At 70.9% G+C, this 57,671-nt stretch carries 50 protein-coding genes and 3 tRNA genes (1 of these 53 only partly in view); 44 read left to right on the top strand and 9 right to left on the bottom strand.

Annotation, left to right across the window (positions count from 1 at the left end):
• The 3 genes from H9640_RS06270 to H9640_RS06260 form a co-directional block, all read right to left on the bottom strand.
• On the bottom strand, positions 1-85 hold the beginning of the coding sequence (locus H9640_RS06270; RefSeq protein ID WP_191789857.1) for a diacylglycerol/lipid kinase family protein. The gene continues 1,163 nt to the left of window position 1, outside the view; the window shows 85 of its 1,248 coding nt (coding positions 1-85); its start codon is at positions 83-85; its stop codon lies off the left edge, out of view.
• Positions 86-150: 65 nt separating this feature from the next.
• Positions 151-2,001 carry an ABC transporter ATP-binding protein gene (locus tag H9640_RS06265; RefSeq protein WP_318243679.1) on the bottom strand — a complete coding sequence of 617 codons (1,851 nt, stop codon included), beginning with the start codon at positions 1,999-2,001 and terminating at the stop codon, positions 151-153.
• Positions 1,998-3,809, bottom strand: coding sequence for an ABC transporter transmembrane domain-containing protein (locus tag H9640_RS06260; protein WP_225226802.1), 1,812 nt, complete (start codon positions 3,807-3,809; stop codon positions 1,998-2,000). The genes H9640_RS06265 and H9640_RS06260 overlap by 4 nt, the downstream gene beginning before the upstream one ends.
• A 55-nt stretch (positions 3,810-3,864) precedes the next feature.
• On the opposite strand from H9640_RS06260, the gene H9640_RS06255 reads away from it, so the two are divergent.
• The 10 genes from H9640_RS06255 (at position 3,865) to H9640_RS06215 (ending at position 13,967) form a co-directional block, all read left to right on the top strand.
• On the top strand, positions 3,865-4,887 hold the full coding sequence (locus H9640_RS06255) for a helix-turn-helix domain-containing protein (RefSeq protein ID WP_191789856.1): 1,023 nt from the start codon (positions 3,865-3,867) through the stop codon (positions 4,885-4,887).
• 58 nt (positions 4,888-4,945) lie between these two features.
• Positions 4,946-5,965 (top strand): ABC transporter substrate-binding protein, encoded by a 1,020-nt coding sequence (locus tag H9640_RS06250; protein WP_191789855.1) that lies wholly within the window; start codon positions 4,946-4,948, stop codon positions 5,963-5,965.
• Between the two features lie 107 nt (positions 5,966-6,072).
• The gene (locus H9640_RS06245; RefSeq protein WP_191789854.1) at positions 6,073-7,062 is read left to right on the top strand and encodes an ABC transporter substrate-binding protein; all 990 of its coding nucleotides are present in this window, start codon (positions 6,073-6,075) and stop codon (positions 7,060-7,062) included.
• Positions 7,062-7,937, top strand: coding sequence for a siderophore-interacting protein (locus H9640_RS06240; protein WP_191790040.1), 876 nt, complete (start codon positions 7,062-7,064; stop codon positions 7,935-7,937). Before H9640_RS06245 ends, H9640_RS06240 begins: the two co-directional genes overlap by 1 nt.
• A 1-nt stretch (position 7,938) precedes the next feature.
• Positions 7,939-9,042 (top strand): Fe(3+)-siderophore ABC transporter permease, encoded by a 1,104-nt coding sequence (locus H9640_RS19080; RefSeq protein WP_225226801.1) that lies wholly within the window; start codon positions 7,939-7,941, stop codon positions 9,040-9,042.
• Positions 9,039-10,115: an iron-enterobactin ABC transporter permease gene (fepG, locus tag H9640_RS06235; protein ID WP_204807148.1), complete on the top strand. Its 1,077-nt coding sequence runs from the start codon at positions 9,039-9,041 to the stop codon at positions 10,113-10,115. The genes H9640_RS19080 and fepG overlap by 4 nt, the downstream gene beginning before the upstream one ends.
• A gap of 53 nt (positions 10,116-10,168) precedes the next feature.
• The gene (locus H9640_RS06230; protein WP_191789853.1) at positions 10,169-11,071 is read left to right on the top strand and encodes an ABC transporter ATP-binding protein; all 903 of its coding nucleotides are present in this window, start codon (positions 10,169-10,171) and stop codon (positions 11,069-11,071) included.
• 85 nt (positions 11,072-11,156) lie between these two features.
• Entirely contained in the window at positions 11,157-12,470 is a 1,314-nt protein-coding gene (gene serS, locus H9640_RS06225) for a serine--tRNA ligase (protein WP_191789852.1), read from the top strand.
• Positions 12,467-13,408 carry an HAD family hydrolase gene (locus H9640_RS06220; RefSeq protein ID WP_318243678.1) on the top strand — a complete coding sequence of 314 codons (942 nt, stop codon included), beginning with the start codon at positions 12,467-12,469 and terminating at the stop codon, positions 13,406-13,408. Before serS ends, H9640_RS06220 begins: the two co-directional genes overlap by 4 nt.
• Before the next feature lie 112 nt (positions 13,409-13,520).
• A complete protein-coding gene (locus H9640_RS06215) occupies positions 13,521-13,967 on the top strand; it encodes a GNAT family N-acetyltransferase (RefSeq protein WP_318243677.1) in 447 nt (148 codons plus the stop codon).
• 76 nt (positions 13,968-14,043) lie between these two features.
• Here the strand turns inward: H9640_RS06215 and map are convergent, their stop codons facing one another.
• Positions 14,044-14,826 (bottom strand): type I methionyl aminopeptidase, encoded by a 783-nt coding sequence (gene map, locus H9640_RS06210; RefSeq protein ID WP_191789851.1) that lies wholly within the window; start codon positions 14,824-14,826, stop codon positions 14,044-14,046.
• Between the two features lie 184 nt (positions 14,827-15,010).
• Here map and H9640_RS06205 point away from each other — a divergent pair, with 184 nt between their 5' ends.
• The 5 genes from H9640_RS06205 (at position 15,011) to H9640_RS06185 (ending at position 20,808) form a co-directional block, all read left to right on the top strand.
• Positions 15,011-16,060 carry a LacI family DNA-binding transcriptional regulator gene (locus tag H9640_RS06205; protein WP_318243676.1) on the top strand — a complete coding sequence of 350 codons (1,050 nt, stop codon included), beginning with the start codon at positions 15,011-15,013 and terminating at the stop codon, positions 16,058-16,060.
• Between the two features lie 254 nt (positions 16,061-16,314).
• The gene (locus tag H9640_RS06200) at positions 16,315-17,703 is read left to right on the top strand and encodes an ABC transporter substrate-binding protein (RefSeq protein ID WP_191789849.1); all 1,389 of its coding nucleotides are present in this window, start codon (positions 16,315-16,317) and stop codon (positions 17,701-17,703) included.
• A gap of 180 nt (positions 17,704-17,883) precedes the next feature.
• Positions 17,884-18,873, top strand: coding sequence for a carbohydrate ABC transporter permease (locus H9640_RS06195; RefSeq protein ID WP_191789848.1), 990 nt, complete (start codon positions 17,884-17,886; stop codon positions 18,871-18,873).
• Positions 18,870-19,808, top strand: a complete 939-nt coding sequence (locus H9640_RS06190) for a carbohydrate ABC transporter permease (RefSeq protein ID WP_191789847.1) — start codon at positions 18,870-18,872, stop codon at positions 19,806-19,808. The genes H9640_RS06195 and H9640_RS06190 overlap by 4 nt, the downstream gene beginning before the upstream one ends.
• A 106-nt stretch (positions 19,809-19,914) precedes the next feature.
• On the top strand, positions 19,915-20,808 hold the full coding sequence (locus H9640_RS06185; protein ID WP_400274217.1) for an EamA family transporter: 894 nt from the start codon (positions 19,915-19,917) through the stop codon (positions 20,806-20,808).
• Between the two features lie 25 nt (positions 20,809-20,833).
• On the opposite strand, the gene H9640_RS06180 is transcribed toward H9640_RS06185, so the two are convergent.
• Both H9640_RS06180 and H9640_RS06175 read right to left on the bottom strand, forming a co-directional pair.
• Positions 20,834-21,517 carry a bacterial proteasome activator family protein gene (locus H9640_RS06180; protein ID WP_225226800.1) on the bottom strand — a complete coding sequence of 228 codons (684 nt, stop codon included), beginning with the start codon at positions 21,515-21,517 and terminating at the stop codon, positions 20,834-20,836.
• A gap of 46 nt (positions 21,518-21,563) precedes the next feature.
• Entirely contained in the window at positions 21,564-22,541 is a 978-nt protein-coding gene (locus tag H9640_RS06175; RefSeq protein WP_191789846.1) for an NAD(P)H-quinone oxidoreductase, read from the bottom strand.
• A gap of 222 nt (positions 22,542-22,763) precedes the next feature.
• On the opposite strand from H9640_RS06175, the gene H9640_RS06170 reads away from it, so the two are divergent.
• The 9 genes from H9640_RS06170 to H9640_RS06130 all read left to right on the top strand — a co-directional run bounded on the left by H9640_RS06170 (position 22,764) and on the right by H9640_RS06130 (position 33,645).
• Positions 22,764-26,474: a sensor histidine kinase gene (locus H9640_RS06170; protein ID WP_191789845.1), complete on the top strand. Its 3,711-nt coding sequence runs from the start codon at positions 22,764-22,766 to the stop codon at positions 26,472-26,474.
• A gap of 40 nt (positions 26,475-26,514) precedes the next feature.
• Entirely contained in the window at positions 26,515-26,964 is a 450-nt protein-coding gene (locus H9640_RS06165; protein WP_030151141.1) for a roadblock/LC7 domain-containing protein, read from the top strand.
• Positions 26,965-26,974: 10 nt separating this feature from the next.
• The gene (locus tag H9640_RS06160; RefSeq protein WP_030151140.1) at positions 26,975-27,391 is read left to right on the top strand and encodes a DUF742 domain-containing protein; all 417 of its coding nucleotides are present in this window, start codon (positions 26,975-26,977) and stop codon (positions 27,389-27,391) included.
• A gap of 391 nt (positions 27,392-27,782) precedes the next feature.
• The gene (locus H9640_RS06155; RefSeq protein ID WP_084690016.1) at positions 27,783-28,328 is read left to right on the top strand and encodes a GTP-binding protein; all 546 of its coding nucleotides are present in this window, start codon (positions 27,783-27,785) and stop codon (positions 28,326-28,328) included.
• 159 nt (positions 28,329-28,487) lie between these two features.
• Positions 28,488-28,572 (top strand) — tRNA-Ser (locus H9640_RS06150).
• A 147-nt stretch (positions 28,573-28,719) separates the two neighbouring features.
• Entirely contained in the window at positions 28,720-29,991 is a 1,272-nt protein-coding gene (locus tag H9640_RS06145) for a threonine/serine exporter family protein (RefSeq protein ID WP_318243675.1), read from the top strand.
• A 66-nt stretch (positions 29,992-30,057) separates the two neighbouring features.
• Positions 30,058-30,753, top strand: coding sequence for a TetR/AcrR family transcriptional regulator (locus H9640_RS06140; protein ID WP_191789843.1), 696 nt, complete (start codon positions 30,058-30,060; stop codon positions 30,751-30,753).
• Between the two features lie 40 nt (positions 30,754-30,793).
• Positions 30,794-33,400 carry an MMPL family transporter gene (locus H9640_RS06135; protein WP_191789842.1) on the top strand — a complete coding sequence of 869 codons (2,607 nt, stop codon included), beginning with the start codon at positions 30,794-30,796 and terminating at the stop codon, positions 33,398-33,400.
• Between the two features lie 156 nt (positions 33,401-33,556).
• A tRNA-Ser gene (locus tag H9640_RS06130) sits at positions 33,557-33,645 on the top strand.
• 153 nt (positions 33,646-33,798) lie between these two features.
• Here H9640_RS06130 and H9640_RS06125 read toward each other — a convergent pair.
• Complete coding sequence (locus H9640_RS06125) at positions 33,799-35,163, bottom strand: FtsX-like permease family protein (protein WP_191789841.1); 1,365 nt, start codon at positions 35,161-35,163, stop codon at positions 33,799-33,801.
• A complete protein-coding gene (locus H9640_RS06120; protein WP_191789840.1) occupies positions 35,160-35,897 on the bottom strand; it encodes an ABC transporter ATP-binding protein in 738 nt (245 codons plus the stop codon). The genes H9640_RS06125 and H9640_RS06120 overlap by 4 nt, the downstream gene beginning before the upstream one ends.
• A 175-nt stretch (positions 35,898-36,072) precedes the next feature.
• Between H9640_RS06120 and H9640_RS06115 the strand changes: the two genes are divergently transcribed.
• Both H9640_RS06115 and H9640_RS19600 read left to right on the top strand, forming a co-directional pair.
• Positions 36,073-36,672, top strand: a complete 600-nt coding sequence (locus tag H9640_RS06115; RefSeq protein ID WP_191789839.1) for a TetR/AcrR family transcriptional regulator — start codon at positions 36,073-36,075, stop codon at positions 36,670-36,672.
• Positions 36,669-37,901 (top strand): DUF418 domain-containing protein, encoded by a 1,233-nt coding sequence (locus tag H9640_RS19600; RefSeq protein ID WP_191789838.1) that lies wholly within the window; start codon positions 36,669-36,671, stop codon positions 37,899-37,901. The genes H9640_RS06115 and H9640_RS19600 overlap by 4 nt, the downstream gene beginning before the upstream one ends.
• Before the next feature lie 16 nt (positions 37,902-37,917).
• Here H9640_RS19600 and H9640_RS06105 read toward each other — a convergent pair whose 3' ends face one another.
• Complete coding sequence (locus tag H9640_RS06105) at positions 37,918-38,655, bottom strand: fumarylacetoacetate hydrolase family protein (protein WP_191789837.1); 738 nt, start codon at positions 38,653-38,655, stop codon at positions 37,918-37,920.
• A gap of 93 nt (positions 38,656-38,748) precedes the next feature.
• Here H9640_RS06105 and H9640_RS06100 point away from each other — a divergent pair, with 93 nt between their 5' ends.
• The 18 genes from H9640_RS06100 to H9640_RS06015 all read left to right on the top strand — a co-directional run bounded on the left by H9640_RS06100 (position 38,749) and on the right by H9640_RS06015 (position 57,660).
• The gene (locus H9640_RS06100; RefSeq protein ID WP_191789836.1) at positions 38,749-39,111 is read left to right on the top strand and encodes a KUP/HAK/KT family potassium transporter; all 363 of its coding nucleotides are present in this window, start codon (positions 38,749-38,751) and stop codon (positions 39,109-39,111) included.
• A complete protein-coding gene (locus H9640_RS06095) occupies positions 39,108-39,881 on the top strand; it encodes a KUP/HAK/KT family potassium transporter (RefSeq protein ID WP_191789835.1) in 774 nt (257 codons plus the stop codon). The genes H9640_RS06100 and H9640_RS06095 overlap by 4 nt, the downstream gene beginning before the upstream one ends.
• Before the next feature lie 202 nt (positions 39,882-40,083).
• Positions 40,084-40,156, top strand: a tRNA-Arg gene (locus tag H9640_RS06090).
• A gap of 267 nt (positions 40,157-40,423) precedes the next feature.
• Positions 40,424-41,080 carry a 4'-phosphopantetheinyl transferase family protein gene (locus tag H9640_RS06085; protein WP_204807178.1) on the top strand — a complete coding sequence of 219 codons (657 nt, stop codon included), beginning with the start codon at positions 40,424-40,426 and terminating at the stop codon, positions 41,078-41,080.
• 582 nt (positions 41,081-41,662) lie between these two features.
• The gene (locus H9640_RS06080) at positions 41,663-43,009 is read left to right on the top strand and encodes a condensation domain-containing protein (protein WP_191789833.1); all 1,347 of its coding nucleotides are present in this window, start codon (positions 41,663-41,665) and stop codon (positions 43,007-43,009) included.
• A gap of 91 nt (positions 43,010-43,100) precedes the next feature.
• Complete coding sequence (locus H9640_RS06075) at positions 43,101-43,577, top strand: hypothetical protein (RefSeq protein ID WP_191789832.1); 477 nt, start codon at positions 43,101-43,103, stop codon at positions 43,575-43,577.
• A gap of 44 nt (positions 43,578-43,621) precedes the next feature.
• Positions 43,622-44,047 carry a GNAT family N-acetyltransferase gene (locus tag H9640_RS06070; RefSeq protein ID WP_204807180.1) on the top strand — a complete coding sequence of 142 codons (426 nt, stop codon included), beginning with the start codon at positions 43,622-43,624 and terminating at the stop codon, positions 44,045-44,047.
• A gap of 23 nt (positions 44,048-44,070) precedes the next feature.
• Positions 44,071-45,687 (top strand): amino acid adenylation domain-containing protein, encoded by a 1,617-nt coding sequence (locus H9640_RS06065; RefSeq protein WP_191789830.1) that lies wholly within the window; start codon positions 44,071-44,073, stop codon positions 45,685-45,687.
• Positions 45,680-46,591, top strand: a complete 912-nt coding sequence (locus H9640_RS06060; protein WP_191789829.1) for an alpha/beta hydrolase fold domain-containing protein — start codon at positions 45,680-45,682, stop codon at positions 46,589-46,591. The genes H9640_RS06065 and H9640_RS06060 overlap by 8 nt, the downstream gene beginning before the upstream one ends.
• Before the next feature lie 132 nt (positions 46,592-46,723).
• Complete coding sequence (locus tag H9640_RS06055; RefSeq protein ID WP_191789828.1) at positions 46,724-47,431, top strand: rhodanese-like domain-containing protein; 708 nt, start codon at positions 46,724-46,726, stop codon at positions 47,429-47,431.
• Positions 47,432-47,496: 65 nt separating this feature from the next.
• Positions 47,497-48,753: an NAD(P)/FAD-dependent oxidoreductase gene (locus H9640_RS06050; RefSeq protein WP_204807189.1), complete on the top strand. Its 1,257-nt coding sequence runs from the start codon at positions 47,497-47,499 to the stop codon at positions 48,751-48,753.
• 146 nt (positions 48,754-48,899) lie between these two features.
• The gene (locus H9640_RS06045) at positions 48,900-49,454 is read left to right on the top strand and encodes a DUF3291 domain-containing protein (RefSeq protein WP_191789827.1); all 555 of its coding nucleotides are present in this window, start codon (positions 48,900-48,902) and stop codon (positions 49,452-49,454) included.
• Positions 49,455-49,496: 42 nt separating this feature from the next.
• Positions 49,497-51,470 carry a class I tRNA ligase family protein gene (locus H9640_RS06040; RefSeq protein ID WP_191789826.1) on the top strand — a complete coding sequence of 658 codons (1,974 nt, stop codon included), beginning with the start codon at positions 49,497-49,499 and terminating at the stop codon, positions 51,468-51,470.
• On the top strand, positions 51,407-52,591 hold the full coding sequence (locus H9640_RS06035) for an FAD-dependent oxidoreductase (RefSeq protein WP_318243674.1): 1,185 nt from the start codon (positions 51,407-51,409) through the stop codon (positions 52,589-52,591). Before H9640_RS06040 ends, H9640_RS06035 begins: the two co-directional genes overlap by 64 nt.
• 70 nt (positions 52,592-52,661) lie before the next feature.
• Positions 52,662-53,963 (top strand): lysine N(6)-hydroxylase/L-ornithine N(5)-oxygenase family protein, encoded by a 1,302-nt coding sequence (locus H9640_RS06030; protein WP_191789825.1) that lies wholly within the window; start codon positions 52,662-52,664, stop codon positions 53,961-53,963.
• A 53-nt stretch (positions 53,964-54,016) separates the two neighbouring features.
• Positions 54,017-55,189, top strand: a complete 1,173-nt coding sequence (locus H9640_RS06025) for a hypothetical protein (protein WP_204807193.1) — start codon at positions 54,017-54,019, stop codon at positions 55,187-55,189.
• Between the two features lie 68 nt (positions 55,190-55,257).
• Positions 55,258-56,508: a diaminobutyrate--2-oxoglutarate transaminase gene (gene ectB / locus H9640_RS06020; protein WP_191789824.1), complete on the top strand. Its 1,251-nt coding sequence runs from the start codon at positions 55,258-55,260 to the stop codon at positions 56,506-56,508.
• 180 nt (positions 56,509-56,688) lie between these two features.
• Positions 56,689-57,660 carry a DMT family transporter gene (locus tag H9640_RS06015; protein WP_191789823.1) on the top strand — a complete coding sequence of 324 codons (972 nt, stop codon included), beginning with the start codon at positions 56,689-56,691 and terminating at the stop codon, positions 57,658-57,660.
• Positions 57,661-57,671 lie beyond the last annotated feature (11 nt).

The following is a 57,671-nucleotide window of genomic DNA, read 5'->3' as shown; positions in this document are numbered from 1 at the left end:
GCTGCGACCAGACCGTCATCGCGACGGTGAGCGCGACGGCGGAGATGGCGACCGCCGCGACCCCCAACCACATCTCCCAACCCATGTTCGACACGGTAGCGCCCGGGATGCCGACGATGACGTCCGAGCCCGCCGAAGGTGACGTACCCGTCACCCTCGGCGGTCTCCCTCTCCTCGCTCCCAGGCCGCCCACAGCTGCGCGTACTGGCCGCCCGCCCGGCGCAGCTCGTCGTGCGTCCCCGACTCGACGATCCGCCCGGCCTCCATGACGACCACGCGGTCCGCGACCTGGGCCTGGCTCAGCCGGTGCGCGATGACGACCGCGGTCCGCCCGGACAGGGCCGCGCGTGCGGCTCGGTCGAGGGTCGCGGCGCCGTCGGTCCCGACCTCCGCGGTCGCCTCGTCGAGCACGACGACGGCCGGGTCGAGCAGCAGGATCCGCGCGAGCGCGAGCTGCTGCGCACGGTCGGGCGACAGGTCGAGTCCGCCCGCGCCGACGACGGTGGCGAGGCCGTCGGGCAGGTCGTGCGCCCAGTGCGCGTCGACCGCGTCGAGCGCCGCTGCGAGCTCCGCGTCGCTTGCGTCGGGGGCCGCGAGGCGCAGGTCCTCGGCGAGCGTCCCGCTGAACACGTGGACCTCCTGGCTCACCATCGCGGCGTCGGTCCGTCGGCCGTCGTCGTGCGGGGCCCGACGGCGTCGCCCCGGCGCCGTGCCCAGGACGTGCACGGCGCCGCGCGTCGGGCGGTGGATGCCCATCGCGAGCTTCGCGACCGACGTCTTGCCGGCCCCGGAAGCCCCGACGAGCGCGACGTGCTCGCCCTCGGCGACGTCGAGGTCCACGTCGGTCACGACGTCGCGCCCGGGCGTGTAGGCGAACGTCACGCCCCGGAGCACGACGGCGGAGCGCGGCTTCCGGGCGGCGGGCGCCGGACCGGGGTGGTCACCCTCGGCGGGGATCGCGTCACCCTCGGCGGGCTCCGCCGTCGCCGCCGTCACGCCCACGAGGCGGGCGAGGCCCGCACCCGCCTTCTGGATCTCGTCGAACTCGCCGAGCACCGTCCCGATCGGCCCGAACAACCGGTGGAAGTACAGGGCCGCCGCCGTGGCCGCGCCCACGGTCACGGCGTCGTCCGAGACGAGCCAGAACCCCGTGGCCAGCACGGCCCCGAGCCCGACGAGCTCGGCGACGTTGAGCCGGTTGTAGAACCGGGTGAGCAGCCCGATCCCGGTCAGCGACAGGTCGATCGCCCGCAGCGACGACGCAGCGACGAGTGCCTCGTGCCGGTCGCCGTGCCCGAGCGTCGTGACGGTCGTCGCACCCGCGACCGTCTCGATGACCTGCTCGGTGCGCTGCGCCTCGGCGACGCGCACCTCCCGGTACACGGGGCCCGAGCGGCGCAGGAACCAGCGCAGCGACACGACCTGCAGGGGGGCGGCCGCGACCGCGGCGAGCGCGAAGCGCCAGTCCAGGGCACCGAGGCCCACGAGCGTCAGGACGATCGTGAACGCGGCCGACGTGACCGCGGGCAGCACGCCCGAGATCGCCTCGCTCACGGCGTCGACGTCCCCCGAGACGCGAGCCACGACGTCGCCGACGCCCGCCTGCTCGACCTGTTCGAGGGGCAGGTCGAGCGCGCTCGCGAGGACGTCCTCGCGCAGGTCGGCGAGTGCTCCCTCGCAGATCCGGGCGAGGAGGGTCTGGCCGAGGTAGCCGAGTCCCGCGCTCAGCACGCCGGCCCCGAGGAGCAGGAGTGCGTAGCGCACGAGGTCGGCGGTCTCGCCGCCCTCGACCACGACGTTGACCAGGACCCCGAGCAGGGCGGGCATCGCGAGGCCCGCGACCGACCCGGCCAGGAGGACGGCGACGGTCCCGGCGAAGAGCCATCGGCGGCGGGTGAGCATGCGCCACAGCGCCGCGTTGGTCGCGGCGGTCGAGGCGACGGGCAGGATCTCGTGCGCCGGGGCGGCGCGGCCGGCCCCGGTCGCGGCGGCGGCGCTCACGACGCGACCAGCTCGGCGCCGGTGCCGACCGAGCCGACCGAGCCAGCCGAGCCGGCCGAGCCGGCCGAGCCGGCCGAGCCGGCCGAGCCGGCCGAGCCGGCCGAACCGGCCGCGCCGGCCGCGCCGTGGACCCCGGCCCCACCGGGCGTCCCGCTCACGGCCACCACCACGTGGTCGCACGCCGCGAGCAGCGTCGGGCTCGTCGTGACGAGCAGCAACGTGCGCTCGGGGAGACCGCGCAGCGCCGCCGCGATCCGGGCCTCGGTCACGGTGTCGACGGCGGTCGTGGGGTCGTGCAGCACCAGCACGGGTTCGGGGCGGTGCAGCGCCCGGCCGAGGACGAGGCGTTGGCGCTGCCCGCCGGACAGGTGCTGGCCGCGCCCGGTCAGGTGGGTGTCGAGGCCGTCGCCGAGATGCCCGAGCACCTCGGTCGTCCCCGACGCGTCGAGCGCGCGCGGGTCGAGCGGGCCGTCGGGTGCGAGGTTGTCGCGCACGCTCGCGCTGAACAGCGACGCGTCGTGCCGGGCCGCGAAGACGAGGGCGCGTCCGGTCGCGGGGTCGAGTGTGGAGAGGTCGGTCCCGTCGACGACGACGGCTCCTGGTGGCGCGGGTGCACGGCACCCGAGGACGTCGACGAGCGCGGCCGCGTCCCCGGCGTCGGGCACGACGACGCCCACGACCTGGCCGCGGCGGACCGTGACGGACGGGAGCGTGGAGCCGCCGAAGACCCCGGCGAGGGTCACCGAGCCGCCCGACGGCGTCGCACCCGCCACGCCCGCGTCCACAGGCCGGGCCGGGGCGCTGTGGACGGTCGGCTCGCCGAGCAGGAGCAGCAGACGGCGTGCGGACGCGCGCTTCTGGGCGAGCTCGACGCCCAGGAAGCCCGTGCGTGACATGGGTTCCTGGACGAACTGCGCGAGGCCGACGACGGCGACGAGCTCGCCCACCGTGATCTGCCCGGCGAGCGCCATGCGTCCCGTGAAGAGCGCGACCGTCGCGAGGAAGACCACCGAGAGCCCTTCGCTCACGGCCTGGTACGCGGCGCGGGACCGGACGGCGCGCAGCGCGGCCGCGAGCGAGCCGCGGCTCGCTCGGCGGTAGCGGTCGGCCGCGGCCTGCTCCGCGCCCAGGCCCTTGAGGACGCGCAGGCCCGTGACGAGATCGGTCGCGAGCCCGCCGGCGCGGGCCGCGGTCTCCTGCTCGGCCTCGCTGCGCGCCTCGAGGGGGACGGACAGCCGGTGCATCACGAGGAGCATCACGGGGGTCGCGACGAGGACCGCGACGCCGAGCGGGACGGAGACGAGGAGGAGGCTCACGGCGGTCGTCCCGATCGCGGCGAGCGCGCCGAGCTGTCCCGTGACGAGCCAGGCGATCCCCGCGACGCGGTTCGTGTCGGAGGACGCGATGGTCAGGGTCTCGCCCGCCGCGCGGCGCCTGGCCATGCCGCGCGGGTCGAGGACGCGCGCGACGGTGAGCTGACGCAGGTCGTGCGCGGCGAACGAGAACGCGCGGACGGTCGAGCGCATGCCGATCCGCCAGGCCATGGTCAGGACGAGGAAGACCGCCGTGAGGACCCCGAGCCACAGCCCGAGCGCGGCACCGTCACGCGGCATGATCGCGCGGTCCACGACCACGCCGATCAGCACGGGCACGAGCGCCTCGGCGACCTGGTGGACCATGAAGCCGCTCGCGCCCGCGGTCAGCAGAAGCCACCGGCGGTTCCCGGTGAGGACGAGGCGGAAGACCTGGCCGACGGTCGTCGGCGGGGGCCCGCCGCGGCGTGCGGGACGACGGGTACGGAGGGGCATGCTTGCTAAGGTAATGCTTACCTTCCTGAGCCGATGTGGGATAGCCTGCCCAATCATGTCGCTCATCGGCCAGGCGTCCTCAGCCTCCTCGATCCCCCTCGTGCACGTCCGGTTCCCGGGCGGCGGGCACGACGCCGCGGACGGCCCGCGTGACGCCGACACCGCCGAGGCCGCAGCGCTCCTGGCGGCCGCGCGAGAGGTCCGCTCGGTCTCGACGTCGCACTTCCCGCCGAGCACACCGGGCCTGTGGCCCGTGCACGTGCATGCGTTCCACGAGCTGCTGTGGGGCACGCAGGGCGTGCTGACGGTCGAGACCGAGCACGGCTTCTTCGCGGTCCCGCCGACGATCGGGCTGTGGATCCCTGCGGGTGTCGCGCACGCGGTCCAGACCGCAGGCGGCACGGGCTTCTACTGCACCTATGTGGACGCGGACGGTGCGGCGGCGCCCGCCGAGCCGCTCGCGACCGCACCCGCGGCGTCCGCCCCGGAGCCCACGGACGACCCGTTCGTGGCGGTCCTCGACCGCGCGCACCGCACGACCGCGGTCTCGGTCCCGCCCGCCGCTCGCGAGCTCATGATCCACCTGTCGCAGCGCGACATGGCCCCGGCGGCCCGACGGCGCAGCGAGCGCGTCGTCGTCGACCTCCTGTCTCCCGTGGACGTCACGCCCATGGTGCTGCCCATGCCCTCGGACGCGCGCCTGGCGTCGGTCGCCAGGCGTCTGCTGGACGACCCTGCCGACACGCGTCCGCTCGAGGCGTGGGCGCGCGAGGTGTCGGTGAGCGTGCGGAACTTCTCCAGGCTGTTCCACCGGGAGACGGGCATGACGTTCGCGCAGTGGCGGATCCATGCGCGCGTCCGGGTCGCGATCGGGCTGCTCGCGGGCGGGATGCCGGTGGGGACGGTCGGTCGGCGGGTGGGGTACCGGACGGCGAGCGCGTTCGTGCAGTCGTTCCGCCGGGTGCTCGGGCACACGCCGGGCTGGTACGTGGCCTCGGTGCGGGCCGATGCGGAACATCCCCTGGCCGCTGCCGGCGACGATCGGCCGGTCCCGGAGCGGCAGGCCCGGTTAGGGTAGGGATACCTAACCAACCGATGTCGACCGTCGCGTCGCCGTCCCCTGCCCGGGAGCTCCTGTGACCCTCGTCCTGCCTGCCCGCACCGACGTCCCCGACGTGACGCTCCTCCCGGTCGCCGAGGGGCAGTGGCAGCGGATCGTCGCGGCGATCACCCGCCGCGACTTCCTCATCGGCGCCGGGGCACTGACGGTCGCCGGGATCCTCGCGGCGTGCGGCGACGGGGCAGGGTCGGCCGGGGCCGGCTCGGCGGGCGGCGGGACCCAGCCGTTCGAGCACGACGGCTACCGCACCGACCTGCCCCTGCACCCCGAGCGGGTCGTCGTCCTGGAGGCCCGCGCAGGCCTCGAGTTCGCGCTCCTCGCCGGGCTGCCGATCGTCGCGACCGAGTGGTCCGACGAGAGCCACCTCATGGCACACCTGCCGAAGGGCGTCGAGCGCCTCGGCGGCTCCAACATCGAGCCCAACGCGGAGTCGATCCTGTCCCACTCGCCCGACATGCTCGTCGTCGGCGCGGGGTGGTGGAACTACTACCAGGAGAACGAGCTGCTGGCCGAGGGCATCGCGCCCGTCCTCGTCGTCGGCGACGACGACCCCGACTGGAAGGCGTCGCTCCGGCGCCAGCTCGCCGCGTTCGGCCGCGAGCAGCAGGCGACCGAGGCGATCGACGCCTACGACGCCACGGTCGCGGACGTCTCCGCCGAGATCGGCCCGCTCGTCGCAGGGCGCACGGTCGTCATCGCGGGCGCCGACGAGGAGGGCTTCTGGATCCAGGAGCCCGACAGCTTCTGCTCGGGCATCGCGCGCGACGTCGGCATGGACCTCGTGGTCCCCGAGGCCGGGCAGAGCAACGGCTCGGTGTCGAGGTACTCGTTCGAGAACCTCGACGTCTTCCACGACGCCGACCTGATCGTGCTCCAGAACCCCGAGGACCCCGCGACCGCCAACCCGGCCTGGCAGGCCGTGCCCGCCGTCCAGGCGGGCCGCGTCGCCGAGCTCCGCTACGACCGCAACTTCGGGCTCGCCCTGACCGCCCAGGTCTTCGCCGAGGACCTGCGCGAGGCCGCGCGCCTGCTCTGACCCGGGGGCGACGGCCCGGCCGAGAGGCCGTCGCGCCCCGGCCGTCCCACCCGCCACCCTGCCCTCACCGCCGCGACTCCCGCGGCCCGCCCGAACCAGGACGTCCCATGACCACGCGCACCACCCGTCGCTCAGCCCGCTCAGCCCGCTCAGCCCTTGCCGCCGCCTCCGCGGCGACGTTCGCCCTGCTGCTGGGCGCGTGCGCCTCGGGCACCGACGCGGGTTCCGGCTCCGGTGCCGGCGAGGTCGAGACCCGCACGGTCGACAGCGCGTTCGGCGAGACCACGATCCCGACCGACCCGCAGGCCGCGCTCGGTGTCTACACGACCGACCTCGACATGCTCATCACGCTCGGCATCCCGCTCGCGGACTCCCAGCCGATCCGTTCGCAGGGGTACACGACCTTCCCGTCGTTCTTCGACCAGAAGGCGCTCGAGGGCATCAAGACGTTCGAGAACTTCCCCGAGTACAACTACGAGGAGATCCTCGCCGCGAAGCCCGACGTGATCCTCAACGGGCTGGGCTACGACGACGAGCTCGTGACCAAGCTTCCGGACATCGCCCCGACGTACAGCTTCAACGGGTTCGACGGCCGTGACTGGCGCGAGAGCTTCGCCGAGGTCGCGAAGGCGTTCGACAAGGTCGCCGAGCACGACGCCTGGACCGCGAAGTACCAGGCCAAGGTCGACGACGTGAAGGCGCGGCTCGCCGCGGCCGGCATCGACCCGGTGGTCGGGCCGGTCGGCTACGGCGACGGCGAGGTCATCGTGTCCTGCTACGGCACGCCGTGCCTCGTCTTCGACGACCTCGGTCTGAGGATCACGCCGCTCGCCGAGGGCGAGGAGGGCACCACGCTCGGCACCGAGCAGCTCGAGCAGCTCGCGGGCATCGACTGGGTCTTCACCTCGACGGCCCCCGACGAGAAGACGGGCGAGCTCACCGACCCGTTCGCCGAGCTCGCGGGCAACGGCCTGTGGACCTCGCTGCCGTTCGTCGCGAACGGGAAGGTCGCCGTGCACGACCTCGAGATGATCTACGGCTCGCCCAGCGGCCAGTACGCGTTCCTCGAGGTCGTCGAGAAGGCGCTGCTGCCGTGATGCGCATCCACCGCGCCGAGGTCGTGGCGGTCGAGCGCCTGACCCCCGGCATGATCCGGGTCACGCTCGGCGGCGAGGGCCTCGCGGACTTCGAGTCCACGGGCGTCGGCGACGAGTACCTGCGGGTCTTCCTGCCCGCGCCGGGTGAGGCCGAGCCCGTCCTGCCGTTCGCGACGGAGGACTCGTGGGACTACCCCGAGGGCGTCCAGGCCTCACCCCTGCGGACCTACACGGTCCGTGCGGTGCCCGCGCCGGGCCTGGTCGTGATCGACTTCGTCGTCCACGGCGGGGGAGTCGCCGCGACCTGGGCCCAGCAGGCGAAGCCGGGCGACGTCGTCGGGCTGAACTCCCCGCGCGGGCTGTACGACCCGCCCGCGGACCTCGCCTGGCAGATCCTCCTCGCGGACGCGACGGGCCTGCCCGCGGTCGGCCGGCTGATCGAGCAGGCCCCGGCGGGCGTGCGCACGCGCGTGGTCGTCGAGGTGCCCGACGCGGGCCACCGCCAGTCCTTCCCCGCCCACCCGGACGTCGACATCGCGTGGGTCTACGGCGGCAACGGTCACGGTCCGTGCCGGCTCGAGGAGATCCTGCGGAGCATCGACCTGCCCGACGGCGTCGGGTACGTCTGGTTCGCGGGAGAGACCACGGTGCTGCGCGCCGTCCGCAGGTACCTGCGCCACGAGCGCGGCCTGCCGGTCACGGCCTACAAGACCATCGGGTACTGGACCGCGAGGGCCGAGGAGTGGGAGGAGCGCTGGGAGAACCTCGACCCGAGCGTCAAGGCGTGGATCGACGCCTTGTGGGCGGACGAGGACCGCGACGAGGAAGAGGTCACGGACGCGTACTTCGACAAGCTCGAGTCGCTGGGGCTGTGAGATGACGACGACCGAACGGGCCCCCGCGCCCGCCCAGGACGGCCCTCCACCCGGCGAGGACCAGGCGCCAGGCACCCCCGACAAGGCGCCCGGCCTCGCTGCGACCAACGCGACGCGGACCGCGTGGCTGCTCGTCGCCGTCGGGGTCCTGGTCGTGATGGTCTTCGTGAGCCTCGCCGTGGGCTCCAAGACGATCCCGCTCGCCTCGGTGTGGTCCGCGCTCGTCGGTGCGCCCGGCGCCGACCCGAACGACGTGGTCATCCTGCGCGACCTGCGCCTGCCCCGCACGGCCCTGGGACTGCTGGTCGGGGTCGCGCTGGGGCTCTCGGGCGCGCTGATCCAGGCGCTGACGCGCAACCCGCTCGCCGACCCCGGCATCCTGGGCGTCAACGCGGGCGCGGGGTTCGCCGTGGTGCTCGGCGTCGCGACGTTCGGCGTCGTCAACATCCAGCAGTACATCTGGTTCGCGTTCCTCGGGGCGATCGTGACGACCGTCGTGGTCTACCTCATCGGTTCGCTCGGGCGCGGAGGAGCGACACCGATCCGCCTCACGCTCGCCGGCATCTCGATCGGCGCGGTCCTCGGTGGGATCTCGTCGGGGATCACGCTCCTCAACCCGCAGGTCTTCGACAAGATGCGCTACTGGGGGGCGGGCACGCTCAGCAACCGTTCGTGGGAGATGGTCGGGACGGTCACGCCCTTCATCCTCGTGGGGGTCGTGCTCGCGGTCGTCGCCGCGCGCCCGCTCAACGCGGTCGCCCTCGGCGACGACCTCGCCCGGTCCCTCGGGGCCAGCATCAACCGGACCCGCACGATCGTGGTCGTCGCGGTCACGCTCCTGTGCGGGGCGGCCACCGCCGCCGCGGGCCCCATCGGGTTCGTGGGGCTCATGGTCCCGCACGTCGCGCGCTGGATCGTGGGACCCGATCAGCGGTGGATCCTGTCCTACACGCTCGTCATGTCACCCATCCTGCTCCTGGTGTCCGACGTCGCAGCGCGCCTGGTCCTGCGGCCTGCCGAGCTGCAGGTCGGCATCGTCACCGCGTTCGTCGGCGCCCCGGTCCTCATCTGGCTCGTGCGACGCAGGCAGGTGAGCGGGCTGTGACCGCGCCCGTGCAGACGCCGCGTGCTCGCCTCGACTTCGGCCGACCCACCCGGGTCGTGCGCTCGCGCCGCGGACGGTTCTCCGCACGACTCGACGTGCGCGCCGCCGTCGTGACCCTCGTGCTCGTGGTGCTCGCCGCGGCCGTGGGTGTCGTCGCGCTCGGTGTCGGCGACTACGCCGTCGCCGTGCCCGACGTGCTGCGCGCCCTCACCGGCGACGCCCCCGAGGTGATCCGCATGGTCGTCGTCGAGTGGCGCCTGCCCCGCGTCCTGCTCGCGATCCTGCTCGGCGGGGCGCTCGGGATGAGCGGCGCGATCTTCCAGTCCCTGACCCGCAACCCCCTCGGCAGCCCCGACATCATCGGTTTCAACACCGGCGCCTACACCGGGGCGCTCGTCGTGATCCTGCTGCTCGGCGGCTCGTACAGCGCGGTCGCCGCCGGGGCCATGATCGGCGGGCTCGTGACCGCGGGCATCGTCTACCTGCTCGCGTACAAGAACGGTGTCCAGGGCTTCCGGCTCATCATCGTCGGCATCGCTGTCAGCGCCATGCTCGCGTCCGTCAACACCTGGCTCATCCTCAAGGCGGACCTCGCGCGGGCCATGGCCGCCGCGACCTGGGGAGCGGGCAGCCTCAACGGGCTGTCCTGGACCCAGGTGCTGCCCGTCGTGCTCATCCTCGCGGTCCTCGTGCCCCCGCTCTTCCTCCTGGGGCGGCGCATGGACGTCCTCGAGATGGGCGACGACGCCGCGCAGGCCCTGGGCGTCCGCTCCGAACGCACGCGGCTCTCGCTCGTCGTCGTGGGGGTCGCGCTCACCGCGCTCGTCACGGCCGCGGCCGGACCCATCGCGTTCATCTCGCTCGCCGCACCCCAGCTCGCCCGACGACTCACGCGCGGCGCGACCGTCGGCCTCGCGTCCTCGGCCGCCATGGGTGCCGCGCTGCTCGCCGCGAGCGACCTCGTCGCGCAGCGGGCGTTCGCGCCCACGCAGCTCCCCGTGGGCGTCGTGACGGTGAGCATCGGCGGCTGCTACCTCGTGTGGCTGCTCGCCCGGGAGGCGAGGCGGCAATGAGCACCCGGACCCCCACGGCCCCGACCAGCCCCACCCCTCCCGAGGAGACGGCGATGACCGCCACGACCACGACGCCGGCGACCCCGGCGACCACGACCTCGGCCGCGGCCGACGCTCCCTCGGCGGGCTCCGCCGTCGGGCAGGCTGGGCCTGGCGCGCCGGGCGAGCCCGGCGAGCCTCGGCTGCGCGCCGAAGGCCTCAGCATCGGGTACCACGAGCGCATCGTGTCCCAGGGGCTCGACGTCGCGATCCCCGACCGGTCCTTCACCGTGATCGTCGGGCCCAACGCGTGCGGCAAGTCGACCCTGCTGCGCGCCCTGTCTCGGCTGCTCACCCCGAGCGCCGGGCAGGTCGTGCTCGACGGGAAGACCATCACGTCCTACAAGGCCAAGGAGGTCGCGCGGCGGCTCGGGCTCCTGCCCCAGACGTCGATCGCGCCCGACGGCATCACCGTCGCCGACCTCGTGGCCCGTGGCCGCTACCCGCACCAGAAGCTCCTGCGGCAGTGGTCGCGCGAGGACGAGGACGCCGTCGTGCGGGCGCTCGCGGCCACGCAGGTCACGCCGCTGTCGGCACGGCCCGTCGACGAGCTGTCCGGTGGGCAGCGCCAGCGCGTGTGGGTGTCCATGGTGCTCGCGCAGGAGACAGAGCTGCTGCTGCTCGACGAGCCCACGACGTTCCTCGACATCGCGCACCAGATCGAGCTGCTCGAGCTGTTCGGCGACCTCAACCGCGAGGGCCGCACGCTCGTCGCGGTGCTGCACGACCTCAACCACGCCTGCCGCTACGCGACGCACCTCGTCGCGATGAAGGACGGGGCCGTGGTCGCGCAGGGGGCGCCGGGCGAGATCGTGACGGCCGAGCTGGTCGAGGAGGTGTTCGGGCTGCGCTGCACGATCATCGACGACCCGGTCACGGGCACGCCGCTGGTGATCCCGCTGGGCCGCCGAGGGTGACGGACCCGCCCGCCGAGGGTGACGTGCCGGTCACCGTCGGCGGGCCCCGTGCCGCGCCCTCCCGCACGTTGGATACCCTCTAGTGGTGATCGATCTTCGACTTCTGCGCGACAACCCCGACGTCGTCCGCGCCAGCCAGGTGGCTCGCGGCGACGACCCCGCCCTCGTGGACCAGGCGCTCGACGCCGACTCCCGCCGTCGGAGCGCGCTGACGGACTTCGAGCAGATGCGCGCCGAGCAGAAGTCCCTGGGCAAGAAGGTCGCGCAGGCGAAGGGCGACGAGAAGACCGCCCTGCTCGCGCACACCAAGCAGCTCGCGGAGGGCGTCAAGGCCCGCCAGAAGGACGCCGACGACGCCGAGGCGCAGCTCAAGTCGATCCTGTACAAGATCTCGAACGTGATCGAGGGGGCGCCCCCGGGCGGCGAGGACGACTACGTCGTGCTCCGCGAGGAGGGCACCGTCCGCGACTTCGCGGCCGAGGGCTTCACGCCCCGCGACCACCTCGAGCTGGGCGAGGGCCTGCGCGCGATCGACACCGAGCGCGGCGCCAAGGTGTCGGGCGCCCGGTTCTACTACCTGACGGGGGTCGGGGCGCGCCTCGAGCTCGCGCTGCTCAACGCCGCGATGGACCAGGCGATCCAGGAGGGCTTCACGCCCGTCATCACGCCCACGCTCGTGCGCCCCGAGATCATGCAGGGCACGGGGTTCCTGGGCGAGCACGCGGACGAGATCTACCGCCTCGAGGCCGACGACCTGTACCTGGTCGGCACGAGCGAGGTCGCGCTCGCGGGCTACCACTCGGGCGAGATCCTCGACCTGTCGGACGGCCCCAAGCGCTACGCGGGCTGGAGCGCGTGCTACCGCCGCGAGGCCGGCTCGTACGGCAAGGACACGCGCGGCATCATCCGCGTGCACCAGTTCCACAAGGTCGAGATGTTCAGCTACGTCGACCCGGCCGACGCCGAGGCCGAGCACCAGCGTCTCCTCGCCTGGGAGGAGGCCATGCTCCGCAAGTGCGAGCTGCCGTACCGCGTGATCGACACGGCGGCGGGCGACCTCGGGTCGAGCGCGGCCCGCAAGTTCGACTGCGAGGCCTGGCTGCCGACGCAGGAGCGCTACCTCGAGCTGACGTCGACCTCGAACTGCACGACGTTCCAGGCTCGCCGTCTGGGCGTGCGCGAGCGCGTCGAGGTCGACGGCAAGTCCGAGACCCGCACGGTCGCGACGCTCAACGGCACCCTGGGCACGACGCGCTGGATCGTCGCGATCCTCGAGAACCACCAGCAGCCCGACGGGTCGGTCCGCGTCCCGGAGGGCCTGCGGCCCTACCTGGGCGGGCTCGAGGTCCTGGAGCCCGTGGTCGCGTCGTCGAAGGCCACGTCGAGGGGCACAGAGTGACGGGCCCTTCGCAGGTCGCCACGAGCACCCCCCGGCCCGACGACGTCGCTCCCGCGAGCGCGCCGTCGCACCCGGGCGAGGTGACGCCGTCGGGCGCGGACGCCCGGTCGGACGCGGCCCGTGCCGCGCACCCGGCCCGTCCGGGGGAGGGGCCGCTGCTCGTCGCGCTCGACATCGACGGGACGATCCTGAGCCACGACGACGTCCTGAGCGACGGTGTCGCGGACGCGATCGCCGCCGTGCGCGCGGCGGGACACCACGTGCTGCTGTCGTCGGGGCGGTCGCTCATCGCGGTGCTGCCCATCGCCGAGCGCCTGGGCCTGTCCGAGGGGTACATGGTGTGCTCGAACGGCGCCGTGACGGCCCGCTTCGACGACGCGTCGCCCACGGGGTACGTGGTCGACGAGATGATCACGTTCAACCCGGAGAACGCGCTGCGGCTGCTGCGCGACCAGCTCCCGGACGCGCTCTTCGCGGTCGAGGACGTCGGGATCGGCTTCCGCATGAACGACCTCTTCCCGCACGGTGAGCTCGACGGCGTGCACGACGTGGTCGACTTCGAGGAGCTGTGGTCGGGCGAGGTCACGCGTGTCGTGGTGCGCAACCCGGGGTCGACGAGCGAGGAGTTCAGCGCGCTGGCCGGGTCCCTGGGGCTGAGCGACGTCACGTACGCGGTGGGTTGGACCGCGTGGATGGACATCGCGCCGCTCGGCGTGACCAAGGCGAGCGCCCTCGAGCGCGTGCGCGGGCTGCTGGGCGTGGCCCCGGGCGCGACGGTGGCCGTGGGCGACGGCAGCAACGACATCGACATGCTGCGCTGGGCGGGTCGCGGGGTGGCCATGGGCCATGCCGAGCCCGAGGTCAAGGCGGCGGCGGACGAGGTCACGGGCAGCATCGACGAGGCCGGTGCGGTCGCGGTGCTGCGCAGCCTGGTCTGATGCTCTTCGCTGATCCCCGTGCCGAGATAGAACGCGCTGCGCGAGGTAGAACGCCCCGCACGCTACTTCACGCAGGACGTCCTACCTCGCGGGGCCCCGCTAGGCTGCGCGCGTGAACGACGCAGCAGCCACCACGATCGTCCGGCGGGCCACGGCCGACGACCTCGACGCCGTCTGGCCGTTGGCCCGTGACTTCGCGACGTCGTTCAGGCCGCGCCGCGAACCCTTCGAGTCGACGTTCGGGGTGCTGCTGGCGGCTCCCGACGCCTTGCTGCTGGTCGCGGACCAGGGGAGCGGCGCTGTCGGGTACCTGCTGGCGCACCGTCACCCGACGTTCCTCGCCAACGGCACCGTGGTCTGGGTCGAGGAGGTCATGGTCGACCCAGGGCTTCGTGGTCAGGGCGTCGGGCGGAAGATGATGCTGGCTGCCGAGACCTGGGCTGCCGAGTCCGGGGCTGCCTACGTGTCGCTCGCGAGCAGACGGTCGGGCGACTTCTACCGCGCGCTCGGCTACGAGGACTCGGCGACGTTCTACAAGAGGTCGGTCGCGGCGAGGTAGGACGTTCTGCGCGAGGTAGAACGCCCTGCGCACTACTTCGCTCAGGACGTCCTACCTCGCGGTCAGCCGGGGAGGGTCAGTCGCGCGCCGTCAGGACGAGCGGGCCGTCCTCCGTGATGGCGACCGTGTGCTCCGAGTGCGCGCCGCGCGAGCCGTCGGCGCTGCGCAGCGTCCAGCCGTCGGGGTCGGTGAAGATCTCGTCGGTCGTCTCGAGGAACCACGGCTCGATCGCGATCACGAGGCCCGGCTTGAGGGGGAAGCCGCGGCCCTTGCGGCCGTCGTTGGGCACGTGGGGGTCGCCGTGCATGGTGCGGCCCACGCCGTGCCCGCCGAAGTCGGTGTTGATCCGGTAGCCCGCCCCGTGGCCCACGGCGGCGATCGCGGCCGAGATGTCGCCGACCTTGTTGCCCGGCTGCGCGGCCGCGATCCCTGCGGCGAGGGCCTCCTGGGTCGCGACGATGAGCTTCTGGTCCGCGGCACCACGGTCGCCCGCCCGCGGGTTCCCGACGACGAACGAGACGGCGCTGTCCGAGACCCAGCCGTCGACCGACGCCGCGAAGTCGAGGCTCAGCAGGTCGCCGTCCTGGAGGCGGTAGTCGAACGGCAGGCCGTGCAGCACGGCGTCGTTGACCGACGTGCAGATGACCTTGCCGAAGGGGCTCGCCCCGAACGACGGGTGGTAGTCGATGTAGCAGGACTCAGCGCCGCGGTCCTTGATCATCTCGTGGGCCATCGCGTCGAGCTCGAGCAGGTTGACGCCGACCTTCGCGGCCGCGCCGACCTGCGTGAGGACGTCCGCGACGAAGCGGCCCGCCGGGCGCATCTGCTCGATCTCGCGGGGGGTCCTCAGCTCGATCATGGTGTTCCTCTCGGTGCGTGCGGGTGCGTGCCGGGTCGCCGCGGGAAGTCGCGGCGGCCTCCGACCTGCTCCCAGGGTGTCACGGGAGGGTGCCCGGGGTGCAACCGCGCGGCCTCCGCGGCCGCTCGTGGGGGCCCGTCGTGAACCGCCCGCGCCGCCCGGATCGTCGCCGTCCGCCCGCGCCGTGAATCGCTTCTGCTCCGTGGACGGGGGACAATCGCTCCTCGTGGCAGGAATTGACGAGGTAGCGCAAGCGGCTGGTGTGTCGACCGCGACGGTCTCGCGTGCGCTGCGGGGGCTGCCGAACGTGTCGGCCTCGACGCGGGCACGGGTCCGCGCGGAGGCCGAGCGGCTGGGGTACGTCCCGTCGCCGTCGGCGGCGTCGCTCGCGACCGGGCGGACCCGGACGATCGGCGTGATCACGCCGTGGGTGAGCCGGTGGTTCTTCGCGAACGTCATCGAGGGTGCCGAGCGGGCGCTGCGCTCGGTGGGCTACGACGTGCTGCTCTACACGTTCGAGGTCGACGACGGGCGTCCGCGCCGCACGGTCGACCCGACGGTGCTGCGGCGCCGTGTCGACGGCACGCTCGTGGTCGGGCTGCCGCTCGAGGACGACGAGGTGGCCTCGCTCGTGGCGCTGGGGACGCCCCTGGCCTTCGTGGGCTCGGGGCCGGCGGACCAGGTGACGGTCCGCCTCGACGACGTGCGGACCGGTTCGCTGGCGACCCGTCACCTGCTGGACCTGGGGCACCGGGTCGTCGGGCACATCACGGGCCAGCCGGACCTGGTCTCGTCCTGGTCGCCGCCGGTCGAGCGCTCGACGGGGTACGAGCGCGCGCTCCGCAAGGCCGGCATCGAGCCGTCACCGGACCTGATGGTCAACGGTGGCTTCGACGTCGCGGGTGGGCGGTCCTCGACCAAGGAGCTGTTGCGTCGTCGCCCGGACGTCACGGCGATCTTCGCGGCGTCGGACGAGATGGCGATGGGCGCGATCCTCGCGGCGCGCGACCTGGGCCTGGACGTGCCGCGCGACCTGTCGGTGATCGGGGTCGACGGGCACGACCTGGGCGAGCTCGTCGGGCTGACGACGATCGGGCAGGACGCCTACCAGCAGGGGGCGGACGCGTCGATGCTGCTCATGGAGATGATCAACGGCGCCCCGGTGCCCGAGAGCCTGACCTACCCGACGCACCTGGTCCGTCGGTCGTCGACGTCGCAGCCGCGTCGCCGGTGATCGGGACCTGCTGACCCCCTTTCCGGCTTGCTGACGGGCTTTCGCAGGTCACCAGGGGTGGGAGCGCGACCACCGTGAGCGGTTGCAAGGCGTCATGAGTAACGGAATCGTTACTCGCGAACGGGCCTCCTGCGCTTGCGCAACAGCGATGTAAACGCTTGCATGGCAAGTGGGGCGGTCGAGTCGAGGACGACGGACCGCGACACCCGCGGGCCGACCGCGATGTCAGCACCACAACGCTGTGGAGGAATGTCATGACCAGAAGCACCCTGTCACCCAAGCGCCGTGCCCTCGCGGCCGTCGCCGGCGGAGCAAGCCTCGCGCTCGTGCTCACCGCCTGCGGCGGTAGCGGAGGGGGCGACGAGACGTCCGGCTCGTCCGGCGAGGCGTCCAGCATCGACTGCGCCCCCTACGAGGAGTTCGGCGACCTCGACGGCACGTCCGTCAACGTCTACACCTCGATCGTCGACCCGGAGGCGCAGACCCAGAAGGACTCCTACAAGCCGTTCGAGGACTGCACGGGCGTGACGATCGACTACGAGGGTTCCCGCGAGTTCGAGGCCCAGCTCCTCGTCCGCGTCAAGGCAGGCAACGCACCTGACATCGCCTACCTGCCGCAGCCCGGCCTCCTTCAGACGATCGTGCGGGACACCGGCACCATCGTCCCGGCGCCGGACGCGACCGTGAAGAACGTCGACGAGAACTGGGAAGCCTCCTGGAAGGACTACGGCACGGTCGACGGCGTCTTCTACGCCGCCCCGCTCGGCGCCAACGTCAAGTCGTACGTCTGGTACTCGCCCGCCGTGTTCGAGGACAGCGGCTACGAGGTCCCCGAGACGTGGGACGACCTCATGGCGCTGTCTGCCCAGTACTCCGAGGACAACGACGGGGCGCTGCCCTGGTGCGCAGGAGTCGAGTCCGGTGACGCGACGGGCTGGCCGGGCACCGACTTCGTCGAGGACATGATGCTGCGCACCGCAGGTCCGGACGTCTACGACCAGTGGTACAAGCACGAGATCCCCTTCAACGACCCCCAGGTCGTCACGGCGTTCGACGCCGCCGGCGAGGTCCTCAAGGACCCGGCCATGGTCAACGCAGGCCTCGGCGGGGTCGACTCGATCGCCACGACCCCGTGGACCGACGCGGGCTTCGGTCTGCTCGACGGGACGTGCTTCCTGCACCGCGCCGCGAACTTCTACCAGACGCAGTTCCCCGAGGGCACCGACGTGTCGAAGGACGGCGACGTCTTCGCGTTCTACCTGCCGACCAACCAGACCGACATCAAGCCCGTCGAGGTGGGCGGCGAGTTCGTCGCCGCGTTCAACGACCGCCCCGAGGTCCAGGCCTTCCAGACGTACCTGTCGAGCGCCGAGTGGGCCAACGCCAAGGCAAAGGCCACGCCCGACGGTGGGTGGGTCAGCGCCAACAAGGGGCTCGACCCGGAGAACCTCTCGACCGAGTTCGACAAGCTCTCGGCCGACATCCTCGCCGACCCGTTGACCGTCAGCCGCTTCGACGCCTCCGACCTGATGCCGGGTGCCGTGGGCGCCGGGACGTTCTGGACCGGGATCGTCAACTGGCTCACCGGGGCCAGCACCCAGGAGGTCGTCGACCAGATCGAGGCGTCCTGGCCCGCCTCCTGACCGAGCACGCCCGCAACGAGGCGTGAGGAGCCGGGGCCCGTCGTCCACGCGACGGGCCCCGGCTCAGCACGTCCCCGCAGGCGACCGAGCATCAGAGCACCACCCCGCCCGCCGGACCACGACCGCGGGTGACCGAACCGCCCCAGCCCGCCGACGCCGTCGGGCAGACCGGAGGCCCTCATGGACTTCTTCACCACACCGGAGACCACCGCCGAGAAGCTCGGCCTGATGGTCTTCGCGATGCTCCTCTTCGTCGTCGTGATGGGAGGCCTGCTCTTCGCCGTCGACAAGCCCAAACGCGTCCCGCGCTGGGTCGTCGTGCTGTGCTTCCTCGGGCCCGCCGTCCTCCTGGTGATCTTCGGCCTCGTCTACCCCGGGATCCTGACCATCCTCTCGTCGTTCAAGAACAAGACCGGGGCCGAGTGGGTCGGCCTCGACAACTACGTCACAGCGTTCACGACCGACCAGTTCCAGATCGTGCTGCGCAACACCGCGGTCTGGGTCATCCTCGTGCCCATCGTCTCGACGTTCATCGGCCTCGTGTACGCGGTGCTCGTCGACCGCACCCGGTTCGAGAAGGTCGCCAAGGGCCTGATCTTCCTGCCCATGGCCATCTCCATGGTGGGCGCCTCGATCATCTGGAAGTTCGTCTACGAGTACCGCCCCGACCAGGCGAACATCCAGCAGACCGGCCTGCTCAACCAGCTCCTCGTGTGGATCGGCATCCCCCCGCAGCAGTTCCTCATCAACCAGCCGACCAACACGCTGTTCCTCATCGTCGTCATGATCTGGATCCAGACCGGGTTCGCGATGACGATCCTGTCGGCCGCGATCAAGGCCATCCCCGACGACATCGTCGAGGCCGCGCGTCTCGACGGGCTCCACGGCATCGGGATGTTCCGCTACATCACCGTGCCCAGCATCCGACCCGCGCTCGTCGTCGTCGTCACGACCATCGCCATGGGCACCCTCAAGGTCTTCGACATCGTCCGGACCATGACGGGCGGCCAGTTCGGGACGTCGGTCGTGGCGAACGAGTTCTACACGCAGAGCTTCCGCCAGTCCAACGAAGGGCTGGGAGCCGCGCTCGCGGTCATCCTGTTCGTCCTCGTCATCCCGATCGTGGTCTACAACGTCCGCCAGCTCCGCCTCTCCGAGGAGGTCCGATGACCGCCGTCCCGCCCACGCTGCCTGCTTCCGTCGACGCGGAGGCGTCGAAGGACATCCAGCGCGTCGGCAAGCTCTCGCGCGCCGAACGACGGGCGATCGCCGTCAAGGGCAGGCTCAGCTCCCCGTGGGCGTCGGGCCTCGCGATCGTCATCGCGATCCTGTGGACGATCCCGTCGGTCGGCCTCCTCGTCACGTCGTTCCGGCCCGCACTCGACATCCGCCGCTCCGGCTGGTGGACCACGCTGAGCGCCCCCCAGTTCACGCTCGACAACTACAACGACGTCCTCTTCGGGTCCGCCGACCTCGCGTCGTTCTTCGTCAACTCGATCGTCATCACGCTCCCGGCGGTCGTCATCCCCATCTCGATCGCGCTCCTCGCCGCCTACGCGTTCGCGTGGATCGACTTCAAGGGGCGCAACCTGCTGTTCGTCGCGGTGTTCGCGCTGCAGATCGTGCCCATCCAGATCACGCTCATCCCGCTCCTGTCGGCCTACGTCGACGCCGACATCAACGGCACGTTCTGGACCGTGTGGCTGTCCCACTCGATCTTCGCGCTGCCCCTCGCGATCTTCCTCCTGCACAACTTCATGAAGGAGATCCCCTCGTCCCTCATCGAGGCCGCGCGCATGGACGGCGCGGGACACGTCAAGATCTTCTTCCAGGTCCTCATGCCGCTGCTCGTCCCGGCCATCGCGTCGTTCGCGATCTTCCAGTTCCTGTGGGTGTGGAACGACCTCCTCGTCGGCCTCACGTTCGCCAACCAGGACTCGCGCCCGCTGACCGTCGCGGTCGCCGACCTCGCCGGGACGCGCGGCAACGCCTGGCACCTGCTCACCGCCGGAGCGTTCGTGTCGATGATCGTGCCGCTCATCGTGTTCCTGGCGCTCCAGCGGTACTTCGTGCGAGGCCTCCTGGCTGGTTCCGTCAAGGGGTGAGGTACTTGCTCGCCCGACTGCTGTGGGCCCCCCTCCCGGGTGCCGTCGTGGCTCACGGGGGTGCTGGTGCGTGAGGGGACTCCTGGCGCCGACGTAGGGTCGTCTCGTGTCTTCGCGTCCCGGTCGTGCCCTCGGCAACGTGGCGGGCCGCATCCCGCCGCCCGCCCTCTTCGTCGTCTCGGGGCTGACCCAGTACCTGGGGGCCGCGATCGCGGTCGGGCTGTTCGCCGTCGTCGGGGCGCCCGAGGTCGCCTGGCTGCGCATCGTCGTCGCGGCCCTCCTGCTGCTCGCCTGGCGACGCCCGTGGCGGCAGCGCTGGACCTGGCGCACGCTCGCGTGGGCCGCGGTGTTCGGTGTGGCGCTCGCCGCGATGAACGTGACGTTCTACGTCGCGATCGACCACCTGCCGCTCGGGTCGGCGGTCGCGATCGAGTTCATCGGCCCGGTGGCCGTCGCGGCGATCACCGGCCGTGGCTGGCGCGAGCGGGGCGGGATCGCGGTCGCCGCGGTCGGCGTGGTCCTGCTCGCGGGGGTCACGCTCACGTCCGACCTCCCGCACGAGGACGTCGTGATCGGGCTCGTCGCGATCGGCATCGCGGCCGCGTGCTGGGCCGCGTACATCCTGCTCGGGCGCCGCGTCGCGCTGGCCGGGTCGGGGGTCACGTCGCTCTCCGTGGCGATGACCGCGGGGGCGCTGGTGTTCGCCCCGTTCCTCGCGCCGTCGTCGGGCGCCGTGCTCGAGGACTGGCAGCTGCTGCTCGCCGTCGTCGGGATCGCGGTGTGCTCGTCGGTCGTGCCCTACGTGCTCGAACAGCTCATCCTGCGGCGCGTCAGCGCGGCGACGTTCTCGGTGCTGCTCGCGATGCTGCCGGCGACCGCGGTGGTGATCGGCGCCGTCGTGCTCCAGCAGTTCCCTTCCTGGCTCGAGCTCGTCGGACTGCTGCTCGTCTCCGGGGCCATCGCCATGACCGCGCAGCGGACCGACCCGCCGCCCGCATAGCGCGCGCACCCGCTCCGAGAGGTCCCTACAGGTACTGCCCGGGCGAGGGGCGGCCGTCGTCCCCCTCGCGTCGCACGCCGGGCGGTGCAGGCTGCGCGGGGTGGCCCGGCATGCCGGGGACGGGGATCGCTCCCGGCGGCAGGGCCCGACGGATCTGCGAGAGCTGCGCCTGCGCGGCCATCTGCTGCGCCACGAGGGCGGTCTGGATGCCGTGGAACAGCCCCTCGAGCCACCCCACGAGCTGCGCCTGCGCGACGCGCAGCTCGGCGTCGGACGGCACCGTGTCGTCCGTGAAGGGCAACGAGATGCGGTGCAGCTCCGCGACGAGCTCGGGGGACAGGCCCTCCTCGAGCTCCTTGAGCGACCGTTCGTGGATCTCGGCGAGCCGGCTGCGGGCCGCCTCGTCGAGCGGCGCGTCCCGGACCTCCTCGAGCAGCCTCTTGATCATGCCGCCGATGCGCATGACCTTGGCCGGCTCCTCGACGGCCGCGCCCGGGTCGCGGTCCTCGTCCGTCGCTCCCACCGCTCCCTCGCGCGAGGCCTCGTCGTCCGACCCGTCGGGCGCGACCTCCGTCCCGTCGGGGGAGATGACCGTGTAGCCGCGCCCGCTCCCGGAGCCGGTGTCCGCACCCCGCTCGCGCCCCCGATCCGGGGGAGCGGGCTGCTCGGACCGTTCGGGGGACAGGTCGCCTCGCGCGTCGTCGCTCATGCACCCAGTCTGTCCCGAACGGCGGCCGAGCGCGACGGCCCGGCGCTCACGGCACCAGCAGGACCTTGCCGAACACCTCGCCCGACTCCATGAGGCGGTGAGCGTCGGCCGCCGCGTCGAGCGGCAGCCTCGCGTGGACCACGGGGCGCACCCGCCCCTGCTCGACCAGGGGCCACGCGTGCGTCAGCACGTCACGGACCAGCCGGGCCTTCTCCTCGGCGGGCCGGGCGCGCAGGGTCGTCCCGGCGACCGTCGCGCGCTTGGCGAGCAGCATGCCCAGGTCGAGCTCCCCGCGGCGCCCCTTCTGCATCCCGATCACGACCAGCCGCCCGCCCGTGGCGAGCGCGCGGAGGTTGTCGGTCAGGTACGCCGCCCCGACGACGTCGAGCACCACGTCCGCACCGGCGCCGCCCGAGGCCTCGCGCACCGCGGCGACGAAGTCCTGGGTCCGGTGGTCGACGGCGACGTCGGCACCGAGCGTGAGGCAGCGGGCGACGCGCTCGGGTCCGCCAGCGGTCGTGACCACCCGCGCTCCGAGCGCGGCACCGATCTGCGTCGCGACCGAGCCGACCCCGCCCGACCCGCCGTGCACGAGCAGCACGTTGCCCCGGGCGAGGCGCCCCACGTCGACCAGGTTGCTCCACGCGGTGCACACGGCCTCGGGGAGCGCGGCGCCGTCGACGAGCGAGACGCCGCCCGGCAGAGGGAGCACCTGGGACGCCCGGACGCAGACCTTCTCCGCGTAGCCGCCGCCGTCGAGCAGCGCGACGACCTCGTCGCCGACGTCCCATCCTGTGAGACGCGACCCGACGGCCGAAATCACCCCAGATACCTCGAGACCCGGCCATACCGGCGCACCCGCTGGCGGGGGGTACTTTCCGGCACGTTGTAGCAGGTCAGCAGGGTTCACGCCACTCGAGACGACGTCGATCAGCACCTCGTCCGGACCCGGGACGGGGTCAGGGAGGTAGGACACGGTGAGTTCCCCTGGGCCACCCGGGGCGGCTATCGTGACGGCTCGCACACGAAAGACACTACGGCCTCGTCGACGAGGGCGGGTGTCGGGCCTCGTCGGAATCCTCCACGAAGCCTCCGGCTTGCCCTGGATGACCGGATTAGGTCCCTGGGGCAAGTGCACCGATAGTTAGTACGCACGTCTGGCGAGTGGGGGATGGTCGCAGCCGACCGGACCTCACGACGATCCGCTGGTCACAGGGTATGGAGAGAGGTTCGTATGCTCCGCAGGTTGAGCGTTCGCGGGAAGATCCTTGCGGCACTCGCGCTGCCTGTCTTCGTCCTGTTCCTGGCCGCAACGGTCTTCTCGGTTCAGGCGATCAACGAGGCGCGCGTGGCCAACCAGACCGTCGCCCTGGTGGAGGCCTTCGCCTCCCAGGACGTCGCCGGCAAGGCCGTCGCCGCCGAGCGCGCCGCAGAGATCCAGCGGGCCCGGGGGGTCGAGAACGCCGACGCGCTGGTCGAGGAGGCGCGCGCCGAGACCGACAAGGCGCTCGACCGACGTGACCGGATGTACGGCGACGTCACCATGTCCATGCTGGACCCCCGCGTGACCCGGGCCGTCGACGCGACCGTCAAGGACCGCGCCGAGCTGGACGCGCTCCGCAAGAAGATCGACAACCAGACGATCCAGGAGCTCGGCTTCACGTCGTCCTACAACACGCTGATCGACGACGCGCTCGACGTCCCCCGCGTGCTGGCCGACACCGCGCAGGACCGTGGCCTGGCCCAGGTCCTCGACGCGTACGTCGCGTCGAACGTGCTCATGAGCCAGGTCGCGCTCGAGCTCCCGGTCGTCTCGTTCCTCTTCCAGGACATCGCCAACGCCGTCCCGAACATCGACGACGACTCCCAGCGCGCCGCCCGACTCGTCAGCGAGGGCGAGACGAAGGCGGCGGCCGCCCGCAAGGCGGTGCGCGAGCTGCGCACCGGGCTCGCGATCCCCTCCCCGCTCGGCTCCTACGTCAACCTGCGAAACTCGCTCGCGGCCAACGGCGCCAAGGGTGTGACGAACAAGGAGGACTGGGCCACCGCCTCGACCAACGACCTCGCGAACATCACCCCGGTCCGTGACGAGGTCCGCAAGGAGGCCGGCGAGACGGCGTCGGACATCGCGGCCGCGGCCGTGACCCGAGCCGTGCTGACCATCCTCGTGACCCTCGTCGCGTTCGCCGCCAGCATCCTCGTGGCCGGTGCCATCGCCCGCCAGATCGTGAACCCGCTGCGCCGACTCACGAGCGCGGCCCAGGACGTCCGGGACCAGCTCCCGCGCATGGTCGAGCAGGTCTCGGTGCCGGGCCAGGGCCCGGGCATCAACATCCAGCCCATCACGGTCGAGTCGAGCGACGAGGTCGGTCAGCTCGCGAACGCGTTCAACGACGTGAACTCCACGACGATCCAGGTGGCCCGCGAGCAGGCGGCGCTGCGTGGGTCGATCGCCGAGATGTTCGTCAACGTGGCCCGTCGCGACCAGGTGCTGCTCAACCGCCAGCTGGCGTTCCTCGACGACCTCGAGCGCTCCGAGGAAGACGCGAACACGCTGTCGAACCTCTTCCGCCTCGACCACCTCGCGACCCGTATGCGCCGCAACGCCGAGTCGCTCCTCGTGCTCGCGGGCATCGACTCGGGCCGTCGCGTCCGTCAGCCCATGCCTGCCTCCGACGTCATCCGTACGGCGTCGTCCGAGATCGAGCTGTACGACCGCGTCCGGCTGAACCTCGTCGTCGACCCGCTGATGCTGGGGCACAACGCGCTCAACGCGGCGCACCTCATCGCAGAGCTCCTCGAGAACGCGACGATGTTCTCCGAGCCGCACACGCCGGTCGAGGTCAGCACCGCGCGCGACGAGCGGTTCGTCAAGATCATCATCCGCGACCACGGCCTGGGCATGACGCCCGAGGAGATCACCGAGGCGAACCGCAAGGTCAACGCGCACGCCGCCTCGGACGTCGTGGGGTCGCAGCGACTGGGCCTGTACGTGGTCGGGCGCATCTCCGACCGCCTCGGCGCGAGGGTCACGTTCGAGCGCGCCCCCGAGGGTGCGGGCACCCTCGTCACGGTCAGCTTCCCCAACGTCCTCTTCGTGCCGGACTCGAACGTCCCGCTGCCGATGCCGACCGACCCGCTGGACAACCGCACGCAGGTCGCCGCGAACCAGCTCTCCGCCCCTCCCGCGCAGCCGTCGGCCCCCGTCTACTCGGGCCCGGCCACGACCGCGACCCCGCAGATCGACCAGGACGCGCCCGTCGCGATCCCGGTCGACCTCGCGGCCCTGACCGACGGCGCGACCTCGACGGGCATGCCTCGGCGCCGCTCGCGCGGCATGGACCCTGCCGGGTCCGCGCCGAGCGCCTCGTTCGTCCCCGGCCCGCAGACCGGCTCGATCGTGCTGCCGCCGCTCGCGACGCCGTCGCTCCCGCTCGACCTGCCGGCCTCGCCCGAGGCCTGGTCCCCACCCGAGGGCGTGGCCTCGTCGGGTTCCTCGCTCCCGAGCAGGGCCCGCGCCGCGAGCCCCGCGGAGACCACCGGCGTCATGCCGCCCCTGCAGCCGCAGTCCGCCGAGATCCCCGTGCTCGACGTGAGCACGCGCTCGGCCATGTTCTCGAGCTTCCGCGCCCTCGGCGCGGCCGACCCCACGACGTCCGAGCAGCAGGCCGTCGAGCTCGACGCCGCACCGGACGTGTCGGCGACCGACATCTCCGTCCCGGACTTCGTGCCCGACGACGGCACGTGGGCCCCGCAGTTCGCGATCGAGCCGCTCGCACCGAGCGAGGCTTCCGCGACGGTCACGGAGGACCCTGCGGCCGCTGTGTCCGACGTGAGCGAGCCGCAGGCCGCGCAGGCCCCGGCGGTCGCGCTCCCGCAGCGCTCGGCCCCGACCGCGCAGCCGACGCAGGACGAGGTGCCGGTCGCGCACGTCGACACGTACCGACCCCCGGTCGGGCAGCCGGTCCAGCAGTACCAGGACCAGCAGCAGGTCGCGCCCCAGCCGCTCCAGGAGCAGCACCACGAGGCCCCGGCCGCCCTCCAGGTCGCGCCGCAGCAGCCCGCGACCCAGCAGCAGCCCGCGACCCAGCAGCAGCCCGCGACCCAGCAGCAGCCCGCGACCCAGCAGCCTGCGCCCCCGGCGCGGGAGGAGATCCCCGAGGAGCTGTCCTTCGAGGCGCTCCCCAAGTTCGAGGACCTCATGGCCGACCTGCCGACGCGCAGGTCGCTGCGGGAGAGCCAGGCACGCAAGCGCGGCATCTTCAACCGTCGCCCGCGCACGGGGGCCATGCCCGTCGTGACCCCGTCGGCCGCGGCGCTCGCGTCGCAGCCGGCCGGTGCTGCGCCGCTCACGCAGGCCGCACCGGTGCAGCAGCCGTCCGCCTACCAGCCGCCCGCTCCGTCGCCGCAGCAGGCGCCGGTCGCGTACCAGCAGCCCGCTGCGCCGACTGCGTTCGCCCCGCCGCGTGCGCAGGCGCCGGCGTCGCCGGCAGGTGAGTCTTCTGGCGCCCCGGCAGGTTCGACGCCGCTCGTGCGTCGCCCGGCACCGGAGCCCATCGAGCCTCTCGAGGCCGGCTACGTGTCGGACTCCGTCGAGGCTCGCTCGGACTGGATCGCCTCCGCGGTCCTCTACGAGGAGATGTCGACGCTGCTGCGCAACGGCCCGGAGGTCCAGGGCAAGGCGTACGCCGAGTCCGCGGGGACGTACAGCCCCCAGGAGCGCTCGGACGTGACGAGCTCGGGCCTGACGCGTCGGGCCCGGACCGTGAACCGCGAGGAGTACGTCGACCGGTTCACGGCAAAGATCGATCGCGACCCGGAGCAGCTGCGGGCACGACTCGCAGCCTTCCAGTCGGCGACCGCACGGGGACGGGTCGAGGCCGACGACGAGACAAGTTCGACGGAACGTGCCTCGCACGGCAATGATGTCCCCGACTCAGCGCCGCAGTCGCGGTGACGTACAGCTCGCCGTCTGTGGCAACTGACAAGGAGGAAGTGTGAACGCGCTCAGCACCGAAGCAACCAATTTCGGGTGGTTGCTCGACAACTTCGTGCGGACCGTCCCGGGAAGCCGGCACACGCTGGTGGTGTCGGCCGACGGCCTGCTCATGGCGATGTCCGACCAGCTCGACCGCACGAGCGGAGACCAGCTCGCGGCGATCGTGTCCGGGATGTCGAGCCTGACCCGCGGTGCGGCCCGCCAGCTCAACGGGGGCAACGTCCGCCAGTCGATCGTCGAGATGGACAACGGCTTCCTCTTCCTCATGAACGTCTCGAACGGGTCCGTGCTCGGGGTCGTCGCCGAGTCCACGTGCGACATCGGCCTGATCGGCTACGAGATGGCCCTCCTCGTCTCCCGCACCGAGGCGACGTTGACGCCTCAGCTCATCTCGGAGATGCGCGGTAGCCTGCCCGTTGACGGAGCAACCCGAGCCCCGGTGGGATGAGGACAGGTCGATGACGAACGCACCTTTTGGCAGCTTGGGAGCGCACAGCTCGGACTCGTACGAGGCCGCGACGGTCCGTCCGTACGCGGTGACCGGCGGACGTGTCCGTTCGGCCACCTCGGACCTCCCGCTCGAGGCGCTGGTCGAGGTGATGCCGGGTGCTGTGAACAGCTACGGCCTGCCTCCTGAGAAGCGTGCGATCCTCCAGCACGCCGCGCACAACTACGTGTCGATCGCCGAGCTCTCGGCACTCCTGCGGATGCCCCTGGGCGTCACCCGCATCCTGGTCGCCGACCTCGCCGAGGAGAACTACCTCACGGTGCACACGTCGACCCCGCTCAACGTCCACACCGGCCACGGCAGCAGCAACTCGGGACTGTCCCTGAGTATCTTGGAGAGTGTTCTCAATGGCATTTCCACCCTCTGACGGTGCTGTCGGCCAGCCGCAGGCTGCTGGTGGCACCGGTCTGATCACGGGCGCCCCCGGGTCGTCGGCACCCGCCGCCGGCGGCGCGTCGGGGCCTTCGTGGTCTCCCGTCTCGGCCCCGGCGGCTGCAGCGCCGGCCCCGGCCGCCTCGGCCCCGTCCGCAGGGTCGCCGACGTCGGCTCCGGTCCGCCAGAGCGTCCTCGGCGGTCAGCCCGGCAGCACGCCGGCGCCGGCCCCGCAGGCTCCGGCTCCCGTCGCCACGCAGCAGGCGCCGACGGTCCACCAGACCCCGCCCGTGCAGCAGCAGGCGAGCCCGGCCCCGACGGCACCGCAGCCGGTCGCCCCGGCCGCGACGCCCGCCCCGCAGGCGGCACGCACGGCGCCGACGGTCGTGAAGATCGTCGTCGCGGGCGGGTTCGCCGTCGGCAAGACCACCTTCATCGGCTCCATCTCGGACATCGAGCCGCTCAACACCGAGGCCGCGATGACGGAGCACTCGGTGGGCGTCGACGACGCGGGTGGTGTGAGCGACCGCAAGATGACGACGACGGTCGCCATGGACTTCGGTCGCATCGAGCTGCCGGGGTCGCTCTGGCTCTATCTGTTCGGCACCCCGGGGCAGGACCGCTTCCTGTTCATGTGGGACGACCTCGTGCGTGGCGCGATCGGTGCCGTGGTGCTCGTGGACACCGACCGCCTGGAGCAGTGCTTCCCCGCGATCGACTACTTCGAGTCGCGTGGCATCCCGTTCGTCGTGGGCGTGAACTGCTTCGACGGCGTGGCCAAGCACAAGCTCGAGGACGTGCGCGAGGCGCTGCAGATCCCGGCTCACGTCCCGATGCTGTACACGGACGCCCGTTCGCGCGCGGCGACCAAGCAGACGCTGATCTCGCTCGTGCAGCTCGCGATGCGTCAGCTGCGTTCGGGCGCTGCCTGACATCCTCGACGACGATCCCAGATCGTCGCGCGACGCCCCACCGCACGACGGCGGGCCACCCCTGCGGGTGACCCGCCGTCGTCGTGCACGCGGCCTCTCGGGGAGGCACAGGGGCGCCCGAGCGCCCCGACGTGCCAGAATGTGCGTCGGAGCATCCCAGGAGGGCTGACAGAGCGGCCTAATGTGACGGTCTTGAAAACCGTTGTTGCGCAAGCAACCGGGGGTTCGAATCCCTCGCCCTCCGCCTGCCGAGAGGCCCCGGACCGGTGCGGTCCGGGGCCTCTCGCCATCTCTCCAGGACGCTGACCCGCGGCCGGGGAGCGTGGACCGGACCGTCTCACCGCACCGGCCCATGAGTGCACGCGCGCGCCGGACGGGCGATCATGTCGGGGTGACAGCACACGCGACCGACGAACCAGGCCTGGGCCCGAGCGAGCTGGTCCGGCAGTCGGGGACGGTCCTGAGGGTCGGCCACCTCGCACTCTCGGCCGGGACCGGCAGCTACCGCGTGAAGTCCCACATGACGCGCGTGGGCCGGGCGCTGGGCCTCGACCGCACCGCAGCGCACGTGACGCTCACCGAGATCACCGCGACGTCCTACCGGGACCGCAACTTCCGCACCGAGGTCGCCGAGGTCCGGGCGGTCGGCATCAACTCCGACCGGCTGTCCGAGCTCGAGGCCTACGTCGGCGACCTGCCGGAGCAGGTCACGGCTGCGGAGGTCGACGCGGAGCTCGAGCGGATCGCTGCCAAGCCGTTGCTCTACGGCGCGTTCCTCAACGCCTTGTGGGCCGCGATCGCCTGTGCGGCGTTCGCGTTCCTCAACAACGGCGGGGTCATCGAGTGCGGTGCCGTGTTCGTCGGGGCGTTCTTCGGTCAGATGGTGCGTCGAGCCATGCTGCACAAGGGCATCAACCAGTTCGGCACCACGATGCTCGCAGCGACGGTCGCCGCGACGGCCTACCTGCTGATCGTGCTCGTCTTCGAGAACCTGATGGGGGTCGCGGGGGGCCACGAGGCGGGCTACGTGTCCGCGGTCCTGTTCCTCGTCCCGGGGTTCGCCCTGGTGACCGCCGCGCTCGACCTCGCCAAGCTCGACTTCTCCGCGGGCATCGCCCGCATGACGTACGCCCTGATGATCCTGGCGTCGGCCGCCCTCGCGGTGTGGGCGATCTCCGCGATCGCAGGGCTCCAGCCCGACAGGCTCCCTCCGCCGGCCCTGGACGAGACGCTGTTCGTGGCGCTGCGCGCGCTCGCGAGCTTCGCGGGCGTGCTCGGCTTCGCGCTGATGTTCAACAGCCCGTGGAAGATGGCCGTGGGAGCGGCGTCGATCGGCATGGTCGCGAACGTGGCGCGCCTCGAGCTCATCGACGCGGGCTTCGCGTCGCAGGCCGCGGCGGCGGCGACCGCGCTCATCGTCGGGGTCCTCGCCGCCTACATCGCGCCGGCCATGAAGGTGCCGCGCATCACGATGTCGGTGCCCGCGGTCGTCATCATGGTGCCGGGCGTCACGGCCTACCGCGCTGTCTACGAGTTCAACAGCGGTGCCACGCTCGACGCCCTGGCGTCGACCGTCGAGGCCGGGCTGGTGATCGTCGCGCTCGCGATCGGCCTCGCGGTCGCCCGCATGCTGACGGACAAGAACTGGACGTTCGAGCGGTAGGCGTACGCAGCGGGGGCCTGACCAGGCTTGTTGCACCGAGTGCATCGATGCACTTAGCGTAGGGACATGTCCCTGCCTGTCGTCGATCGTCGTGCTGCGCTCAAGGCCCGCCACCGGCGGGCCATCGTCGACGCCGCCGCGGCGCTCATCGGTGAGTCGGGCGGGACGAGGTTCTCGGTGGACGAGCTCGCGGAGCGCGCCGACGTCTCGCGGCGCACGGTCTTCAACCACTTCGCGTCGCTCGACGACGTGGTGACCGAGGTCTGCAGCGAGGTCGTCGGCGCAGCGCTCGACCGGCTCGACGCGATCGCGTCGGACCAGCAGGTCGGGCGGAACCAGCAGCGCCAGCGGGACCAGCAGGCCGGCCCCCCGTACGACGTCACGCTCTTCGACGAGGTCGCGGACGCCCTGCGCTCGACCGACTTCGTGACTCCGTTGGTCTATCTGACCCGCGTGCTGGGCGACGAGGGCGGCCCCTCGCCGCGGCGTGCCTACACCCTCATCAAGGTCTTCGCCGACGTGAGCATGCGCCTCACGGCCGCCCTGGCCGCGAGCCACCCCGACGCCGACCCGTTCGACGTCGAGCTCCTCGTCGGCTCGCTCATGAGCGGGCTGATCGTGGTCTACCTCCGCTGGGTCGACGTGACGGGGGCGGTCGACGACCCGACCTCGCGCGAGGCCTGGACAGTCCTGCTCGAACGGCTCCTCGACGCGACCCGGACCGGCCACGAGCCGGTCGCCTCGTCACGCCGCACCCGCTGACCCACCCATCCGCGTACTCGCGCGCAACCGAAGGACTCTCATGGCTGAATTTCTCTACCGCGTCGGCCGCTGGTCGGCGCGCCGCGCGAAGACGGTGATCGTCGCGTGGCTCGCGATCCTCGTCGCGGCCGGCGTGGCGTTCGCGCTCGGCGCGGGCACGCTCGCGACGACCTTCTCGATCCCCGGCACTCCCACGGCCGAGGTGACCGACCGCCTGCAGAGCGACTTCCCTGACGCGTCGGGCGGGACAGGGACCGTGGTCGTCCAGTCGGCCGACGGTGAGGCGCTCACCAGCGCGCAGCAGGACGAGATCGCCGGGCTGGTCGCCGAGGCCTCCGAGGTCGACGGCGTGACCGCGGTCATGGACCCGTTCGTGACCGAGGCGGACCGCGCCGCGCAGCAGCAGCAGGTCGAGGACGGACGCGCCCAGGTCGAGGGCGGGCGGACGCAGCTCGAGGCCGGTCAGGCCCAGCTCGACGCGGGTCGTGCGCAGCTCGAGGCCGGTCAGGCCCAGCTCGACGCCGCCCGCGCCCAGGCCGAGGCCGCGGGCATGCTCGCGCAGGCTCAGCCGCAGCTCGACGCGCAGCAGGCCCAGCTCGACGCGGGGCTCGCGGCGCTCGACGCGCAGCAGACGACGCTCGACGACGGTACGAGCCAGCTCGAGGAGCAGAGCGCCCAGCTCGAGCAGGGGGCGACGCTGCTCGACATGGCCTCCGAGATCCGCATGGTCTCCGAGGACGGCACGACCGCGATCGTCATGATCTCGTTCACGGACCCGCAGATGGAGGTCCCGCAGGAGACCAAGGACGAGCTCGTCGGCATCTTCGACGACGCCCCCGCGGACCTCACCGTGAACCTCTCGGCCGACATGACCATGGGGGCCCCGAGCATCATCGGTGCCGGAGAGATCGTGGGCCTGCTGGTCGCCGCGGTGGTCCTCGTCGTCATGCTCGGCACGCTCATCGGCGCCGGTCTGCCGATCCTCACCGCCCTGATCGGCGTGGGCATCGGTGCGCTCGGAGCACTGTCGCTGTCCGGGGTCGTCGAGATGGCGTCCGTGACGCCCGTGCTCGGGCTCATGCTCGGCCTGGCGGTCGGGATCGACTACTCGCTCTTCATCGTCAACAGGCACCGCCGTCAGCTCAAGGCGGGCGACGACCTGCACGAGTCGATCGCGCTGGCGAACGGGACGTCGGGCAACGCGGTCGTGTTCGCGGGCACCACGGTGCTCGTCGCGCTGCTCGCGCTCAACGTCACGGGCATCCCGTTCCTGGGCCTCATGGGCACTGTCGGTGCGGCCTGCATCGCGATCGCGGTGCTCATCGCCGTGACCCTCACGCCGGCGTTGCTCGGCCTCGTGGGTGAGCGGATCCTCAGCAAGAAGGAGCGCGCGCGACTCGGCGGCCCGGCGAACGGTGCGACGGGTACCCACGGCGCACAGGACGCCCAGGCTGTCGCCCCTGCGCCCGCCGAGGTCCGTCCCATGTCGACCGGCTGGGCCGTCGTGCGCGTCGTCGTCGGGATCGCGGCGCTGCTGCTCGTGGCGCTGCCCGCGCTCGACCTGCGTCTCAACCTGCCGGACGGCTCGACCGAGCCGCACGACTCGACGCAGTACCAGGCGTACTCGACGCTCGCGGAGAAGTTCGGCGAGGGCCAGAACGGGACGCTGCTCGTGGTCGCGGACCTGCCCGCGTCCGAGGCCGGGACCGAGGCAGGTTCCATGACGGCCCAGGTGGAGATCGCCCAGACCCTCTTCGACCAGGACGACGTCGTGGCGGTCGCGCCCATCGGCACGTCCGAGGACGGTACGGTCGCGGCGTTCCAGGTGGTGCCCGCCGAGGGTCCCACGAGCGAGTCGACCGAGGAGCTCGTGCACACGCTGCGCGACATGTCGCCCATCGACGGGACGTACGAGATCGGGGTCGCCGGCTCGGCGAGCGGCAACGTCGACATCTCGGAGAAGCTCGCGTCCGCGCTGCCGGTCTACCTCGCGGTCGTGGTCGGCCTGTCGCTGATCATCCTGGTGCTGGTGTTCCGGTCGATCTTCGTCCCGGTCATCGCGACGCTCGGGTTCATCCTGTCGTACTTCGCCGCCCTCGGCGGCGTCGTCGCGATCTACCAGTGGGGCTGGCTGGGCGGCGTGTTCGGCGTCGAGAGCCCCGGCCCGATCCTGAACTTCCTGCCGACCATCCTGGTGGGCATCCTGTTCGGGCTCGCGATGGACTACATGCTCTTCCTCGGGTCGGGCATGCGTGAGGCGTACGCGCACGGTGCTCCCGCGCGCATCGCGGTCGTGCAGGGCGTCCGGGCCGGTCGCTCGGTCGTGACGGCCGCGGCGATCATCATGATCGCGGTGTTCGGAGGCTTCATCTTCTCGCACAGCGCGATGATCCGGCCGATCGGCTTCGCGCTCGCGTTCGGCGTGCTCGTCGACGCGTTCGTGATCCGGATGATGGTCGTGCCCGCGCTCATGCATCTCGCGGGGGACAAGGCGTGGTGGCTGCCGCGCTGGCTCGACAAGATCCTGCCCGACGTCGACGTGGAGGGGGCGTCGCTCGAGCGGCGCCACCCGCACGTGGTCGCCGGCGTCTCGGGGGCCGCTCCCGAGGGCGACCTCGACAAGGACGCCGCGGGCGTCCGAGGCTGACCTCCTGGAGCCGCCCTCCTCACCACGAGGGGGGCGGCTCCAGCAGTCCTGGGGCGGCCGTCGCGGCACCGGGACGCGCCCGTCGGCACCCCTGTTTTGCTCCGCAGCGCTCCGAGAAGGTAGCCTTGCGACGCTCGGTGCCTAGCATCCGAGCATGGAGACGTCGCATAGTCAGGTCTAGTGCGCCACCCTGCTAAGGTGGTAACGGGGCAACCCGTTCGAGGGTTCAAATCCCTCCGTCTCCGCTCAGGAAGGTCCCGGCTGCGTCAGGCCCGGGGCCTTTTCTGTTGCCCCGGAAGAGTGCGCCGAGTCGGCGCCCCCCACCGCTCGTCCCGCACGCCGCGGCCCGACGGCGGGACGTGAGCTCCGCCGTCGGGTCGCCGTGGGCGTGGCGAACCTCAGGCCGCCATGGCCGAGCGGACCACGAACCGTGACGCGGCCGCCCCGGCGAGCACGAGCGCCGAGGCCCCCGCGACGCACGCCAGGAACTGCAGCACCACGTCGACGTTCGCGAACGTGTTGAGCCCGAGGACGGGCACCATGAACAGGAGCGAGGCGACGGTCGCGAGGCCCACGCTCGCTGCCAGCGGGATGACGGTCTCGCGGAACCGCGCCTTGTCGAGGGTCTTGAGGTCGGTGCCCGCGAGGGTCAGCGCGCGATACTCGCCCCGCTGGTCGATCACGCGTCCGGCCTGCATGACCCCCGTCGAGACAGCAGCCAGGACGCCCGCGATCGCGAGGGTCAGGAAGCCGCCCGTGACCAGGTCGCCCACGAACTGGACCTCTTCGGGGTCGGCGCCCATGCTCGGGTCGAACAGCGCGAAGATGCTCGTGATCCCGGCGATGAAGGTCGCGAGGGCGACGCCGCCGACCGACCGCCACGCCGTCTTGGGCGAGTCGACGATGCGACGGCCCGCGAGGAGCGTCGGCACCCTCTTCGCGCTGCGCGCGGTGATCCGCCCGACGACCCAGATGACGAACGGACCGACGACGTTGAGCGTCGCGAACCCGGCCACGAGCACGAGGGTGAGGATCGCGATCGTGACCCCTGCCCCGCCGAACGAGACGTTCGTGACGACGAGCATCGCGACGAAGGCGACCGCGATCGAGAGCAGCCGCACGGCCTTCATGCCCGGAGGGGTCACGCGGGCCGCGACGCCCAGGGGGGTGATCGCCACCCGACGCAGCGAGACCGCGGCCGAGACCAGCGCGACGAGCACGACGCCCACGACCGCGAGAAGCAGTGCCGGGACGCCGACCCACAGCTCGGCGAGGCCGAACGTCCGCCCCTGGAAGCGCAGCTGTGCGACCAGGGGCAGCAGCGCCGCGTAGCCCACGAGCCCTGCCAGGGCGCCCACGAGGGCCTGCGCGGCCGCGTCGAGCACCGTGAGGGTCGCGACCTGCCCGGTCGTCGCCCCGGCCAGGCGCAGCGACGCCAGACGGGCGTCCCGACGGGCCACGGCGAGGCGCGCCGCGGCCCCGCCCAGCGTGACGAGCGGGATGAGCAGCAGGAGGGACGCGATGGCCGCGAAGATCGGGTACTGGCTGTCGTAGGAGCTCGCCCCTGCCTCGGGCCCGGCCGACATGCCCTCGATCCCGCCAGCGCGCTCCACGAACGCCCCCACGCCGCCGACGACGACGAGCAGGATCGCGGTCGTCGCGGCGAACGCGATGATCGCCAGGACGTTGGTCAGCCCCTGGGGGTCGCGGCTGTCGGAGCTGCGGCGGCGCAGGAGCCACCACAGGTCGAGGGTGGCCTTCATCGGGCCGCTCCCTGCGTGGGGGTGGCGTGGAACTCGCCCGAGATGCGGCCGTCGCGCATCGTGACCGTGCGCGAGCAGTAGCGGGCCACGCCCGCGTCGTGCGTGACGATCACGAGCGCCGCGCCCGACGCCTGGACCGCGGACGTGAGGACCGACAGGACCTCGGCGCCCGTGCCCTGGTCGAGCGCGCCCGTCGGCTCGTCGGCGAACACGACGCCGGGGGACCCGACGAGGGCCCGTGCGATCGCGACACGCTGCGCCTGCCCGCCCGAGAGCTCGCCCGGGCGGCGCTGCTCCATGCCCGCCAGGCCCAGGTGCGCGAGCCACGACGCCGCGACCTGCGTCGCCTCGGTGCGCGGCGTTCCCGCGAGCATGAGCGGCAGGGCGGCGTTCTCGACCGCGGGGAGCTCGGGCAGGAGCTGGCCCGACTGGAACACGAAGCCGAAGTCCTGGCGGCGCAGGGCCGTGCGACGGCCCTCGCTCAGGGTCGTCAGGTCCTCGCCGCGCCAGGACACCGTGCCCGACGTGGGCTTGATGATGCCCGCCAGGCAGTGCAGGAGCGTCGTCTTGCCCGAGCCCGAGGGGCCCATGATGGCGACGGACTCGCCGGGGGAGACGGTCAGGGAGACGCCCGCGAGGGCGTGCGTGGCGGTGTGGTCGGTGCCGTAGACCTTCGTCAGCCCGGAGGCGACGAGAGGCGAGCCGGTCGAGGGGGCAGGGCCGAGGTTCGTCATGCCCCCATCCTTCGCGGGGGACAGGGCCTGCCGCGTCCGGCCACGGTGTGGACCTGCCCGACGGCGGGTCATGCCCTGGGGGGACCGGTGGCCGTCCTCGCGGTGTACGGGGCTTGCCCCGCCCGAGAGCGTTCTGTATCGTTGAGTGAGTGCTCAGTCAAAGAAAGGTGGGATCATGAGGACGGTCGACGAGGAGCAGCGTGCCGCTCGCCGGGCAGCGCTGCTCGACGCGGCGGAGACCTGCTTCGCCGGGCGCGGCTACGACGCGACCCGTACGGCCGACATCTGCGCGGGAGCGGGCATGAGCGCAGGCAACCTCTTCCACTACTTCCCGACCAAGCACGACGTGCTGCTCGCCGTCGTCGACCGGGACGCCGAGCGCACCGCGACCGGCGTGAGCGAGCTCGCCCACGCCGACGATCCCTGGGAGGCGTTGCTCGCGCTCCTCGACGAGGTCTGCCGACTGGCCTCCGACCCCGTCGCCGCCGGGCTCGCGCTCGAGATCTCCGCGCTCGCCCACCGCGACGAGGACGTGCAGCAGCGGATGCAGGCCGGCGACCGCGCCTTCCGCGCGGCCCTCGCCGCACTGCTGGCTGCTGGGGTCCGGACCGGTCAGGTCTCGAGGACGCTGTCCGTCGAGGAAGGTGCGACCTGGCTCGCGGCACTGGTCGACGGCGTCTTCGCGCGCGTCGCCGCAGACCCCGGTTTCGACGCAGGCTCGCAGAGCACCACGCTGCGGCGCGTGGCGACGGCGCTCCTGGCGGGCGAGTCGTGAGTGCGGGGCAGGGGGCGCGAGGTGCGGCGGGACGCGCACCTGCGGCAGCGGGAACGACGGGCCGAGGGCGCCGGCTCGCCGACGTCGACGCGCTGCGCGCCTTCGCGCTCCTCGGGATCCTCGTGGTCAACGTGTGGGCGTTCGCGGACCCCTACTACGCGACGGCGAGCGGGAACCCTGCGTTCGACGGCCCGGTCGACCACGCGGTGCGGTTCGTGGTCGCCGCCCTGTTCGAGACCAAGTTCTACCTGCTCTTCTCGTTCCTCTTCGGCTACTCGTTCACGCTCCAGATGGCCTCGGCCGAGCGGGACGGCGTCTCGTTCGTGGGGCGGATGCTCCGGCGGGTCCTGGGGCTCGCCGTCCTGGGGGCGGTGCACGGCGTCGCGCTCTACTCCGGCGAGATCCTCGTGGTCTACGCGGGGCTCGCCCTCGTGCTCCTGGTGGCCAGGAACATGACCCCGCGTCGAGCCGTGGTCCTCGGGAGCGCGCTGCTCGCGGCCGTGGCGGTCCTGTGGGTCGGGCTCGGTGTGCTCCAGCTCGCCGCGGGCTACGCGGCGGCTCCTCCGGGGGCGGGGGCCGGCGAGGCCCTCGCGAAGGCGACGGCTTTCGGGGGCGACGCGGGGGAGGCGTTCGCTTTCACCGCGGGGCACCGCCCGGAGGTCGTGGCGGCGATCGTCCTCCTCCAGGGCCCGAGCGCGCTCGCGATGTTCTTCTTCGGGTTCGCCGCCGGCCGGCACGAGCTGTTTGCCCGCGCGCTGCCACGTGCCGCGGTGCGGTGGTCGCTGGGACTCGGTCTGACGGTCGGGCTGGCGGGCGGGACCTTCTACGCCTGGACCGTGGTTCGCGCACCAGGAGGAGGGCTCGAGACGCTCGCGTTCGGCGTCGGGCAGCTCACCGCCCCCTTCCTGACCGCCGCGTACGTCGTCGGATGCCTCGCGCTGTTCCGGCGCTCGCCGCGCGTCCGAGACTCGATCGCGCCGGCCGGACGCATGGCGCTCACGGGCTACGTCGGCCAGTCGGCCGTGCTCGCGCTCGTCTTCACGGGCTACGGCCTGGGGCTCGTGGACCAGGTCGCGCCGGCCGTGGTGCTCGGGCTCGTGGCGGTCGCCTTCTCGGCCCAGCTCGTCCTGAGCCGGTGGTGGCTCGGACGGCACGTGTACGGGCCGCTCGAGTGGGCGCTGCGGTGGGTCACGAACGGGCGACGCCCGGGGGGGGGGGCGTCGCGCTGAGCCCCCGGCGGCCAGGTCAGACGATCGGGTTCGTGAGCGTCCCGACGCCCTCGATCGTGATGGAGGAGGTCTGGCCGGGCACGACGTGCGCCGACGTGCTCGGCGACCCCGTGAGCACCACGTCGCCCGGGCCGAGGGTCAGGTGCGACGTCAGGTAGACGAGCTGCTCGACGACGTCCCACGCCAGGCCCGACGTCGACGCCTCGGCCTGCGTGACGCCGTCGACCTGGACCTCGATCGCGAGGTCTCCCGGGGTCGCGAGGCCCGTCTCGATCCACGGGCCGAGCGGCGTGAAGCCGTCGCCGTTCTTGGACTGCGTGAACTTGTCGTCGAACGCGCTCTGCTCGTACGCCGTCACGTCGTTGCCCACGGTCCAGCCGAGGATCACGCCGGGAACCTGCTCGGGCGTCAGATGGCGGGCCGTGCGGCCGACGACGATCGCGAGCTCGCCCTCGACCACGACCCTGCCGGCGGCCGGGTCGAGCCGCACGGGCTCGCCCGGTCCGATCACGGTGCGTGCCGACTTGGTGAACGCCTGCGGCGGGACGGCCCGGTCCGCGGGGCCGCTGTTGTGCGCCATGCCGAGCACGACACGCGGCTCGCACGGCGCGAGGAGGCGTGCGCCGTCCACAGGGTGGGTCTCGCCCGTGCGCTCGAGGACCGGGGCGTAGTGGTCCACGACGACGGCCCAGAGGTCGCCGTCCTGCACGACGGGCCGAGGGCCTGTGGGGGTGTCGATCCGAGCGAGTCTCACGGTGGGTTCCTCCGTCTGCGGGCCATCGGTCCGCGGGCGCTCGCCCGCGGGTGTCGGCGCGGTCGTGCCGGCTGAGGCGAGAGTACAGGAGGTATGACGTCCGATGTGATCGCCTGGCCGCCCCGCCCCCGCGGCGTGACACTGGGGAGACCGGGGGCTCGCGGACGGGCGCCCAGCGACGCGCGGCGAGGAGGGGTCATCTCACGCACTGCGGACGATGCGGCGGGACGCGGTGGGGCGCCCGGGGCCCTCGCCCTCGTCGGCGCGCTGGGCGTCGTCTTCGGGGACATCGGCACCAGCCCGCTGTGCGCCGCGACAGCCGTCGTCGCGACCGCTCAGGGCGCCGGGGCACAGATCGACCGGACGTTCGTCTACGGCATGACCTCGACCGTCCTGTGGTCCTTGACCCTCGTCGTCAGCATCCTCTACGCGCCTCCGCGTACGGCATCGCCGTGACGCTGACCATCTCGATCACCACGGTCGTCTACCTCGCCCACGGCTGGACGTCCCGACGGCGCCTCACCGGCAGCGTCGTCGTCGCCGGCTCGATCCTCCTGGTGGTCCTCGTCCTCCTCGCCGCGAACCTCGCCAAGGTCGGCTCCGGCGGCTGCCTCCCCCTGACGATCGGTGCCCTCGTGTTCGTCGTGATGACGACCTGGTGGACGGGCCAGCGGCACGTCAGCCGCGGGCGCCTCGCGCTCGAGACCACCGTCCAGCGCGTCGAGGACGTCCTCGAGGCCCACGGCTCGGTGACCAGGACCCGAGGGACCGCGATCTTCCTCAGCAGGCACAGCGGTGTCGTGCCGCTCGCGCTGCGCTCCATGGTCGAGCAGAACCACGCGCTCCAGCGCCACGTCCTGCTCGTGAGCTGGGCGACGACCGACCGGCCCGTCGTCCCGGCCCCCGAGAGGTACCGCGTGGCCGCTGCCGGGGACGAGGGGGTCGTCGAGATCGTCGCGACGTACGGCTTCCGAGAGCGACCACGGGTCGTGCGGCTCCTCGGCCAGGTCCAGCGCGACGCCCCCGATGCCATGCACGGCATCAACCTCGGGACCGCGACCTACTTCGTGTCGCTGTCCGTGCCACGGCTCAGCCCGCGGTCCAGGATGCCGCGATGGGCACAACGACTCTTCCTCGGCCTGTACCGGATCGTGCCCGACCCCGTCGAGACGCTCGACCTGCCCCGCGAGCGGACCATCGTGCTCGGCCGGGACGTGCCGCTCTAGGCGAGGCCGCGCCTCGTGCGGCGGGAGCGGCGGGATTCCGCGGTTGCTCCGCGGTTCGTCGCGCCGTCGTGGCGGGTCGCAACGCGGCCGTCGTGGTGTCGTGCGTCACGAAGTGGCTGGTCAGGCCGTATCGGTTTGAGTATCCAGCGATTCTCGTTGTAGTCTTCTCGACGGCTGCTCAAGAGAAATCACGAACAGCCGGGCGCCCGTAGCTCAACGGATAGAGCATCTGACTACGGATCAGAAGGTTGGGGGTTCGAATCCCTCCGGGCGCACAGAACACGAAGGCCAGGAACCGCAAGGTTCCTGGCCTTCGTGCTCTCTGCTGCCTGGTATCCCTCACGCTTCCCGCCGTGGACGAGGCGACCGCGGGTCGGAGGACGGCACTCCGGCGCCGCCTCGGGTGGGACGGGCGCCAACGACGCCGCCGCGACTGGCAGTATGCGGCCCATGCCTGTGCGCCACGCCGACGCGACCTTTCGCCCATGCGGGTACCTCGTAGTGCGGTCGCGGACCTCCGTCTCATGACTGGTCTCGTGACCATGAGGCGTCTTCTGCCGCCGACCGTCGCGGTGCACGAGTCGTCATGCGACCTCGACGTCCCGCTGTTCGACGACGAGCAGAGCGCGATCGCCGATGCGGTCGAGGAGCGCCGCAGGGAGTTCGTCAGCGGGCGCGCCTGCGCCCGCCGCGCCATGGCAGAGCTCGACGAGTCCGTCGTCCCGGTCCCGTGCGGCCCTCAGGGGGAGCCCGTGTGGTCGCACGGCCTCGTCGGGAGCATCACCCACTGCCGGGGCTACCGCGCAGCGGCCGTCGCCCGGGTGGCGGACGTCATCGCCCTGGGTATCGACGCCGAACCGCACGAACGGCTTCCAGACGGCGTGCTCGATCTGGTCGCCCTCCCCGACGAGGCCGCGCAGATCCAGGTGCTGCGGCGAGATGTGCCAGCGATCCACTGGGACCGGCTTCTCTTCTGTGCCAAGGAAGCGGTCTACAAGGGGTGGTTTCCTGTCGGACGGATACCGCTCGGCTTCGCCGGCGCGAGCGTCGTGCTGCGGACGGACGGCACGTTCTCCGCGCAGGTCCTGGCTCCGCAGGCGTCCCTCGGTGCTCTCGCTGGTGGCCTGGCGGGTCGTTGGTCGGTCGGTGACGGCTATGTAGCGGCGGCGGTCGCGATGCCGTCCCCCACAGCGATCTAGGATCCTCACCGCTCACGAGTCCGCGCCGGTCACGCTCCGTCGGCGGCACGTCGGCGGCACGTCGGTGGCAGGCGACGCGGTCTCGGGTTCCGACCGCGTCCCGCCGGCTCGCAAGCCTGCCTCGGGGCGTCGGTCTCCCTCGCGGGTCGGCCCTCCGGGAAGGGTGGCCCAATACAGGTCGGCCGCGGGACCCTGGGTCGGCGTCGATCCGTGTGGGCCACCCAGGCCGGCGGTCCGGATGGCCGTCGACACGAGGGACCTGGCGAGCGGCTTCTGGATCGTCGGCATGCCGGGCTCGGCCCACCCTTTCGAACCTACGCACTGTCGGGAAGGAGGGCCCGGGCATGCATTGTTATGGCACATTCGTACTCTTAAAAGGCAACGGAGTGCGCCGTACGGCAACGTGCCTGGTCCCAGGTCGTCGAGCAAGAAAACCGACCGAGCGTCAGGAATTTTGCTCATCTCGTATGTCGAGATGATGGTTGCGGATGCTCACGAACTTCGCTTGACTGCGTGTCGTCCCACTGAGAGACGAGCGATGCTCGCCATTCTGAATGGGCATGCTGACTCAGGGGGGTCTCAGTGGATTTATCGACACGGTCGATCGAGTTCGACCAGCTCGTCGGGCGTTCTGGGCCGATGATGTGGGGTCAGAAGGCCATCTACAAGTCGATCCGTTGGCTTGCAGAGGATGCCCACTACTTCAATCTCTTCCGCGTCATCGACGTTCCGGACGGAATGGCGGTCGGGGATCTAGACGGTGCGCTTGGGTCCCTTATTGCTCGGCACGAGGTGCTGCGTACGCTCTTCCACGACTCGGCCGCGGGCTGGACGCAGGACGTTCGTCCTGCGGGGCGCTTGGTCGTGGACCTCGTCCCCGCCCGTGAGAACGCTTCTGCCGAGGTGGCGGGCGGGGTCGTGAAAGACCTCATGGGGCGGTCGTTCCGTCATTCCGAGGAACTACCGGTGCGCTTCTCGATCGTGCTCGAGGACAGCCGGCCGCGCAAGGTCGTGATGGTGGTCTCCCATCTCGCCGTCGACGGCTGGTCGGCGGACCTTCTCAAGCAGGACCTCATCGGCCTGCTGCGAGGAGACGCAGGGCCTGCACCCCACTGGCAACCGGTGGACCAGGCTGCCGCCGAAGCGGACGGTGCTGGCGCGGCACGTGGGGTCGCTGCGGTGGACTACTGGTCGAAGACGCTCTCCTCCAACCCGCCGAGCCCGGTCCGCCCGGTGGTCGACACGGGCCGCCCAGGGCGCTTCGTGCGCCTGGGCATGTCGTCGACGGCTCTCGCGGTCGCAGCGAGCGCCGTGGCCACGCGCTGCGGCGTCAGCACCGGAACTGTGCTGCTCGCCGCGACGGCAGTGGTCGTCGGTCGACACACCGGACGCAAGGAGGTCGCCCTCCAGCTCATCGCAGCCAATCGACTGGACGCCCGTAGCCGGGGGCTGGTCGGTGCGTTGGCCGAGAACGCTCTCTTCGTCATCGACACCTCGCCGGCGGCTGTCGACGGTGACTTCCAGACGGTCGCGAAGCGGGCGTTCGGGGCAGGTCTGAACGCCTATCGACATGCGCAGTACGACCCGTTGGTCCTCGACGACGTGCTGGAACGCATTCGTACGCAGAACGGCGGAGCGCTCGATCTCGGGTATTTCTTCAACGACATGCGAATCGGGCGTGACTGGAGCGATATTCCTGAGTGGGACTCGGAGCCGGACCGTCTTCGCGAGCTTGCGCAAGAGACCGAGATCAGCCTGGTCGGTTCGTGGGAACGGCAGGATGCCACATTCTTCGTGCACACGGAGGATGCGACCAACACCTGTCGACTGTTCCTGATGGCCGACACCGAGCTCATTCCTGCTCAGGAGATCGAGAAGCTGCTGCTCTCGATGGAATCGGTGGTCGTCGAGGCGGCCATCGCGGGTTGACCGCCTTTCCCTTCGAGGGTCTTGTCAACGTCGGGTGGTCTCGACAGGAGACTTGACCGGGCTCATTGCCGGTGATGACGAAAGGACGTCGATGAATCAGCTCGTGTACGCGCCCAGACTGGTCAGGGCTCTGCCGCCGGTGGAGGCGGGCGGTCGCCTCCTGAAGGTATACGTGATGTTTGCAGAGCCCGACTCCTTCTCTCGCGACCCCGATCCGGAGTGGTTGAGAGAACAGGTGACCTCGGTCCTGGACACACCTCCAGGGGAGGGCGACCACCCGCTCGGATTCCTGATCCTGCACCACGGGAAGGAAGGTACCTACCTCCTGCTCTCCCAGTGGTTCGACGCGGACATGCTCAAGCACTGGGTACGTGGAACATCTGGTGCGGAGGAAGGCGGTGAGTCGTTCGCACCTCTCGCGCAGCGCGAGCTCATCGCCTGCGTATGGGAGCTGGCGATCATCGCGTTCGAACGCAACGCCTGGGTGAACACGGTGCTTGCCCAGGGACGGGTGGACGACTCGTCGGTCACCGCGTATCTGGGCACGAGCTTCTCGGGGTGGGTATGAGTCCCGACGTCGAGGTCAGACCGGTCCACCCGGACCACCTGGGCATGCTGCTCGAGCTGTGTCGAGAGCACGCAGCCTACGAGAACGCGGAGTTTCATGACGATGGGCATGTCGGTCGCTGGAAGTCGGCGCTGTTCGCCGAGCCAGCAGCCCTGCACGGCTGGATCGCCATCGAGGACGGGGAAGCCTGCGGCTTCATGACGGCGACCACGGACTTCGCGACGTGGAGCGCCCGTCGCTTTGCCCACATGGACTGCCTCTACATCCGCGAGCCTTTCCGAGGAAGGGGCGTCGGTCGCTTGTTCCTCGAGCAGCTGCGGGCGTTCGCGACCGCTCAGGGATGCGACTGGGCGGAGTGGCAGACCCCCCCGGACAACGAGCTCGGGATCGGCTTCTACGAGCGCATGGGTGCTGTCTCCAAGCCCAAGCGCCGCTTCACCTACGAGACGAGAGGGCGTGACCTCACGTGATCAACGGAAGTGCACTCCGCTCGATGCCTCCGTGGTCGCTCGACCGATCGGAACAGGCGAGCTCGGTACCCGCGCTCGGCGACCTGATTCGACCGGCTGCTGAGCGGTGGCCCAACCGTCTGGCCGTCCATGACGGGACTGTCGGACTGACCTTCGCAGAGCTCGAGCACCTGTCTCAGACGTTCGCTGCCCAGCTGGCCGAGCGAGGGGTCGGGGTGGGGGACCGGGTCGCCGTCATCGCCGAGAAGTCTGCGCTCATGCCGCTCCTGGCGATCGCGATCTGGAAGTGTGGTGCGGTCTATGTCCCGCTCGACGGCGAGGCCCCGGCACCGCGCCTGGCCGCGCTGATCGAGCGCCTTCGCCCGCGGGTGGTCGTCGCCCTGGACGATCGTGACCCCGTGGCCGGAGACGGTCGTTGGGTCGACCGAAACCAGGTCGACATGATCCTCTCCGGGCCACCCAGCGGATGGTCGACCGTCGATGCGCGGGGAGCCGACGATCTCGCGTACATCATCTTCACGTCGGGGTCGACCGGGGAGCCCAAGGGCGTCGAGATCACCGTGCCCAATCTCGTCGCCTACTTCGGAGCGCACAACGAGGTGCTGCGACTGACGCCAGAGTCTCGGGTGCTCAGTCTCTCTCCGTTCCACTTCGACGTCTCGATCGAGGACACGATGCTCCCCTTGTCCCTCGGGGCGTTCGTCTTCCAGTTCCGTGGGATCCAGGTGGGCGCGATCATGCGTGCCGTCATCACGAGGGAGCGGATCACCCACCTGATCGCGGTGTCGACGCTCCTGAAGATGATCACCGGCGACGGGCGTCACCTGACGCGGGATGCGGCCCCTGGGCTGGAGATGGTGATGACGGGGGCCGAGGTCTGCGACCCGGCCGTCATCAACGCCTGGAAGAGCCGTCTTCCCGATGTCCGCGTCCTCAACGTCTATGGACCGACCGAGGCCACGATCGTCTGCCTCGCATACGAGATCACGAAGGTCGATGAGGACAGGGACGTCTCCTACCCGATCGGACGGCCCCTCCGTGGGGTCTGCGCCAGGATCGTCGAGGACGGCGCAGTGATCGTGGAGCCGGGAGTGGTCGGCGAGCTCTGGGTCGGAGGCGCCCAGGTGATGCGCGGATACCTGGATCGTCCTGAGGAGTCTGCACGCCTACTCGTCGAGACCGACGGGCTGCGCTTCTACCGCACCGGTGACCGGTGCAGCTACGACGAGAACGGTGACATCGTGTTCCGGGGGCGCGACGACGACGAGGTGAAGCTCTCCGGCCGCCGGATCCACCTGGCCGAGATCCGGCAGACCGCCATGAGCTGCCCCGGTGTCGAGCAAGCCGCTGTCGGGCTCGTCAAGCGAAACGGCCACGACGTCATCGCCCTGGTGGTGACCTCGCCGGACCGCAGGGTGATCGAGCACGTCGAGAAGCGGCTGACGGAGATGCTGCCTCAGTACATGCAGCCGTCACTCGTCGCGTGGTCGCCGAACCGCTCGGTCTCGTCGACCGGCAAGACCGACGAGAAGGAGCTGGTTCGCCGACTCGCCGATGCGGCTCGGGACGTCAACGGGACGCGCTTCGCCCTTGAGATCGGCGGGACGGCGACGACGCTCGAGGGTTACGGCCATGGTTGAGTCGGAGCGCTCGGCGCTGCACCCGGAGTTCGGCCGACTGGCGATGGCCCGCTCGCTCGTGACTGCGGGAGGATCCACGGGGAGGGTGGACGACGATCGGCGGAACGCCGAACGTTGGGTCGGCCTATTCGGCGGTGAGGCCGACCTGGAGGACGAGGCGCACGAGGACCAGGAACGGCGCTCCGTGGTCATCTACCCGGAGAAGGAGGCACCAGGGAGCCCGTGGGTCCTCTACCTTCACGGCGGGGGGATGGTCTACTACTCGACCTCGACCTTCCGACCGTACCTGCGAATCCTCGCAGACCGGCTCGGCGCCCCCGTGGAGGCTCTTGACTACGACAAGGCACCGGAGCACGACGTCATGCGCTCGGTGGCGGACCTGGCCGCTCGCATCGCGGGCCGTTGCCGAGAGGTGACGGATCGTCCGCTGATCGTCGCAGGAGACAGCGTCGGAGGACTGCTCGCGCTCTATCTCGGCGTGAGGGTGCTGCCGAGGGTCTTCTCTCGCATCGTGCTGATCTACCCGGTGCTCGACCTCGACGTGGAGCACGAGTCCTACCAGGCCTTCGGGACCGGGTACTTCCTTGACGGTGTCGACATGCGCTACTTCACGTCGCTGCTGCAACCGTTCTTCCGGGAGATCGCCTTCAACCCGATGGACCTGTCCGATTCGGACCTCTCCGCGCTGGCGGGCTGCTCGATCGTGACGTCCGGATGCGACGTGCTTCGCGACGAAGGACTCGAGTGGGCTCGGTACGTGGCTGATCGATCAGCCGACGTACGTCACCTGCACTTCCCCGACCTGCCGCACGACTTCTGCCTCTACGCCCCCAAGCTGAGCTCCGCCCGACGCGCGGTGGAACAGATCGCCGGCGAGGCATTCGTCGCCGGAGACGCCGGGTGAGCCGTACTGCAGCCGATGTGCGGCGTGGTGCTGCCCCCGATCCTCGTGGTCGGAGGCAGTCACGCCACGGGGACGCCCGTGGTCCACGAACAAGACAGGCCAGAACGCGAACTACTTCGGTGAGAGGAAATCATGACCACTTCAGTGAGCGACACGGTCAAGCGTGACATCGCGGGATATCTCGAGGCGGCTCTGGGGAGACCGGTCGACGTCCACTCCTTGGCGGACGACACACCACTGAACACCCTCGGGCTGGATTCACTCCTGACGATCAGCGTCGTCGCCACGCTTCTGGACGAGTCCGGCGTGGACCTCCTCGAGCACTCCGACTCGCTTGTCACCCCCAGCACGCTCGCGGACCTCTATGCCCTGGGTGTGAGGTTCGGCCCAGGCGAGGACCGTCCTGCTCACGACGAGGAGAAGACCGTCCTGGAGAACGACCGGATCGCTCACTACCAGTCGAAGCTCGCCTACGAGATCGACTCCGCAGACCTTCAGGACGCCCTGTCAGCGGGCAAGGACGTCGTCGTCGTCGACGGACGCAGCAGCGACTCCTTCGCAGCGGAGCACATTCCCGGTGCCGTCAGCCTCCCGCATCGCTCGATCTCGCACGACTCACTCAGCGAGCTCTCCCGCGCCCCGTTGTACGTCGCGTACTGCGACGGGATCGGCTGCAACGCCTCTACCAAGACGGCACTCAAGCTGGCCGCCGCAGGTTTCCAGGTGAAGGAACTGATCGGTGGCCTGGACTGGTGGAAGCGGGACGGCCACCTCACCGAAGGGCACGCCGCGCACACGGTGGTCGGCGAGCATCCCCTCGCTTGTGGGTGCGCCGGCTAGATCTCTCTCCGGCCGCCTGGCTCGGTGGCGACTTGGTCGAAGAACGTCCATACCGTACAGAAAGCATGAGTCATCTGATGAGCGCTGAAAGGTTCGACGATTCGTTGTGGGACGTCGTGGTGGTCGGCGCAAGCCTTGCCGGGTGCGCTACGGCGATCCACTTCAGCAAGATGGGCCACCGTGTCGCGGTCGTCGAGAAGAGAGTGACGGCTGTCGAGCACTACAAGCAGCTGTGCACTCATTTCATCCAGCCGCACGCAGCACCGCTGCTTGCTCCTCTCGGCCTCGAGCATCTCCTGGACCCCGCGAGGTCGGTCATGACCCGGGGACTCTTCGTCACCCCCGGGGGAACCATCGATGCGTCCTACGGCGACGACCCGAGCGCGCGCGCGCTGAATCTCGAGCGCCGTGTGCTCGACCCTGCGATTCGCGAGGCTGCGAGGAGGCAGGGTGTCCGATTCTTCGACCGGACGAGCGTGGAGGCGCTCGAACGGGATGGGACGGACTGGCTCCTGGGCGTCCGCACCGTGCACGGGTCCCGCCGGGTGCGAGCTCGGCTGGTCGTCGCTGCTGACGGGCGTCGTTCGCGGCTGGCCGGGCTGCTCGGGAACACGACAGAACAGCGCCCGAACGACCGTGCGGCGATCTTCGGCTACTTCACGGGGATTGCTGCGTTGGAAGGAAATCGCTCGATCTTCATTCGAAACGGCAAGGACATGGCATGCGTCTACCCGCTGGTCGGCGGTCGGACCGCCCTCGTCCTGTTTGCCGAGAAGTCCCGGATCGCGAACTGGGACGGTCCCGACGACCGCCTCGCGGGGCTTCTCGCGTACTTCGCAGGCCTGCAAGAATCGCCACCCCTGAGTGGCGCGGTCCTGGACTCGCCTCTGTTGGGGTATGCCGACTACCCCAACCAGATCCGTCAGCCTGTCGCCGGTTCTGTACCGTTCGTCGGCGATGCCGCGCTCTCGCTCGACGCCATGAGCGGCGTCGGTTGCGGCTTCGCCCTGTCTTCGGCAGACCTTCTGGCACGCTCCTTCGTCGGGAGATCTCTGGACACCGGAGACGTCAGAGAGGGACTGGACGACTATGGGCTGCGCTTCGAGGCAGCGTTCCGGCCTCACGTGGACGGGATCTGCGCGGATTCGCTCGTCCAGAAGGACGAGTCCACCCAGCAGAGGGTGTTCGAGGCCATCTGTGGAAGCCCCGGGCTGAGTCGGGAGTACCTGTCCTTGACGGGTCGCCTGTCGATGCCGGCCGACTTCCAGCGGGCTCTCATGCGAACCCTGATGACGAGGGCCAGGAGCGGTGCGATCGCCTAGGTCCCATCCGGTCCGGCGTCGCGCGCCCGGCACCGACGACGACACGTTTCGCCTCGCTCGTCACGGAGCGGAAGCATGCCCGATCGCTTCTCCTTCGCTATGAGTGCTCGCGGCGAGATCTCCCACGACAGAAGACGGAGGAGCCGATGCCACGCATCGCTTTCACGACGTTCGCCATCCTCAGGGCGCCGTACGGTGAGCCGGAAGTCCAGGACTTCGACGACATGACTCCCGCGACGTTCGACGAAGCTGAGCGGAGCGAGGGGTTCATCGCCCGAGCAAAAGAGGACCCCGGCCAGAGCCATCTCTCCAACTTCCAGCGTGACTGGGGTGTGTGGGGGACGTTCGAGGTCCCTCGCTTCTACACGGGCGGCCGGACGGACGAGCTGGACAGCAGGGCTTCGACCCTGTCGCTGTGGAGGGACCTGGACTCGGTTTTCGCCTTCGTCTACACCGGGCTGCACCGCACGGCACTGACGAGGCGTCACGAGTGGTTCCTGAAGCCCGAGTGGCCCACCTATGCGGCGTGGTGGATCGCTGACGACGAGCTCCCCACCTGGAAGGACGCCTGTCAACGGTTGGAGCACCTGCACGACCACGGCTCGACACCCGCCTCGTTCACCCTCCGTCAGGCGTTCACCTCGGACGGGCAACCCACTCGTGTGCGCGGGCTCGCCACACGCCAGCCGGTCGGTGGATGACCTCGACCGTCCGTCCATCCAACACTCCCTGAGGGGCCAATCATGATCACGCGTTCCTTCGACCGCTCGGCGATGAGCTGGTCCTACGACATGCACCTTCAACCGATGCTCTCCGCCGCCGACATCGAGGGACTGCCCTTCGGTTCGGTCTTCGGCAGCGTTCCGCCGGGCACCGCATCGAAGCGCCACGCCCATCAGGACGGTGAGATGTTCATCGTCCTGGCAGGCAGAGCGATCGTCTCGCTCGACGGCGAGGAGCGTGAGCTGGGCCCGGGGCAGGTCGTCCATCTCGCGCCCTTCGGCTTTCATGAGATCAAGAACGACAGCGACGCACCGTTCGACATCGTCTCGATCTACTGGGAGCACATCCCGAGCGCCGTCGCGGCGCTCGAAAAGGTCCCCTCGCGTGACCAGCACGCCGAGCGAACCCTCGTGTTCTGCCCCCCTCCGACACCGAACGGCAGCCTGCACCTCGGGCACCTGGCGGGGCCCTACGTACGGGCCGACATGCTGGTCCGGGCCCTGCGCAGCCTGGGGCGTGACGTCCGTTACATCAGTGGGACCGACGATCACCAGTCGCACGTGGCCGTTGCCGCACGAATGCGTGGACAGAGGCCGGAGGACGTCGCGACGACCGCAGGCGATGCGATCGTCTCGACCCTGCACACGGCGGGTGTGGGTCTCGACCGACTCACCCGTCCTCTCCAGGACCGGAAGCACGGGACCCGGATCGCCGAGCTCTTCGAGCAGGTCCTCGCCTCGTCGGCCGTACGAGAGGAGGAACGGCCGACGGCCTACTGCCCGGCGTGCGACCTCTCGCTCCACCAGGCGTTCGCGCGGGGGGCATGCCCGCACTGCGGTGAGGCCAGCGACGGCGAGATCTGCGAGGCGTGCGGACGACCCAACGAGGCACGCGACCTCAAGGGCGTCGAGTGCAGGATCTGCGGCACCCCTGCGGTCCTCCGGTCGGAGCGGGCGCTCTGGCTGGATCTCGACGGGTACAAGGACGAGCTCCGGGACTACCTGCGCGCCTCGCGCCTGCCTGCGGACCTGCTGGCACTCGTCGATCGGCTCCTTGCCGACCGGCTGCCCCCGTACCGCCTCACCCGGACCAGCGCGTGGGGGGTGGACCTCGGCGATGGTCAGGTCCTCGATGCCTGGGCGGATCTCGCGCTCACCTTCCTCGACGCGGCGCGGTCCGAGATCGCACAGGGCGGCCCTGCGGAGGTGGTGCTCTATCTCGGCTACGACAACAGCTTCTACTACGCGGTCCTCCTGCCGGCCCTCGCCTTCGCCACCGGCCTTGCAGAGTGCCTGCCCGCCACTTTCGTCACCAACCAGTTCCTGCACCTGGGGGACGCGAAGTTCTCGACCAGCCGAGGCCACGCGATCTGGGCGGACGAGCCACTCGCAGCGTCGGGCCCGGACGCCGTGCGCATCGCCTTGCTGCGCGATGCCCCGGAAGGACGGGTCACCCGGATCATCGAGGAGCGGGCGGCCCAGCCCACGGACGATCCGTTGTACCGCGGCCTCCAGGAATGGCTGCGAGGTTTCGAGGAGATCAGCACGACGTCGGGGGGCATCGTGCCTGGCACGGGTGCCTGGACGGACAGGCACCGGGAGTTCTATCGATACCTCGGTCTGGCCTCCCGCCAGCTGGACGGCGCACTGCTCCCGGAGGCCTTCAGCGCGCGGGGCTACATCCGTCTCCTGGACTCCTTCGTCGCTCAGTGCGCCGAGTTTCGAGCCGTCGAGCGGCCGGGCCGCGAGGTGCGGTCGCTGGCAGAGGAGTCCCGGACCAGCCTCGCACTGGAGTACCTGGCAGCGAAGGTCTTCGCTGCGCTCGCCTGGCCGGTCGCACCGGAGACGGCGCGCAACGTCTGGGAGTGGCTCGGGCTTCCTGGCGATCCCGTGCGCGAGACGGACTGGTCGTTCCTCCCGGCCAGCACTCGGTGTGCCTCGCCCGCGCCCACGCTCTCCGCAGAACCGGCTCTCGTGGCCAGCGGGCGACCGTGAGCAGGCCAGGTCCGCCGTCCTCCCTCGACGACTCGGGCCTGCCCGCTCGTGCCGACGTCGTGGTGGTGGGAGCGGGGATCCTGGGCGCCGCAGTCGCGCACTACCTGGCACAGCGAGGGGCGTCCGTCCTGGTACTGGAGCAGGGGGCGCAGGCGGGCAGCGGAGCCACCGGACGGTCTGGTGGCATGGTTCGCGCCTACGACCCCGATCCGTCGGTCGCCGACCTGGCGCTGCGAAGCCTGGCCACCTACCGGAACCCTGATGAGTGGGCCCGCGGGGCTGCACCCCTGCACGTGGTCGGCGCGGTGACCATCGCCGACCCGGGGCGCGATCAGGAGCTGGAGGCGGCCGCCGGGCAGATCAACTCTGCGCTCGGCACCGCTGCCCACGTCGTCGTCGGGTCTGGCGAAGCGGCCGGTATCGGGCTCGCCGGCGGTGTCGCGTTGGTCGAGCCGGACGCTGGCTGGGTGCAACCGTCGCAGGTCACCGAGGACTGGTTGCATCAGGCGGTCGGCAATAGAGCTCGCGTCCGCTATGGCGTGCGTGTGCTCGCGATCGAGGAGCACCGCGCTCGTCCCCGGGTGCTCACCGACGCCGGAACGGTGGTGGCGGGAGCCGTCGTCGCGGCCGTCGGAGCGTGGGCCGCGCACCCGGTACCCGGGATGCGCCCTGGGGCGGCGGTCCGGTCACGCTCGATCCAGGTGAGCATCGTCGATCGGCTGCAACCGACACAGCCTCATGCGACGTTCGTGGATCTGCGCAACGGGACGTACGCGAAGCCGATCGGCTCCGAGCAGACGCTGATCGGCCTCCCGCACCTCGTCTGGGACTCGCCGTTCGACGCGCCGCCGGATCCCGTGCACGAGCAGCACACCCTCCGTGCGCTGGCCGCCCACCTTCCATGGCTCGGGTCGACGGTGCATCACCGGACGGTCCGCGCATCTGACGCGTTCGACCTGCAGTCCGCTGCCGACCGGGGGCCCGAGCTGCTGAGCGAGACGGACACACGGCATGTGTGGTCTGTACGGGGAGGCAACGGCGTCGGGGTCAGAGTGGCACCGGAGGCGGGCCGGCGAATCGCTGACGTAGTCGTCGCGGACCTCTTGCCTGGTGTCGCCTGATGGCTCGCTCCTCAAGACCTGTCCGGAGATCACTCGCCTGGCTTATTCGACATTCCATCAAGGGGGAACAATGACCCGCTGCCACGACGTCATAGGCATCGGCTTCGGCCCTGCCAACCTGGCTCTCGCGATCGCGCTCGAGGAAGAGGGGTACGGCCTGGACGTCCGCTTTCTCGAGTCCTCTGCCGGGCCGTCGTGGCAGAGCGCCATGATGCTCGACGGATCGGACATCCAGAACCATCCGGTGCGAGATCTCGTGTCGCTGCGCAACCCTCGCAGCCGCTACAGCTTCATCAACTTCCTGTTCGAGAACGGCCGCCTCCTCGAGCACCTCAACGTCCCCATGGAGTTTCCCCTCCGCAAGGAGTACGCGCAGTACGTCACCTGGGCAGCCAGGCTGCTCGGCGGGCAGGTCGACTATGGCGTTCACGTCACGGGTGTAGCCCTCGGAAAGGACGCGGAGGGCGAGTCGTACTACGAGGTGACGACCTCGACCGGGGAAGTCTTGCGCGCGCGAGCCCTCGTGATCGGCACCGGGCGATCTCCGTTCGTTCCGGCACCGTTTGACGAGGTCGACTCCCCAAGGGTCTTCCACCTGACGCGATACCTGCCCGCGCTGCAGGAGATGGAAGCGCTTGGAGCACGCCAGGACGGTGGGCGGACGCCACGAGCGGTCGTGGTCGTCGGTGGCAGCCAGAGCGCGGTCGAACTGACTCTGGACCTTTCCCGGCGATACCCGACAGCCCAGGTGACCAACCTTGCACGGTCCCTCACCCTGCGGCAGAAGGACACGAGCCCGTTCAGCGAGGAGGGGTACTTTCCCCACTTCACCGACTACTACTACCGGGCCACCCGAGAGCGGAAGAACGCCATCGACGCGTTCATGCGGCCCACGAACTACTCGTCTGCCGATGGCGACGTCCTGCGCGAGCTGTATCGCCTGATGTACGAGCAGCGGATCGACGGCGATCAGCGGGTACGCGTTCGCGGCAGCCGCCAGGTGCGCAGCCTCGAGGTCGGTGAGGACGGCGTCCGGCTGAGCGTCGACGAGCTGAACACGGGCGCGCACGAAGAGCTCGAGGCGGACTTCGTCGTCCTGGCCACCGGGTTCCGCGACTTGGGCCCTGCCTCTCATCAGGAGCGGGTCCCAGCGCTCGTGCGCCACATCGCCGACGACTTCGTCTTCGACGACCATGGCTACCTGGTCGTCGGGACCGACTACGAGGTGCGTCCGGCGGATGTCACGACGCCTGCGCTCTTTCTCAACGGACTGTGCGAGTCGAGCCACGGGATCGGAGACGCCGGATCGTTCAGCCTGCTGTCGCTCAGGGCGAAGATCATCGCAGACAGCCTCTGGAAGCGACTCGCGTAGTGAGTCCGGAACGAACAGCCGCGACTGGTACGGCTGGACCACCTGCTGGCCGCGTGACCACCGCAGACAGGAAGGTGCCAGCGTACGAGCCGGCCGTCACCCGTGGGATCACCGGTGCCGTGCTCGGCGCAGGGATGGTGGTGATGCCCCCGGTCGTCTCGGCCGTGGCGGGCGAGAGAGACCTTCTGGCGTGGTCGGTCCACGTGGCGCTCGGTGGCTCGGTCAGCCTCGTCCTCTGCGCGTTGGTCGTTCGGGCAAGGCTTCGCCCGACCACGTTGGCGGGCGTCCTCGGGGTCGTGTGGGGACCGTGGGCGCGACGGACGCAGGACCTTGCCATGGCCGTCGCGTTCACCGCGGGGCAGGCAGCGATCGCCTGGTTCGTCGCGACCAGTCTCCTGACGGCCGCTGACGGCACGCTGCCCTCGTCCGACGGAGACGGCTTGGTGATCGCGTGGGGCATTCTTGCTCTGGCAGTCCTGGGGGCCCTCAGTCCGCTCCGTATCCCGGCCGTGATGATCCGGTGGCGGCCGTGGATTGCCGGGCTGCTGGCCCTCTCCTGTGCGGCGGCGGGCTGGCCCGCCGGAGCCAACGGAGCCGCCGGATCGCCGCTGGCGCCGTCGGGCCTGGCGCCCGGCGGGGCGTTGTGGCTGGCGATCGCCGCGTTGTTCTTTGCCGGCGTCGGTTGGGAGTCCGTGACAGAGCTGGCCCCCAGGGCCGGGGCCACACGGGGGCGCTCCATGGCGGGGACGGCGCTGGGCGCAGCGGCTGTGGCGGTCGTCCTGCTGGGCCTTGCCGCGGTCCAGCGGTCGGTCGTCGGTGTGACGAGCGCACCGTACGGCACCCCGGTGCCGCTGCGGTGGGCGCTCGCAGGAGCGACCGGCGTCGTGCTCACCTCGTACTGCCTCACCAACGTGCGCACAGCCGCCGGTATCGCTTCTCGGGTGGCACCTGGGGCGTGTCGCGCTGGCGACAGCACGGCGCCCGCCAGGTCTCTGGTCGGCATCGTCGGTGTCGCGTGCTGCGGATTTGCGTGGCTGGGGGACCGGGACGGCGGTGTTCCGCTGCTCCTCCTGGGGCCGGCCGCAGCCGTCGGCTTCGGGTACGCCCTGGCCGCGGCCGGCGCCGTGAGGTACGGCGGGCCGGTCCTGCGATGTTCCGGAGCGTTGCTCGTCCTGGCGCTCGTGTTGCTGTCGGTGCTCGCAGTGCCGATCCTGCACACCGCATGAACTGCTCGCGAGCGACATCGCGGCCGAATCCGTTCCCCCTCGTCCCAGCCACTCCCACGGAGGCCTTCATGCCCGGATCCACCATCGAGTCCGAAGTGCGTACCTACAGCAGGAACTGGCCTGTCGTCTTTGCCAGCGGGCGCGCCAGTCGCCTCTACGATCGCGACGGTGGTGCCTACCTCGACTTCTTCGCCGGTGCCGGTGCTCTGAACTATGGTCACAACCACCCTGTGCTCAAGCGCGTCCTCCTGGAGTACCTCGAGGAGGACGGCGTCACCCACAGCCTGGACATGCACACGGATGCCAAGGGCACCTTCCTGGCCGAGCTCGAGGCCCGGGTTCTCGCCCCCAGACATCTGGACTACCGCGTCCAGTTCACCGGTCCCACGGGGACCAACAGCGTGGAGGCGGCGCTCAAGCTGGCTCGCAAGGTGACGGGTCGTCAGACGGTCGTCGCGTTCACAGGGGCATTCCACGGCATGTCCATGGGAGCGCTGGCCGTCACCGGCAATGCCGGAAAGCGCGCCGGGGGCGGAGTCCCGCACGCGCACACGTGGCGACTTCCGTACGACGGGTTCGCCGGCAGCGAAGTGTCCGGCTTGCGGCTCCTCGAGAGCATGCTCGCCGACAGCAGCAGCGGCATGGACCTCCCGGCGGCCGTCATCGTGGAGACGGTGCAGGGTGAAGGCGGAATCAACCCGGCGCGCGTGGAGTGGCTCGGCGACCTCGCCGCGCTGTGCAGGCGGCTGGAGATCCTCTTGATCATCGACGACATCCAGATGGGCTGTGGTCGGACCGGTCCCTTCTTCAGTTTCGAGGCCGCCGGGATCGTCCCGGACATCGTGTGCCTCTCCAAGTCCATCAGCGGATACGGCCTGCCGATGTCCTTGACCCTCTTCCGTACCGAGCTCGACGTCTGGCTTCCGGGAGAGCACAACGGCACCTTCCGGGGAAACAACCCAGCGTTCGTGACGGCGACGGCCGCACTCCGGACGTTCTGGTCGGACGATGCCTTGGAGAAGCAGACCTTGGTGCGAGAGCTCTGGTTCAAGGAGTACCTGACCGAGGTCGCGCGTCGTCATGCGGGGCTCGTGTCCGCGGTGCGTGGACGTGGTCTCGCCTGGGGCCTGGCGTTCCACGAGCCCAGCCTCGCGAGGAGGGTCGCAGACGGCGCGTTCTCGCGTTCTCTCCTGGTCGAGACGGCCGGATCTCGTGACGAGGTGGTCAAGCTCTTGCCGCCGCTGACGACCACGGACGAGGAACTTCTCGAGGGGCTCGACATCCTGCAGGACTCGCTCGCGGCCGCGCAGGAGGCTTGAGCATGCAGGGCGATGCTGAGGGCAAGCAGCAAGACCCCACCGTCTCGCGGCACCGCGGCGTGGATTCGACGCGCCCGCGGCCGAGTGCGACATCGATGGCACGTGCCCGCAGGAGGCGGTCACAGCTGCCGACGTGGTGCTCGGTAGACGAGGGCCTCCATGCTTGCTAGGGGCGGCCCGGTGACCGTCGGCGCGCTGTGTGGCATCGGGGCGAACTTGATCTGGGGGCTGGCGTTCCTGGTACCGGTGGCACTTCCTGAGGCCGACTCCATCTCCCTCGCGCTAGGGCGTTACCTGTGCTTCGGTGCGATCTCCGTCGGCATTCTGGCGATCGGCGGGCGCCGACGGCTGAGCGGCCTCGATCTGCGCGCGTGGAGCACCGCCCTGCTCTTCGCGTTCACCGGGCATTTCGGCTACTACCTGCTCCTGGTGCAGGGCATCCGGTGGGCCGGGGCGCCCATCACGACCGTCATCATCGGGATGCTGCCGGTCTCCGTCGCGATCGCGGGGAACCTTCTCCGTCGCGAGTTCGCCTTTGCGCGCCTCGTCTTTCCCCTGGTGTGCCTGTCGTTGGGGCTTTCGCTCGTCTACCTCATGGAGCTCGACTGGCAGAGCGACGTGAGCGGGCGCTCGGGAAATGACTGGGCGGCCGGTATCGCTTCCGCCGTGGGGGCCCTCGCCCTCTGGACTTCCTATGCCGTGAGCAATGCTCAGTTCGTTCGACGAAACCCTCAGATCTCGTCCATGACGTGGTCCACGATGATGGGGGCAGGGGCCTTCGTGCTCGCCCTTGCTGCACTGCCGTTCGCTGCGCGCACGGGGTCGGTCGGCCACCAGGGGGCGGACGGCGTCCCGTCTCTGATCATTGCAAGCGTGGTCCTGGGAGGGCTCGTCTCGTGGGCTGGAACGGCTCTCTGGAACAGGTCCTCAGGACTCCTCCCCATCTCGGTGGCGGGCCAGCTCACGGTCATCCAGGTCGTGGCCGGTCTCACCTACGTCTTCGTCTGGGAGCGCAGGATTCCACCCGTGCTCGAGCTCCTGGGTTTCGCTCTGATCGTCGTGGGGGTGCTGGACGCGATTCGTCGCACGCGCACCGCTCCCGCAGCCGGTGAAGCCGCTGGACCTGTCTCAGCCTTGCGGAAGAAGGGGTGACTCTCGTGCTC

This window comes from Oerskovia gallyi (assembly GCF_014836745.1).
GTDB classification, from domain to species: Bacteria; Actinomycetota; Actinomycetes; order Actinomycetales; family Cellulomonadaceae; genus Oerskovia; species Oerskovia paurometabola.
Note: the sequence above shows the minus strand (reverse complement) of the source record. Positions and strands in the feature narration are given on the sequence as shown.

Coding starts and splice junctions, on each gene's coding strand:
- H9640_RS06260 (WP_225226802.1), bottom strand. CDS start 3,809: ATGCCCCTCCGTACCCGTCGTCCCGCACGCCGCGGCGGGCCCCCGCCG.
- H9640_RS06255 (WP_191789856.1), top strand. CDS start 3,865: ATGTCGCTCATCGGCCAGGCGTCCTCAGCCTCCTCGATCCCCCTCGTG.
- H9640_RS06245 (WP_191789854.1), top strand. CDS start 6,073: ATGACCACGCGCACCACCCGTCGCTCAGCCCGCTCAGCCCGCTCAGCC.
- H9640_RS06240 (WP_191790040.1), top strand. CDS start 7,062: ATGCGCATCCACCGCGCCGAGGTCGTGGCGGTCGAGCGCCTGACCCCC.
- H9640_RS19080 (WP_225226801.1), top strand. CDS start 7,939: ATGACGACGACCGAACGGGCCCCCGCGCCCGCCCAGGACGGCCCTCCA.
- H9640_RS06230 (WP_191789853.1), top strand. CDS start 10,169: ATGACCGCCACGACCACGACGCCGGCGACCCCGGCGACCACGACCTCG.
- map (WP_191789851.1), bottom strand. CDS start 14,826: ATGATCGAGCTGAGGACCCCCCGCGAGATCGAGCAGATGCGCCCGGCG.
- H9640_RS06200 (WP_191789849.1), top strand. CDS start 16,315: ATGACCAGAAGCACCCTGTCACCCAAGCGCCGTGCCCTCGCGGCCGTC.
- H9640_RS06195 (WP_191789848.1), top strand. CDS start 17,884: ATGGACTTCTTCACCACACCGGAGACCACCGCCGAGAAGCTCGGCCTG.
- H9640_RS06190 (WP_191789847.1), top strand. CDS start 18,870: ATGACCGCCGTCCCGCCCACGCTGCCTGCTTCCGTCGACGCGGAGGCG.
- H9640_RS06180 (WP_225226800.1), bottom strand. CDS start 21,517: ATGAGCGACGACGCGCGAGGCGACCTGTCCCCCGAACGGTCCGAGCAG.
- H9640_RS06160 (WP_030151140.1), top strand. CDS start 26,975: ATGACGAACGCACCTTTTGGCAGCTTGGGAGCGCACAGCTCGGACTCG.
- H9640_RS06140 (WP_191789843.1), top strand. CDS start 30,058: ATGTCCCTGCCTGTCGTCGATCGTCGTGCTGCGCTCAAGGCCCGCCAC.
- H9640_RS06135 (WP_191789842.1), top strand. CDS start 30,794: ATGGCTGAATTTCTCTACCGCGTCGGCCGCTGGTCGGCGCGCCGCGCG.
- H9640_RS06125 (WP_191789841.1), bottom strand. CDS start 35,163: ATGAAGGCCACCCTCGACCTGTGGTGGCTCCTGCGCCGCCGCAGCTCC.
- H9640_RS06120 (WP_191789840.1), bottom strand. CDS start 35,897: ATGACGAACCTCGGCCCTGCCCCCTCGACCGGCTCGCCTCTCGTCGCC.
- H9640_RS06115 (WP_191789839.1), top strand. CDS start 36,073: ATGAGGACGGTCGACGAGGAGCAGCGTGCCGCTCGCCGGGCAGCGCTG.
- H9640_RS06100 (WP_191789836.1), top strand. CDS start 38,749: ATGACGTCCGATGTGATCGCCTGGCCGCCCCGCCCCCGCGGCGTGACA.
- H9640_RS06085 (WP_204807178.1), top strand. CDS start 40,424: ATGAGGCGTCTTCTGCCGCCGACCGTCGCGGTGCACGAGTCGTCATGC.
- H9640_RS06075 (WP_191789832.1), top strand. CDS start 43,101: ATGAATCAGCTCGTGTACGCGCCCAGACTGGTCAGGGCTCTGCCGCCG.
- H9640_RS06070 (WP_204807180.1), top strand. CDS start 43,622: ATGCTGCTCGAGCTGTGTCGAGAGCACGCAGCCTACGAGAACGCGGAG.
- H9640_RS06065 (WP_191789830.1), top strand. CDS start 44,071: ATGCCTCCGTGGTCGCTCGACCGATCGGAACAGGCGAGCTCGGTACCC.
- H9640_RS06060 (WP_191789829.1), top strand. CDS start 45,680: ATGGTTGAGTCGGAGCGCTCGGCGCTGCACCCGGAGTTCGGCCGACTG.
- H9640_RS06055 (WP_191789828.1), top strand. CDS start 46,724: ATGACCACTTCAGTGAGCGACACGGTCAAGCGTGACATCGCGGGATAT.
- H9640_RS06050 (WP_204807189.1), top strand. CDS start 47,497: ATGAGTCATCTGATGAGCGCTGAAAGGTTCGACGATTCGTTGTGGGAC.
- H9640_RS06045 (WP_191789827.1), top strand. CDS start 48,900: ATGCCACGCATCGCTTTCACGACGTTCGCCATCCTCAGGGCGCCGTAC.
- H9640_RS06040 (WP_191789826.1), top strand. CDS start 49,497: ATGATCACGCGTTCCTTCGACCGCTCGGCGATGAGCTGGTCCTACGAC.
- H9640_RS06030 (WP_191789825.1), top strand. CDS start 52,662: ATGACCCGCTGCCACGACGTCATAGGCATCGGCTTCGGCCCTGCCAAC.
- ectB (WP_191789824.1), top strand. CDS start 55,258: ATGCCCGGATCCACCATCGAGTCCGAAGTGCGTACCTACAGCAGGAAC.